The following is a 57,671-nucleotide window of genomic DNA, read 5'->3' as shown; positions in this document are numbered from 1 at the left end:
AAAAAGCACTGGGACAGTTGCTGATCAATATTCATGGCCAGCACGCTCATCAGCAGCTTATGCGGGCCGACTACCAGCAGCAGATGCTAGATCAGTACGCCGGCCACCATCAGTTGATGGAAAAAACCCGCGATAGCTACCAGCGCTGGCGCCTCGCCAGTAATGAGCTAAAACGTTTGACCCAGAGCCGCGAAGAAAACGAAGCTCAGAAACAACTGATTCAGTACCAGGTAAAAGAACTGGATGAGCTGGCACTGGGTGAAGAGGAATACGCGGAAATCGAAGAAGAGCACAAACGTTTGTCGAACTGTGGCGAGCTGGCTGTGTCCAGTCAGATGGCTCTTTCCATGCTGTACGACAACGATGATGGCAACGCATTGCAGTTGCTGCAAATGGCCAGCCAACAAGTGATTAATCTGGGGGATATCGACAGCAGCCTGAGTACCATTCCGCAAATGCTGGAAGACGCCATTATTCAGGTACAGGAAGCCAGCCAAGAGCTACGCGGTTATCTGGATAACCTGGATATGGATCCGCAGCGCCTGATTTATCTGGAAGAGCGCTTGGCAAAGATTATGTCACTGTCACGCAAACATTATGTGATACCAAACGAGCTGTATAACAAGCACCAGGATCTACTGAAAGAGCTTGAAATGTTGGATTGCAGTGACGAACGCTTGGAAGATATGGCCGAGCAAGTCGAACTACTGCGCCAGAAGTTTTTAGCCTGGGCGGAAAAACTGAGCAAGAGCCGCCGCCGCTACGCCAAAGAGCTCGATAAAAAGATCTCTGACAGCATGCATCAGCTGAGCATGGAGCACGGCATCTTTAAAATCGACATCCAGAGCGATGCCACCAGTCTGCTCAGCCCGCTGGGATTTGACACCATTACGTTTTTAGTTTCCACCAACCCGGGGCAACCATTACAGCCGCTGGGCAAAGTAGCCTCTGGGGGTGAACTGTCGCGTATTTCCCTGGCTATCCAGGTGATCACCGCGCAGAAAGTCGAGACTCCGAGCCTGATCTTCGATGAGGTAGACGTAGGTATCAGTGGCCCGACGGCCGCCATCGTCGGTAAAATGCTGCGCACTCTGGGCGAATCAACCCAAGTCATGTGTGTCACGCATTTACCGCAGGTCGCCGGTTGTGGACACCAGCAAATGTTCGTTGCCAAAAAATCAAGCAACGGGCAGACCGAAACCAACATGTATCCGCTTTCGACGGAAGAACGTGTCAGCGAGCTGGCACGCCTGTTAGGTGGCAGTGAAATTACCGAACGCACCCTGGCAAATGCAAAAGAGCTGCTGTTTGCTGCGTAATTAGAATAAACTTAACCGTTGATGCAACTAATTGGTTGTACAGGGGTCTCAATTAGCGTTTTTTTCTTAACCGCTTTTTTACTTCTGCCAACGGGTTGTTTATTATCGCTGCAGAATAAAGCTAATTTGCCGGGATGCTATGAGTTGGAAAAACCTTGCTGCCGTGACACTGGCAGTCAGCCTGCTGGGCGGCTGCTCCGTCGTCGAACGGCTGGTGTACCGCATCGATATTAACCAGGGCAACTACCTGGAACAAAAAGATATCGATACGCTTCGGTACGGAATGAATAAAGAGCAGGTACAGTACGTACTGGGATCACCAATGCTGGTTGAACCGGAATACCCGAATACCTGGTATTACGTGTACTATCACAAGCCAGGTCATGATCCGGTACAGCAGAAAAACCTGATTCTGAAGTTTAACGATCAAAATCAGCTGGTGAGTTTAGATGGGGACTACCAACGAGGCCCTAACTTCACCAGTCAGATTAACTAAGTAGTGATCCTCCGATCGCAAAAAGCTCGCCACTGGCGAGCTTTTTTATATCCATAGTTTCGTTCAGACAGTCGAAAAACAAAGCCTTAGTTCGCTTTTTTCTCTTCTTCCTTTTCCGCTTCTTTGGCCGCAAGAGCTTCCTGTTTCGCTTGCTCTGCCCGCTTACGGCGGATGTCTTTCGGATCGGCTAACAGTGGGCGGTATATTTCAATGCGATCACCGTCATGAACGGTTGCATCCAACTTCACGTTGCGGCTGAAAATTCCCACTTTATTTTTTTTCAGGTCGATTTCCGGATACAACTCCAGGACACCAGACTGTTCGATAATCTGCTGCACTTGCATATCCGGTGTTACCGCTACGCGAATCACCTTCTGCACATGAGGCAGTGCATAGACCACCTCCACATGGATCAGCTTTTCATCAGAAGCCATATACTTCTCTCGCTCGCTGAGTAAACGCACTTATCATGTTACCGGTCAGCTCTTTAAAAACCTTACCAAACGCCGCTTCAACCAGCGCATTGGTAAATTCAAAGTCGAGCTTCAGCTCTACCTTACAGGCATCGGCATCCAGTTCAATAAAATGCCAGCCGCCCACTAAGCGCCGGAACGGGCCATCCACCAGCTGCATGTCAATCTTGCTACCTGCTGTCAGCGCATTTCGGGTAACAAACGTCTTCTTAATCCCGGCTTTCGACACATCGACGGCTGCCATCATATGCAGCTCAGAGCTTTCAATGATCTTCGTGCCGGAACACCCCGGAAGAAACGCCGGATACGATTCAACATCATTCACAAGTTCAAACATCTGCTTCGCACTGAATGGCACCAGTGCAGAGCGGCTAATCTGAGGCATAGCTTCTCCTTTACCCAACGAACGCGCCGCTTCACATTTCAGTTATCAGGCACACTCGCCAAACCTATGAGAAGGGCTGGCACAATGATACCATCACTGGGCTAACAGCCAAAATCAGCGTAATGCTCACTCTTCAAGCTTTTGATTTTGTGACATTACACTTTCGACCAGCGGGCAAAATCACGCTGGGACTACAGAGATTTAAGAGAAACTATGGCAAAGAAAAAACCAAGCAAGCCGGGCAGCAATACCATTGCGAAAAACAAAACCGCCCGCTTTGAATTTGCGATTCAGGATGAATACGAAGCCGGTGTCGAGCTTCAGGGCTGGGAAGTGAAAGCTATTCGCTCCGGTAAAGTCAACATTTCAGAAAGTTACGTATTCCTGCGTAATGGCGAAGCCTTTATTTCAGGCACTCAAATCACACCGCTGAATGCTGCATCTACTCACGTGGTTGCTGACCCGAACCGTACCCGTAAACTGCTGCTAAGCCGCCGCGAGCTTGATAAACTGGCTGGTGCTGTGAACCGTGACGGTGAAACCATCGTAGCCCTGAGCATGTACTGGAAAGGTTCCTGGGTTAAACTAAAGATAGGTACCGCGAAAGGTAAGAAACTGCACGATAAGCGTGCGGATAAGAAAAATCGTGACTGGCAGCGCGACAAAGCGCGCATTATGAAGCACAGTAACCGTTAAACTTTCAGGACTTTACTGACACCTGCCAGCTAAGTGATGGATTTTTCTCCACAAACACAGAGCTGGCAGTGAATTGTGTTGACGGTGATAGTAAATCTGTTACCATCAATCATAACTCTGGGGCTGATTTAGGATTCGACAGGATCACGACGGCTTGTGGAGCATGCCGAGGTGCGGTTTGCCTCGTTAAAAAGCCGCAAAAAAATAGTCGCAAACGACGAAAACTACGCACTAGCAGCTTAATACCCTGCTTAGAGCCTACCCTCCCTAGCCTTAGCTCGTAGGACGGGGATCAAGGGTAGTCAAACCCAAACGAGATCGCGTGGATGATTTGACCTGGGATCTGAAGCGTTAAACCTGATTCAGGTGTGTCTTTGTGTGGCGTGTCTTTCCGCAGCACACTGACGAGATTAAAGACAGACTAAGCATGTAGCGCCATTAGTTAGACTGGTTTTGGACGCGGGTTCAACTCCCGCCAGCTCCACCAATTCAACATCTAAAGACGTCTCAGGACGTCTTTTTTTGTATCTACGGCAATGTAAAATCAATAACTTAGCATCCCATAGTATCTCAAGGTGTTTCACTACATCTTTGACTTTTAGTAACCATTGTAGGAACCTTAGTATTGTGTTCCTAACTTTTGGTTCCTAAACATGCCTAGACAAACCAAACCGCTCAGTGCGACAGAAGTAAAAAACGCCAAGCCTAAAGAGAAAGAATACAGTCTCGTTGACGGACAAGGCCTGAAATTAAGAGTTCTACCAAGTGGCTCTAAACAATGGCAACTCAATTACTACCGCCCAACAAACAGAAAGCGCGCCAATCTCAACTTAGGACGCTACCCTGATGTTTCTCTTGTACAAGCGCGAAAAAGTGCTCAAGAAGCAAGAGAGCTGATCGCACAAGACATAGATCCTCAAGAACACAAAAAGAAAAAACTACAGGAACACATAGAAGTTCATGAGCATACATTTTTGAATGTGTCTAAAGAGTGGTTTGAAATCAAGAAACACAATGTTACTTCTGACTATGCTGTTGATATCTGGCGCTCTCTTGAACTACATATTTTTCCTTATCTATCCGATACACCAGTTAAACAAATTACAGCTCCACAAGTTGTAGATCTCCTCAGACCCATAGAGGCCAAAGGCAGCCTTGAGACCGTTAAGCGACTAATTCAGCGCCTTAATGAGGTCATGGGGTATGCTGCTAACTGTGGCTTTATTCCAGCCAGCCCACTTAAAGATATTCATAAAGTATTCAAAAAACCAAAAAAAGAACATATGGCAGCACTGACACCCGCAGAACTACCAGAGCTTATGGGGGCGATTGCCAATGCCAATATAAAGCGCACTACTCGTTGTTTAATTGAGTGGCAGCTTCACACCATGACACGTCCTTCTGAAGCTTCAGGCGCGCGTTGGGACGAAATTGACTGGGAAGAGAAAGTTTGGACGATTCCCGCTGAGCGGATGAAAAAAAGAAGAGAGCACCGCATCCCGCTCACAGAGCAGATGCTGGCGCTACTAGAAGTAATCAAGCCGATAAGCGGCCATCGTGAATTTATCTTTCCTTCAGATCGCGATCCGAAGAAACCATGTAACAGCCAAACGGCAAATATGGCACTGAAACGTATGGGGTTTGCAGGTCGACTTGTTAGCCACGGCTTGCGATCGCTAGCAAGTACCACTCTCAATGAACAAGGCTTTGACCGTGACTTGATCGAAGCGTCACTGGCACACGTTGATGATAACCAAGTGCGTAGCGCCTATAACCGTACTGACTACCTTGAACGCCGCCGCCCAATGATGAGTTGGTGGAGTGAGCATATAGAGGAGGCCGCCAAAGGCAGCCTCTCTGTTACTGGTACTAAACAACTGAAAGTAATATAGCCCTAAAACAACTATCTTATTTCTTATTTGTATTTTTGCTCTCGATAAATTCGGAAAATTTCATATGCCCTTGCAAACGGGGCATATCGTCTTTACAGACTTTTCCTTGCGCGAGCATATGTCTAAAGGCCCTAATTTTATTACGATAGCCTTTGGTTAGAACAACTCTATCTTCCTTGACTAACAATCCATGGACTTTGAGCCTTTGCCCCTTCTCAGCATCGGCAAAGAATGTTTTATCGCGGTTTAACGAAAAAGAGCTTTGCTCAAATATTCTATCAAGGGCTTCCGGAAGCTCTTCAATAAAATTATCTCTACCAGAAAACACAATGTCATCAGCGTAGCGAGTAACTTTCAAACCATGTTTACCTGCCAAGTGTAGGAGTTCTCTATCAATATCTCTCATCACTAGGTTTGATAATACAGGGCTTGCCGGAGAACCTTGTGGTAAAACTTCATCTAGTGAGCACAAGTTCGCAATGAGTTCTGCTGACTCAGGTAAATAACCAATGCTTACCAAAGCTTCTGTGACTTGCTCTGATGATACTGAAGGGAAGAAGTCTGCAATGTCCACAGAATACACCCACTTAGCACCTTCGTGCATCTTGGCGGCATCGACAAAAGACCGTCCTTTGATAAAACCACAAACATGAGAGTCAAACGAGATTGCACTACTCAGGTGATAACCTAGCCACTTCTGCACCACTTTCAGCGCAACTCGAGGGGAATGAATAGTTCTTAACTTCTTTCCATGCTTAATCTGAAAGGTTCGATAGAACTTATACTGATTCTTAGATAAGGCATATACGAAATCAGTCGAATAGCCAAATAATACAGCTAGACAAGGGGCAGATACCGCTGGGGGAAGAGAGTTCTCATACAAGAGTTGAATATTCTGCTGGTATTTTTCAACCTGAGAATGCGGAAATGACTCAATGAACTTATCCATCGAGCTGAAAGAAACTAGGAGCGGCGCGGCATTCATGACACTGTACTTTTCAAGATGTTTACAACGATGGACGAACGTCCAGCCGGGCGAAGCACGGATGGACGTTCGTCCATCGGTGTTTCTGTGTCAAGCCTTCGCAAACGGGCATGATACACACCCTCGCGACAATTTATCGCCGCTCCGTTTTTTAATTGGACCATTTTCTTCTACCTAAATCAAGTGCTCTTACTATATCTGAATTATTTCTACTTGAGATACTAGGCAACACATTCAGTCCCTTAAAAGTAAGACAGTATGTCGCTGTTTCTTTCTCTCGAACGACTAACTTTTTTTTGATTAATTTGTCTAGCTGTCTATTCAACCAACCACCTCCAACGTGTTCATAATCACGAGATAGGAAGTTGACTATTTCTTCTATGGTTGCAGGCTGTGTTCGCTTAGTCGCAGATAGAACCTCGATAATAGACGGCAACTCAGCTTGGTTATCAATCCAGCGCAAAACAACATGGTCTATACCTGCGGGGGATAATATTGACTCTAGATAATCTTGAATGACTTTTTTATCAGCTCTTTCGATACTATGGAGGTTGATCTCAACGCTCACGCTTTGGGCGGTTAAAAATTCAAAGCTACAATCAGCAATATCATCAGGAAAAGTTACCTGCAATAGAGTAATAAAACTCACCTTTAATCTATCTAGCTTCTCAGAATCGATAAGCAAGACTTCACTCCTGATTTTATACTGCTCATTTAGCTTATCTTGCAGGTTATGTAATTGCTTCTTGGAAATGAACCCCTTGCTTTTAACCTCACTAACACGGTCTTTTGGTACATACAGTACATAACAACCGTCAGATGAACGAATAGTGACATCAGAAACAAAGTAACTCTTGAGTAAAACCTCCAATTCAGGGGAATCTAACTTATCAAGCAAGACCTAACTCCTTCCATACTTTTCTTAATCTTTTACAAAGAGCTTCTGCTCTATTCGGCCACATCTCAGCAGATGTGAGCTTGTGAATCTCCAAATAGATCACCTTATCTTTTATAGCAGTTTTAATTTCAGGCTCGTAATCAGCCAATATTCTAGCCGCATAAGCATGCCTTAATAATTCCGCCAACTCTTTAGCAACGGTATCAATTTCAGTAAGGATACGACTACAATCCCCTTGAGTCATTAACCCTTTTCTCTTGAAACCTTCAGCTACAGGTTTAGCCTTTTTCTTTAAGTTCGTTTCGAGCAGTGCTGGAATATTGCCATGAGGTGTACCCTTCCATCCGCTGTTTAAAAAGCCTAAGGTCTCTCGAGTAACCAAAAAAGCTGCGTAATAGTAACGGTTAAATGCACTCCTACCTAACAAATCCGCATTCGTTGTTTCAGGTTCATTTAATGCTAATCGCTGCAATTCATTACCAACATACTTCATCAATAATGCTCTTCAATGTAACCATACGCCTTAGCGAACAGCTCTTTGTCTTTTCCTAAACCAAACTGAGCAAGTGTCAGTAGCAGTGCCTTTTGAATCTCTCTTGGTCCACTGTTTGAGCTCTGCCAGCCTTTAAAGCGTTTGGCTTTTACAATCTTATCTATCTGCTCGACAACATCACCAATAAGCTTTGGAGTGCTTTCTGGACGAGTTTCTAAGAACAGTTTTGTTAGTGCTTGTTTGTTATCTTCTTGGGTTACTGGTGAGTCACCCGTTTCACGCTCGGCTTGCACTGTATCTTTGGCCGTATCAAGTAACCCTTTCAGCCAGTCGATAGCTTTGATTACACCAGCTTCATAATCTTGGCGTAATTTCTCTAAGCGCTCACCAAGAGCGATAAACTTAGGATTTCCGCTACCACGTAGGCGGCCCATTAGATCGATTTCTAACTGGCTTGCGCGCTTCTCTTGTTCTTTCTCAGTCAACGTGAAGATAGCGTGCTCATCCATAACCAACTCATCAATATCATCACGAATGCGATTAATATCAGTATGTTCGTGAATCATCTTAATAGTTTCTGGGCCTAGCGCAGCCCACACGAGAGAGCCTGTCTGACCTACAGGGCGAACTGATTCATAGATTTGAACCAACCACTTATAATCAGCTCTGTAAGGCGTAAGGAAAGCGTCTGGGTTAATCGCAGACCATAACTTAGCTAGTACACCGAAAGAGGCTGCAAATTCATCACGCTTTTCGTTAGTCGGTAAGCAAGCTTGCGCTGCCATAATACCTTCAAAGCCGTCAACAGTTCTGTCAACGTTAGGGAAGAAGCTTAAACACTTATCTAGTTGGGCTGGCAGTAGCTCTTTAAAAGCCTCGATGCCTTCTACCACGCCGTCGATTTCTTCAGGATCGTATGCGAGTGCGGTACGTAGATTTTCAAACACTCCAAGATAATCAATGATAAGGCCCATTTGCTTACTAACACTATCAGTTTCGTACAAACGGTTAGTACGACACATAGCCTGCAACAAGGTATGGTCACGCAATGGCTTATCGAGATACATGCAGTAACAGATAGGCGCATCAAAACCTGTAAGCAGCTTAGCGGTAACAATCAGCAATTGAAGAGGTTGTTTTGGATCTTTGTAATCCTCAATCAAACTCTTCTGCTTTTGGTCATTCCCATCAATCTCTTGCCAGCGTTCAAAGTCTTCTTCTTTAACAGGAAGCTCAAGCTCTTGCTTCCATTTACGCCAGTCTTTATTGACCTTACCTTTCTTACTCTCATCTTCATCTTTGATTGGTGCTTGGTCGACGTTCATGACCACTTCAACCGCATCAAAGCCAAGCTTCTTACCGAGTAAGTAATACATCTGAACGCAGGCATCTCGGTCATAGACCACAACCATGCCTTTCATCTGCTTTGGCTTTACATGGCTTACAAAGTGATTGGCAATATCTTCACTTACCGCCGCCATGCGTTTAGGCGCCTTCAACATAATCGCTAAGCGGCCAGCGCGTTTAGACAATGCCATTTTCTCATCATCATCCAGATCGTTGTCTTTGACCATTTGTTCAAAGGCTTCATCAATAGCGGCACGATCCACTCGAAGCTCTGCCAAACGAGGCTCGAACTTCACCGCATTGGTCGCTTTATCACGAATGGACTGCTTATAGCTGTAACGGTTCATATAGCGCCCCTCATCCTCTTCGGCACCAAAGAGTTTGAAGGTATTACGGTCGATACCAGAAATAGGCGTACCTGTTAAACCATAGAAGTGAGCGTGAGGCAGCGCCCAGCGCATTTTGTCGCCGAGCGAACCTTCTTGAGTGCGGTGCGCTTCATCCACCAGCACGATAATGTTGTCTCGACTGTTTAAGCCGTTTTCATTGCTCTCATCGATTTCGACATCTTTGAACTTGAAAACTGTGGTGATCAAAATGCCACGACTATCTTGCTCTATATGCTCGCCGAGCTTTTTACAGCTTTGTACTTTGATGAGGTTTTTAACATCCGCTCCACCAAAGGTTTCATTGATTTGGCTATCCAGGTCTCGACGGTCTACCACAATCAACACGGTTGGATTTTTCAATTTGTTATCAGCACGAAGCATACGAGCGGCATAGAGCATAAGCAAGGACTTGCCTGAGCCTTGGAAGTGCCAGATAAGTCCTTTTTTCGGGTAGCCTTTTTTTACACGCTCTACAATTTGTTTTGCAGCTTCGAATTGCGGATAACGCGGTAAAATTTTAATATGTTTAGGCGGCGTGTCTTTGCCTGTTTTCACAGTAGAGAACAGCGCGAAAGACTCCAGCATTTGTAGCAAGGTTTCTGGATTCAGCAATCCTTCACAGCTATCAAGTAAGGTAGCTAAGCTAGCTGGAATCTCATCTCGCTGATCGGTTTTATGCCATGGCCCCCAGTCTTTCACTCGCGCATTAATTGCGCCATAAGCAAAGGTGCGGCCTTCAGAAGCAAAACATAGAAGGTTAGGTACAAAGAAAGGCTCAACATTTTTCCAGTAGTTCTTTTGGCCGCCTATAAAATCAGCAGCGCCATCTTGCCAAGTCACACTAGGACGAGTGGCAGATTTCACTTCCCCCACCACCAATGGGATACCGTTCACGTAAAGAACGATATCGAAAAACACCTCTGTCGCGGCAATGAAGTGAACCTGTTGAGATACAACAAAGTGGTTGTTTTCAGGAGTATCAAAGTCAATTAGCTTGATAGTAATATGGTCGCCGTTCTCACCAAACGGTAGGCTTTTCTCTGCCATCAACCATTCATGAAAATTCTCGTTCGCTTTCACCAAGCCCGTGTGCTTGGCTTCCAACATCAAGCCACGAAGTTTGTATATCACTTCATCGGCATAATCGGGGTTTTTAGTGATATCAGGGTTTAACGAACAAAGCGCGTCTTTAAGCCAAGTATCGACGAAGATATCGTGTGTTTGCTTGGGTAAGCTCTCACCATGGCAGTAATTCCACTTTAATCCGTTTAAGCCTTTTAAACGGTCAATGATTCCATTTTCTGTGACGGTTTGTTCGTTAAAATTTGACATATTACTCGCTCAATAAGTGCGTTTTTATCTCTTCGAGATGATCTATTTTTCCGAATTGCAATCGTCTAAATGAATCGAGTTCATTTAGTGACTTTGCAATTGTCCTTTGCATGGCAATAGGTGGCAAGATAATAGGCATATTGAGCCAATGCTCTGTTTTAAATAACATTTTCTCAATATGTATCCCAACACTATTAATAAAAAAGTAGTTCCTTAACCTTGGGGTTTTAACTAACCAAGCAAAGAAACTCATATCTAAACCATCTTTCGCATTGAACACATCATATTCATTCGATACAACGCTGCCTGTGAGGGACTTTGGTACTACACCACAACCACCATGAACGATTTGTCGTTTGGATATGAGAAAGTCACCTTCTCTTATCTCAAACTGACTTTTTACTTTAATATTTTTGCCAAGAATAACTTCCCGCGCTTCCACACCACCAAAAGCTCTCCTCGCGACTACAGTTCCATATTCTGTATCATCCGATAGCTTTACAGGCCTGCTAACCTTGACAAGGATGTCCTTTAGTCTCACAACCACAGAGCCTTTCGAACAACGTTCATCAAGGTTATCCGTAGGACTGTACTTCCCAAGAGAGCCACATGTTTTCTGAAGCAGTGATGATATCAGTTGAGAAGTCGCTTCAATTTGCTGCTCCACAGAGATTCTATTCCTCTGAATATTCAGCAAGTCATTAGCAAGCATTTTTTGTCCTACAAGGTCTGGTAGCGAAAACTCAACCTGCCCTAAATCTTTGAATTTCGTTCTAGGAGATAAAGAACCTGATGAAGTTTTTATCGCATGAGACCAGACTGTATTAGAATGGATCAAAAATGGAAAAAGTTCTGGGTCAACCACTGACTCATTGGCCTCCAAGACAATAATGTCTCCAGAACATATTCCATCAAAACTCGCTATTGCCGCTTTTCTTAGATAAGGGCGCCTCTTGCCAAGCAGAATGTGGCCCTTTTTAAACACTCGAGTAAAGCTAGGTTTATCTTGAGCTACACTACCCCAACGAGAAAGCGTTAGAGAATTCGAATCTATGTGTTCTAAACCTATATACTTGTCATAACCATCTTTTAAAGGCTCCGAGCTAGTAAGTTTTGGCTCTCGACATATGTCCTTTAGTTTAATAACTTGCTTATTCATCGCGGCCCCAATTGATACCTAAATCCCCTAACAAACTCTTAATTTCTTTTACATGGCTATTAGACTTCGCTTGATCGGCCTTCCAGTCCTCTATTGAGGTTCCTATGTTTTGATTCGACACTCCAGAATCTTGGTAAAGGTACAATGGTAATGACAGATTAAAGTTGTACCTTTCTATTTCATCGATACTAACCAAAGCGCACTCTCTTGATTCGCCCGAAGTATAGTTAAAGTAATTGCATATGTTTTTGATGTTTTTCTCTGACAAGAAATAATTTGATTTTATGCTAGTTATTTCATTTTTAGCATCAATAAAAAGTACCTTATTCTTTCTAGTCAATGGCTTATTCTTGTTAAGAACAACGATGCAGGATTCCATCGAAGAGTTATAAAACAGGTTTGGTCCTAGACCTATCACCGCTTCAATGATGTCAGATTCAATCACCTGTTTACGGATCGCTTGCTCAGAATCACGAAACAGCACCCCATGTGGCCAAAGCATGGCGGCACGGCCAGTATCAGGTTTTAAGCTTTTGATGATATGGGTATAGAAGCCGTAATCCGCACAACCTTGTGGTGGCACGCCGTACATATTGCGGCCATAAGGGTCAGCGGCGAACTTTTCACGGTTCCACTTTTTGATCGAGTACGGTGGGTTAGCGAAAATTACATCAAACTGTTTAAGCTGATCATTCTCAATAAACTTAGGGTCACCTAAGGTATCGCCACGCATAACATCGAACTCTTCAATGTCATGCAAGAACATGTTCATACGCGCAATAGCAGAAGTTAACAGGTTTACTTCTTGACCATACAAGTGAACACCACGCCACTCTTCGCCTTGCGAGCGTAAATCCATCACAGCATTCAGCAGCATACCACCCGTGCCACAGGTTGGGTCGTACGCACTCTCACCCGGCTTAAGCTTCATAATACGGGTCATCAAATGCACAACGGTACGATTGGTATAGAACTCGGCAGCAGTGTGCCCTGAATCATCCGCAAACTTTTTGATCAAGTACTCATAAGCTTCACCCAAGTCATCTTGAGCAACAGACTTAATACCTAGTGGAATTTTACTGAAATGCTGAATAAGGTCTGATAGCAAGTGATCTGGCAAACGCTCTTTGTTAGTCCACTGCGCATCACCAAATACACCATGTAATCGTTCGTTCTTTGCTTCAATCAAACGCAGTGCATTTTGAATCGCTTCACCAATGTCTTTGCTCGTGTTGCGAACTCTCTCCCAGCTAGCTTCTTCTGGAATATCGAAACGGTGGTACATCGACATCGCGGCGTATTCCGCATCACCTTCGTGCAGCTCTAGCGCTTCGTTATACTCTTCTAGATATACATCCGATAGACGCTTAAAGAACAGCAGTGGGAATACGTACTGCTTGTAATCAGACGCATCAATTTGGCCACGTAGGAACTCCGCAGCGCCCCACAGTAGGTCTTCTAATTTGTTTTTGTTCATAGCTCGAAGCCCTCTTTGATTAACAAGGCTTCTAACTCTTGCTCAGCAGCTTCTAAGGCTGCTAATTTTTGTTGGAAATCTTTCAACGCTTCTTCTACGGTAATGGTTTCTTCTTCTAGCGGCTTTTGTACATAACGAGCGATGTTCAAGTTGAAATCGTTTTCTTCAATCTCGCTATGTGGCACCCAACGTGCGACACCTTCTATGTCGTCTGCATTAGGACCTTTGGTACGCATGTTCTGATAGATGTCGTAAATCTCATCAGCTTGAGGCTCTGACAAAGTGTTTTGCGCGCGACCTTTAGTAAAGAGCTCTTCCGCATTCACAATCAGCACATGGTCTTTATGCTCTTCTGGTCTTGCTTTACGCAACACGAGAATACAAGCAGGAATGCCCGTGCCGTAGAACAGGTTTGATGCCACACCTATTACCGCCACGATACGATTCTCTTTTAATAGCTTGGTCCTAATTTTGCCTTCTGCTCCACCACGGAAAAGTACACCATGTGGCAGCACTACCGCCATGCGCCCTTTATCGTTCAATGAAGCAAACATGTGCTGCACCCAGGCGAAATCACCATTTGTTTTAGGAGCCAGACCAAAACTTGCACGGCCATAAGGATCACTTGTCCAATAATCATGCCCCCACTCTTTTAAGCTGAATGGTGGGTTTGCGATTACGCAGTCAAAGCTTTCTAGTTGGTCATTTTTCAGGAACTTAGGATCACGAAGTGTATCACCACGAACGATTTCAAAGTCTTCTTGTCCGTGTAGGAACAAGTTCATTCGAGCAATGGCTTCGGTAGTCAGGTTCTTCTCTTGACCTTTGATTTTTAGAAGACGTGGGTCACCACCGTTCTCTTTAACATGGTGAATGGTTTCAAGCAGCATACCGCCTGTACCACAGGCCGGGTCATAAACGCTTTCGTTAGCTTGTGGGTCTAGAATATTGACCATAAGACGAACAATGGTACGTGGCGTATAGAACTCACCTGCTTTCTTGTTTGCTTTATCAGCAAAGCGCTTGATGAGGTATTCGTAAGCACGACCCATATCATCATTACGCACACTCGATACTCCAAGGTTAACCTTGTTGAAGTGATTGAGTAATGTCGATAGCAGTTCGTCTGATAGACGCTCTTTGTTGGTCCAACTTGCGTCACCAAAAATGCCATGTAGCTGTGGGTTTTCTAGCTCAATACCACGGAATGAATCTTTTAGGGCTTGGCCGATGTCTTTGGTTTCTGCAAACACATCTTTCCAATGACAGTTAGCTGGAATTTGGATGCGGTGAAACATGTCGCCTTTCGCAAGCTCTTCATCACCCACTTGCTCCAACGCTTCTTCGAATTCTTCATCGTAAACATCACAGATACGCTTAAAGAATAGGATTGGGAAGATGTAGGTTTTGTAGTCTGAAGCGTCGATTGGGCCCGTAATGATGTGGGCTGCATGCCAAAGGTGCGCTTCTAAGTCTTTGAGATTTATTAATGTCATTGCTTGCTCTTATTCTCTTCTATCCACGCTTCAAGGTCTTCACGTTTGAAGCGCCAAGAACCGCCGACTTTGAAACCAGGAAGCTTTCCTTCGCTTGCTAATCTATATGCTGTTTTTTCGGCCAACTTTAAGTAAGCAGCCACCTCTTTCAAGGTTAAAATTTGGTCTACCATTCAGAGTGTTATCTCATGTTGGTTTTATTCATCAGAATTAATGGTGAGAGAATATGGGAAAATTGGGGAATCGGCAACGTGGGATGACTCAATACAAGACTGAGTGCATAGAAAAAATACGAATCCCCACCAGTGAAAGCTGGTGGGGATTTGTTTCATAGTTATCAATGCAGTGATAGCTTCCACACTATATTGATAATTCAGCAACTCGTAAGTATAGAACTATTACTAACCTAAACAGGCTGTGGGTCATTGTGTTTAGTTGTACTATCGCTCTGCGAATAGTCATTCATACTAAAATGATTCAACTTACTGTATGTTTTATCAAAATAGCGCTTGTCAGACCAAACCTGAATATCGCCGATGACATACAAGTGTTTTTTGGCTCGGGTAACCGCTACGTTCAACAAATTTGGCTTTGAAGAAGCCCAAGACGCCCCACCACTGTTTCTTGTGTCACAACCAAGTACCAAAATAACGGTATCGTTCTCCTTGCCTTGGAAGGTATGAACAGTCCCCACGTTGTGTTTCAAAAAGTTATTAAAGTCCTTCCCTTTCCAATTCGAGTTACTCAACAGCTCAGACTTGCTACGCCTTAGATCTTCTTTCAACTCTTTTTTTACCGCTTTAAACGGTGTTATCAGGTAGATGCTGCTTAAGTCACCATTGTTCGCTGCTAATTCGAGTAAAAGAGCTTTAACATCTTCAGCCAACTCACGTTTGTACTGTTTGAGTACACAGTCTCCTTGTGAATCATTCCATCGATTGTGTCCTAAGGCCTTATGAGTTCTTGGCTCAACATCTTTATTGTTGTCAGAGCCATGTATCATTCGATTGTTATAAGCTATTTCATTCGAAATGCTAAACATTGGTTCTATACATCGGCGATGTACCCATAACGGTATACCTATCCATTGGTTTTCACCATCCATATCTATCATACAGCCATATGGATTAACGCGATCGGCTAACGTCTGAACTGACCACTTACAAGGGTCCCACTTCTCGGATTCCTCTTGCAATTTAGATTGCATTAGGTAGTCAATAAGCTCTGGTGGGGAAGTAAACACAGGTTCGATTTGCAGAGGATCTCCAACAACCACAGCCCGCTTAGCACGAAGCAACCCACCAACCGCTGCTTGGGGTATTGCTTGCCCGGCTTCATCAATCATGAGCCAACCTAGAGATTCTGGTGGCAACTTAGAAAACATATTTCCCAATGAAGCAAAAGTCGTCGAAACCACGGGGACAAACATAAATAGTATCTGCCAAATCGCCAGTGCATTTTCGCTACTCTTCCCTAATACAACATCATTGATTTTTCTTATCTTTGATAGAAAGGCGCTCTGCTTACTGGCCTCTATCAACCAAGACTCGTGAAGCTCTAACGCTGCCGCGTAAATGTCAGACCGTAATCCATTGATAGTTGCGTGCTGCCAGCAAGCATGCCTCTGCCTGTCATGCTCCTCGATATCATCAGTAATTTCAGGTAGATGATACCCTTTAAACTCCGTTCTATAGGCATCTAACTCATCTAGAAGCTTCTTCTTTTCAAGCTCTTTAGCTTGAATATCAACCTGCTGCTGTGAAATTTTCTTTGTATATACTTTTACCTCGATTTCTTTGGCTTCAACATCACCAACAATCGACCGGATAGTTTTTTTGACACTTTCGAATTCGCCAAGCTTTTGGGATAGTGAGGCCTTATATTGTTTATTTTTCTTAGTGTTAAAGAACCGACTAAACCAACTAGGTGAGTTAACTTTCAACAGCTCAAGGGAAATTGAAATTTCTTCTTCCCTTCTAACTTCAGCATTTCTTGTTGAACTAAGGGCATCTAGCTCTATAGAGAGCGTATGAGCATGGTTTTCTAGCTCATTTAGAACTAGGTTCATTTGATGCAAATCAGCATCAAATTGATGTTCATCGAAAGTCTTCTGCAGGCTATCAAAATAGGCTAGCTTGTTATTAAGCTCATGGAAACGAGATAATTTCTCATTAAAGTTTTTTTTAGCTGTATCAAAAGAAGGCCCTGTATAAGTTGAGCGATACTGCCAAAAGTTCAAGAAGTCTAAACAAGGTTCTCTAACCGCTGGTTCCTTACCTTTTTCGTAATAATACTTGAAGAAAAAACGATCAAGAAACTTATGCCTCTTTTTGTAAGCACCCATAGCAGCTGAAATATTCCCCCAGCTCTGCTTGTTATCGTCCAAGGGCTGTAAACGACCTTTCTTCTCATCAGCACTTACTTGATTGGCAACAGAGCGAAAAAAACCAGTATCAGCATATCTGCCAGCTACCGATTTTGCTTGAGGAAGCTCTTTAGAGATATTTTCAACGGCGGCATTATTCGATGACGCAACGACCATTTCAAAGTCAGTAAGATCTTCAGTAAGAAACCCTTCAGAACTTAACCCGTCACGAGCTTTCGAAAAGGACGCTAATACTTTCGCTCTCTCAACGATGTTCTGCGCAATTATATCTCGCAACAACGTCGTTTTACCTGTTCCAGGAGGACCATTAACTGAGATAAGACCACCAGTATCTAGCTCCTTGAATACGGTATTAATGGCAAACTGCTGCATTAAGGACATGTTGTGCGCAGGCTCCGTCAGCCACCTTCCTTCTGGTGTTTCTTTGGGGCTCAGGTGATTATGAATCAACGGAATCGAATCGTTTGTATACAGGTCGACATGCTTATGATCGGATTGCCCCAGATACGTTTGAAGGGGCTTGCTGCTCCTGCCAGTAGAAACCGCATTAATGGCACGTTCTATATCTCGAATGTAAAAGCTGTTCAGGATGGGTAACTGAGATTCGTCATCGCTAGGGTCATCTTCATTATCGTCTTCAGCTTTTTCTGACTTGTTTTTATTCTCCAAAAGGTTGTCTGACTTCGCCTCGTACTCATAAAAAGCCATCTGAAGCGGGTAAACCTTTGAATTATCTGAAAGCAATAACTCCTGATTGGAAATACCAGCCCATTGATAAAGCCCTTCAATCAAGTTCATTAGGCTTTTCACACAAAGAGTATGTCTTCCCTCTGAGCGAGGATGGCTAGGCAAGGTTGTTTCCCACCGCTCCACAAACTCGTTAAGGTCCTCGCAGCGACTATCAAATCGTTCCTGAGATATCGTCCCTGCCCTTCCCCCGAGTAACTCGGCTAAAGCCCAAGGTAGTGTGCTTACCGAAAAGGTATCGAGCCGGGGAGTACCAAACTCATCCAACATCAATTTGGCAAAGCAAGACACCCCTTCATTGTCTCTTCTTTGCTCTATCTCTTCAGAGAAGCAATCCTCCTGGCGGTTGGTAGAAAAATACTCTGCAACTTTTTTATCTATCGCCGATTTATCGAACAATCCTAGATATAGGGTATAAACACACTTTTTTCCTGGAGTAAGGCCTAGCTTGTCACGAGCCACGGGATTTAACCACGGAAGTAGGTAATTACCGTGCGATTGCAACTCGTGACCAGCCACGTTTACTGGAGCAATTTTACTGTCGTCTTTGTCTGGTACCGAGTAGGCTTGAAAAAACTCCACTAAATGCCAAGACTTCAATATATTAACTAAGCTTTCTTTTTTATTCTCCACTAACCAAAACCTACAATACCATCAAACATCATTAACTTACGATGATATACAGCCTGGTTGCATAAGGCGATAAAGAATGCCAGAAGAATGATAGAGTGTGACGGCTCCCTCTGAAAACAAAGCGGCACTGAATCACCTTAAAGCTAAACACCCCTCCATCCACTCATCCACTTCACTTTCAACCCAAGCTACTGCCCTATCCCCCAGGCTGATGGACAGAGGAAATTGATCTTCATTCATTTTCCGGTAAATCGCTGAACGGCTCAGCGCTGTCTTTTCCATTACTTCTTTTAGTTTTAGAAATCTCATGGGACGTCCTCCTATGTCATTGGTTCCCATGGGATTGACTTGCACATAAAAAAATACCGTTTTGTCCCTGTGGTTTGTTTGCAAAGCTATAAAATTCGATAACGGCAAATATGAATCACTTGCTGGCAGTACCAGCAAGTGATTCATTTTCATTACAACTGACGGTTCGCCGCTGCGAGAGCGTATCTATAAGCTGCATCTTTTCCTGCTGAACAGGCTGCGACTTTTCTCACCTCAACACGCTTCTCCGCGCTTCTCTCATCCACCAGCCGCCAGAGCTCTGCATTAGCTATCGATTCTTTATTTGCTTTACGCCAATCTCGTCGCTTCCAGCCATCTAACCACTCATTAAAGCCTTTGACGCAATAATCGCTGCTTGAATAGATAATATCGCCATCTCTCGCATGCTTTAACCCAAAAGCAAGCGCTGACAGCTCTAGGTAAGTTTGGTCTGCGACATAGCCAAAATACTCCCAATCTTCATGTTCAATGCACGCATCATCATCGATCACGATTAAGCCAACACCACCAACAAGACGACCTCTTTGCTTTCTCACCATGGCCGCTTCTACATAAATTTCTGTATTCATTGTCATACTCTCCAGAGACTAATAAGCCGATACGTTCTCTGATTCGGCTTGGTTGTTAATAACTTGCTTTACAGCGATTCCTACATAACAACGGCAAGTAAGTTATTTTTTACCTGTCTCTGGGCACGCTTGCTTTCTCCCCTCCAATTCCTGACAAGCCTGATTTAAAACCCTTTCAGATATATTTCATCAGTACGCATAACCAAACAGATACCCCAAGGAGCCCTTATGCGTACCCAAAAGACTGACCATGACTACCCCTTTGAGACTTCAGAACTCAATGAACTGCTAGAGCGTGCAGCCGAGGCTCTGGCTGTGAAATACAAACGTGAAGGCACCTTCACCAACCCCACTAATGTCAAAGAGTACCTAAAGCTCAAGTTAGGATCTCATGACCGAGAAGTGTTTGCCGTGATGTTTCTAGATAACCAACATCAGTTGATCAGTTTTGAAGAGTTGTTCTTTGGCACGATTGACGCCGCTTCGATTTATCCCCGTGAAGTATTGAAGACAGCACTAAACCACAACGCTGCCGCAGTAATTTTTGCCCACAACCACCCTTCCGGCATTGCTGAGCCTAGCCAAGCCGACAAACGCATTACTCAGCGACTTATCGACGCTCTAAAGCTCGTGGATATCCGCGTCTTAGACCACATCGTTGTTGGTGAAGGTTGTGTTTCATTTGCTGAGAAGGGATTGATATGAGTGAGTTTATTGTTTCCGGACTTAGTGATGAGCTCGTTACTCCAATGCATTGCTTTCTTGATGCCCTGTTATTGGACAGCACCATTCCTAATACAGTTGAACGATTGGCGTTAAACATTCGTTCTCAAGAGACTGACCAACGATTTCAGCCCATTGAAATTCAATTAGAACGCACATCCAGTGATTCGCCCTGGCAGCTTCGCTTTATCGCAACCTTTGATGTTGTCGTCACAGGTACGCCACAAAAAGAGTTATCGCTTTATTTCAACTTCGCGGGTTGTTGGTTCTATCACCCTGAAATTAAGCAGTGCAGTTTACAACGGCCAGAAGTACAAACCTTACTCGCCAGCTGGCTTAAAGCAGTCACTCGCTCGCTCATCGCACACTCTGCAATCTCAATCGACATTACCCCCATTCGCTAATCTCCATTTCCCTCAAAGAGGTCACTATGAATCAAGCTGCTAACCTGGCTATGTTCGCATGCAAGCGAGCCAAGCCTTCACACCAACTCAAAGACTTAATTAAACGCTCTATTCATGATGTTAATTACCGAGGACGGCTAACTATCCGATTTAAGGACACCAGTTACCACCCGAAAGATGGAGGGTTTCATCCTGTCTCTATCACCATCGATATTAAAGACAGCCATATTGCGATTAGTGAAATAACGGACCGCGTTTATGTGGATGACGAAACACCGGAACTAATTCCCGACCTGACTTTTGATTTTGCTAACAACGTCGCTTTCGCACGCTTTAGCGGCTGGCTTGGCATGCACCTACAAGAAACCACGGAGCTGTATGAAATGTGGGAGTGTAACTTTCTAGCTTATGTGGCAATGGACGCTTACAACCAAATTCAGATTAAGTGTGGCTAGCAACCAAAGCCAATCCACTTACTCACCCAAAGCCCTTCAGTTAGCAAGCATTCAACAAAACCACCAGCATAGAGCGACGCCGATGCCTGCTTCCCATATTGTTAAAACGGGAAGCTTCAATCCCTTATTGCACAAGGGTTTCTTGATATCGTCGGCTCTGTGCTTCTCAAAACATCCTTCTACAGACAATAAAGGAAGCAGATTATGGCTGAGGTCCAAGCAATCAAAAACGATGACACCATACGCCTGATTGGTCATTTGTTGAGTATTCGTTGTCATCCACAAATGGCCGATGTATGGCATATCGGATTAAACCTGGCACTGAGGATTTCTGATTTGTTATCGATTCGCTTTGAAGACATTCATGGTGACCGACTTATTATTCGTGAAAGTAAAACTGGCAAGCTGGCAAACATTCAGCTCAATACCAAAGCGCAGCAGCATATTGCTAGATTAAGGGGTCAGCATCCCGACCATATCTACTTATTTCAATCCCACCGATGCCAACAGTTGAAAAACAAACCACCCCAGCCAATCACGCGACGCGCTGTGTCTATGGCGTTTCAACAAGTAGGCCAAGAGCTAAATATTGCTTTAGGTACTCACTCGATGAGAAAGACGCGAGGCTACTTTCTTTACCAATCCACAAAAGATATAGGCCGTGTCATGAAAATGCTTCGTCACACATCTGAGGGCGTCACGCTTCGCTATATCGGTATCACTCAAGATGAAGTCGATAAAGACTTTGTTTCTCTTGAACTTTAAACCGGGTCATTTAGTGAGGGGGCGGGACCGTCAATCCCTTATAAACATTAGGCTTACAGCCTTTTTGAGTTTCGCAATTATTACATTTGAGAGCAAATAACATGAACCCATATCACGCAATAGGCAGCTTTGTTGTAGGCAGCTTATCGAAAAGTTTAATCCAAAACTTATTCTGGAAAACCAATCACCCAATCAGAGGTAGCATTGTGTATTGCGATCTCGCATTTGGATATGCTGAACATTCAGGTGTCTACGTGGGAGACGGACGTATCATCCATCGTAATGGCAAAGGTCTTATCGAGGCCGTATCAATTCATCAATTCCTAGCAGATACCACAGCCCTTTCCATTTACGTTAGTTGCAATGCTCACGGCAATTCTACTGGCAGTGAGTTTACCGCTCAAATAGCAGAAGCTATGCTTGGTGTACAAACAGACTATTCCCTATTAAATGAAAACTGCCATCAGTTCTGTAGCTCCTGTCTGAGTGGTGACACCTTCTCAAACACCTTCACATTAACTCAGCTTAAAGGTGACGCTTATGCGCACATTCAAGCGAATCAGTGGCGTGTATGGGATTTAAGGTATCGTCACAAAGGATAAGGGGATTCTCTCCCCTTTATTTGTTTAAACGCGAGGAAGTAAGCTCTCTTGCAATAACTCTCTAAAGAACTGATTATCGATTTCTTCTTGAGTACGCCGACTAGTACCAAATGTTCTACCTCTACCGACAGCCCTCGACCTTAACTTAGTCAAATATACGGCACGGTTAAATAACGGATTGAACATTGCCCTAAAACTCTGCCCCTCATAATCTTCATCGTCATAATCATCAAAAGGATGACGCTCTACCACATAGTAAGTTGGGTTATCTGGGACTCTTACGCCCCAATGCGCCGCCCTAAAGTCAATATTAAGCGCCCGCGACCATGCACATACCACCATTTGATAAAGCGTTTTACATTTACCAACATTTTCTAAGAGGCTCAAATCACTGTAGTCTCCTAGGTAACGAAAGTTATCTTTGTTTAAGATAATCACAATGTGGTAATGAGGATATGATGAAGAATCGATTTCTTTACACCAAATAAACCGTAAGCGCTCTCTACTAACAGAAGTTTTGCGTCTTTTTCGCCGCTTAAGCTCCTCTTTGATTTGACTGTTTAATGAACGAAAAAAACTGGTAATCGCATTGGAGACTTCATCACCTTCATATGATTTAGGGTACCGTAAATCGAGCCTAATCGCCGTTATTCGTGAAAAGTCCTCAACCGCATCCATCAGTACGTCGTGAACTTGAACTAGGTTTTTAGAAATCAAAGGAAGCTCCCTGGTTCTAAGATGTATTCCTCTGAATCTCTTAACATTAGTCGTTGATGGGCTACGTCTTGTCATGATACTACTCCTTAATTTATGAACATATGAGTAGTACTGATGTAAAAACTTACCGTATGGCTAGTCCTCTATCTTGAAATGGATAATAGGTAATATACTAAACAGGTCCGACACCGAAACATCACATGACAATAGATACGGATTAGGCTAGAGGACAGGGTTCAACTCGACATTTAGTTACATATAGACGACTAACTATCGAGAAAACGGGGTACAAACCCTTGGATATCTACTTTTAGATCATTCGACTCAAATTCTATGAGCTTTTCTTCAGAGTGACTCAAAACGAGACGCCCTCGAACTTTTAAAGGCAAGTTCAATAAAATGATCATAGATTGCTTTCGTTGAAAGCAGTAGATATCCAATTCTTGGCTTTCAGACGCTTCTGGGATAAGGGTTGGTATAATATTGCAGATCGGTATGGAGTACTCATTCACATGATCTCTCAAACTCTTTGCGATTTCGCGATTCAATTTAGGATCATCGGTAAGTACGTTAAACTTCCGCTCTCTTATTTGATAGTTTTGTTCTAATCCCCCCCTGACCTTTCGTGAAATCAGTTCATCAAACATATGATAGAGTCTGATATCACTGTTATGTCGTGAGACTTCACTTCGACGCTTCTGGCCTACCCCCCAAATCCATGCTTTGACCCCTTTCTGGATAGCGCGTAAAGGGTCGTAACTGAAGCAATCTTGAGTAAGGTAGTCTCTTACACAAACCTTACCCCCACCGAATCCCTCTGGGTCAATAATAAAGATAGAATAGGCCTTTTTATAAAGTGTTGGGGCATTACATCCGTTGATAAATTTTAGGATAAAGTCCGAGTCTATTAGCTCGTCCCTATACCGACGTAAGCGTTGCACCGTCATTCCTGTAACACTTGAAAGCTGAGAAAAACTAATCATATTGACCACTCCGATGTCGTCACTCAAAGCGACTAGAACCGATTTTAGTAACCGCTTAGAGATACTTTCGGCTCGTACACCGCACAAATCCTCACCTTCTCCCAAAAGCTGTTTTATATGGGATTTCTTCGCTTCACTTAGCTCTCGATTTTTATCGCCAATTTCAGGTTGAGCAATGACATATTGTCCTCCTTCTTTACTTCGAGTCACATACTCATTTAGACATAACCGAGTAACCGAAGCTCGGACCATCGAAGCTTTCATCATTAACTTTTCAGCCAATAATGCGATTGAGCACTGACTATGCCCTTGTCCATGAGCAAGTAAGAGCCACCGCATATATATGACCTTATCTTGAGGCTTCAAACCTTTCCAAGGCTGGAGCAGTATATTCATAACCATCGATTTTTTACTTTATAATACCTATTAAAATCATAATACCATAATTTTTGACATGCTAAATATTACATGTAAATATACATGTAACAAAAAAATTATTGAGTATAGTAATGACATCAGAAGAGCATGAGTTCAAAAAATGGATGACATTTGGTAACCATAGAATGTCGGTATGGGTCGTGCAGTATTTCCAAAAGAACGGAATAGCTGAAGAAGGCTTGGTCGTTGGCGGAAAAGGAGAAAGGTATCCCTCGAAAGAAAATATTATGCAGCAAGCATCACGCTACTTTTCGAGTCTGGATACAGAAGAAACAAGACAACGTAACTTGATTAAAATGAAAAGAGCTTGGGACCAGAAAGAGCGGCGAAGAAACCCTGAAAAAAAAGAAAAATCCGTAATGGTTAAGAAGGATATCTACAGCCACTTGGAACAAATAAAAGCAGATAATGGATTAGATAATCTGGGGCAGTCAGTCAAAGCATTAATTGACGGTTCTGCATTCAAAAGAGAAATATTAAAACTAGAAAATACCAACATATCTCTTCGTCATAAGGTTGAAAAACTAAGTAATGACAAAAGCAAACTCCGCCAGCAGACGTCTCAACTTGCGGAAATGCAAAAAAGAATCAACGTCCTTGAAAAGCAAAATGCTTCCCTGATTGACGCCTTTGAAAAGCTTGCTGATTATGTAGGCCAAAAAGATACGTAACCTCTCGAACTCTCTCAAGCTTATAATGTAGTGGCATAAGCCACACATCATCCAATGAATCTAAAAAATCTCAATCAAAATTTCTGTATAAACTACTTTAGGAACCATCTTAGTAACCAAAGAAAAAATCAAATCATCACTTATGATATAAAATCATAAAGTTAAACCACAAGTTCAACTTACGCCAGCCCAAACGTTTGGAAAGGCGATAACCTTCGGGTTATCGCCTTTTTGTTTTTTATACATTCAACGTTATGCGCCATGCCAAACTTTGCATTTATCAATGGCCTCATCATCTAAAGTTCCAACTCCAGCTTAACGCTGATAGGCCTTCAAGTGCCTCTCACTTCATTAATTAAATGCTTAAATAGAACGTTTTAGTCTGAAACAAGAGTGGCTCTAATTCCTCAAAAACCCCGAAAAATTTCCATCCGGTGGTGTGATAGGAAAGGCTTGTGCTCACGATGCAGGTTCACCGCCATGTCATCTCGAATCCCTAATACTTCTGGATCTTCCAACTGGCGGGCAATCATCACTTTGCCGCTATCTTGAAATGAGATGAAACCCAAATCGAAGGCTTTGTCGATATTCGCGAGCAACAACAAGCCATTATAGGGATTCAGACGCTCGCGGTTGTTAGCATCGCGCCAAGGCTTAATGTGAGAAGCCACTAACATCTGAGTTTCCGAATATCCGGTGACCGCACAATGGCCATGCCAATAGCGGATCAATTGCTCTCGAAAATGCCCCTGACCTAAGCGGGTACTCACCAAAATCGATTTCTCGGTTGCAGAAAGAGCGTTGTCTTCAAGGATATCTTCGACGTCTTGCTTTAAATCGACTTGAGCGATATCAGCTAAAAACCGCGAGTAAGCATTGAGCGCCGCGCTGTACATGCCATTTCCGTTGGTGTTGCGAATTTTAAACTCATCCAACTGTCTGGTTCGCTCAACGAGCGCATGAAATTGTTGATAAGAGCGAATTTTTGTCAAAGGCTGCAGCTCTATGAGCTGTTTCTCAGCCATCCACCGAGGAATTGAACTTTGCAATGCTTGCAAATAGTTTTTTGCCGTTTTTTCTGACTTCCCCAACCCGATTAGCCAATTTGAGAACAAATCAGATAGATTGCTCAGGTTGTTGGTCAACGCATCTTTTAAATCGGTAGCCGCGATTGGGCTACGCATGTAATCAAATAGCTCATCATCAAGCCGCACATGTGAAACCGTCTTGGCCGAGAAACGTTTGACCGAATATGAGTCAACACCTGGGTGGTAAACCAAATGCCAAAAACCCTCAGTTTTTAAGTGATAAAATGGGTTTTCTGGTGTATTTCGGTCATTGGCTTGGCGCATCTGGGCAAAACATTCGCTAAAACTCGCTTTCAACAAGTCATCAAATACAATCCGATTTTGCGTGATAATACCTTCATCAATCAGCTTCATCACTGCCAGCAGCATACAAACCTTATGCGGGCTATTACGGCCATTAATGCTATTGGTATTAAGATTTTGAAACTTATCGATATAGTATTGAAGAGACATAGGCTTAGCTGAAGGTTAAACGCGGTGACTCGCACGGCTGATAATAAACAAAATGAATAATAAACCCATCGCACAACAAGTTCGATAACCATTTATTTTAAAAGTATTTTATCACTCAAAAACTGTGACCATCCTACACTTATTCGCCTTACTACACGCCCTTTAAAGGGCTTATACCCAAATATGCGCACTCCATAACAAGCTATCGAAAATTAGTAACCCAACAGCAGTTTGTTTATCTAGATAATCGCATACGTTAAACCAGCCACTCATGCTGGCCCAGAAAATCCAAAAAGGTCCGTACTCTTCGGGGAACATGTTTTCGGCTGCTGTAGGCGGCGAACAGTTCAAGGTCGGCAGGGCTGGCGTCTAATGCAATGCACTTCAGGCTTCCGTTTTCCAATTCTGCCCGGCAGGCCACTTCAGCCAGAATTGCCAACCCCATTCCTTTAAGTGCGGCCGCTTTAGCCATTGCGCCACTGTTCACCTTAAAACGGGATGGCACGTGGCAGGTCACTTCTTTCCCTGCTTGCTTGAAAATCCAAGGTTTACCGCCAATAGCGCTCAGGCTGGTGATACAAGGGTAGTCTTTCAACTCACTGATAGTCGCCGGAGGGGGGTGCTTAGCCATCCATCCGGGTGAAGCCACCACAACGCTGGGCCAACTTGCTACTTTTCTCGCAACCCAACCGCTGTCTTTAAGCTGGCCGCGGTTAAAGCTGAGCACTAAATCAAAGCTGTCCAACGAAGAAAGATCTGGCTGTAAGCGGGTATCGCAGGAAATCACAATGTTCGGATGCAAACAGGCGAAGTGAGTGACCACCTCGGCCAAATCCGGAAGATCCGGCATGAGTAAGCGCAAGTTGCCACGCAAGGCGCGGGCATGGTTCCCCGACTCTTCCAGCGCGCTATCAAGGGCTGCAAAAAGCGGATAGGTTGACTCATACAACTGCTGCCCGTGTTCGGTAATGCTGACCCTACGGGTCGTGCGTTCAAACAAGCGAATCGACAAGCTCTCTTCCAGTTGCGCGATATGGCGGCTGATATTGGACGAGGGTAAGCCCAGGTAATCCGCCGCTTTGTTAAAGCTGCCAAACTTGCACACCTGGTAAAAACTGCGAAGCCACAGGTGATCAATCCGCTCAAGCACATCATTCTCCTTGAAAGTCAGTGGTGGAAAGTCAGTCGGCTTTTATCCCATCATGCGGGATAAACTAGCCCATTATTTCGTATTTATTGCCAAATATGGAATAGATAGCATAACGCCAACATTCACCAAACTGAATCACACTTAATGGACACACACCTGACACCCACTTCAAACACGCGTTATGGATTACCTCTTGTGGCTTTCTTCATTCACTTTTTAGTCGCACTGGATGGATTGATGGCCGTCCCGCTCAGCGCGATGATGACGGCGGCCAGCCACACTCCGGTATCACAGGCTGGATACCTGACCGCGAGCTACACCCTTGCTGCTGCGATCACTTGCTTGCTCATTCGTTCACGTACATCCAATCGGTTCATCGTCATGCTTTGCCTTTTCGGCCTGGCCGCAAGTACGGTGGCTGTCACGGCCACCTCTGACTTTGCCTTCATGCTGGCAGCGCGAGTGGCTGCCGGTGTATTTGGTGGGGCATTAACGGTGCTGAATGTGGAACATTTGCTCGCCTGTACCCATCCCAGCCAGAAGAAAAAGTTCACCGCATACATCATGAGTACCTACCCGCTCGCGCTGACCGTTGGCATACCGGTTTTATTGCTGTTTGCCGGGAAGACTGACTGGCAAAGCGCCTTTTGGATGGTTGGCGGACTACTGGTCATCGCTTTGCTTGGTTTTGGCTTACTCCCCCTTTCTTCTTTTACAAGCATTGCAAACACAGCAAACGCATGCCCCCCACCGGCAGCTGGCAGCCAATATCATACGGTGGACGAAGGTATGAACCGACCACTGATAGCGGGAATCGCTACGATTATTCTGGCGGTATTTAGCACCTTCCTGCTTTCCTTACAGTTTCCGGTGATGCTGTTTGAGCGACTGGCCATCAGCGAAGCGCAATTGAGTCTGAGCTACCTGCTTGGCGGGAGCGGCTGTTTTGTAGCGATGCAATGGTATGGCCGTCACCACCCGAAACAATCCCTTCGATTGATCACCGCGCTCTCCGGCGGGATGGTTATCACTGCACTGGCGGGCTTCAGCCTCCAATGGAGCTTGCTGGCCGTGTTCTGCTTTGCCGGTTTTATGGTTGTCAGTGCCACCCGAACTTTGGTTCTGGTGACGGAAATCATCAGTTCTGTCAGCGACAGCATACGGGTCAGGGTGCTTGGGATGCAAAATGCCCTGCAGCATTTTGCGGCGGGGAGTGCGGGTGCCATCAGTAGCATGCTGATTATTCCCGCCGAGTCCGGTTCGCCCGGTTACACGCCATTGCTGGTGTTTGCCACCCTGTGCATCGGGATCACACCCGTTATGTGGCGCATGACACTGCGGCTTTCTCGGGCGTGATAACGCACCAGCATATCCGTGGCGCGACCTTGAATTCAGCTGCTGGCTTGTCCAATATGGGGGAAGAGCAGCCAAATAAGGAGCAGATTGATGAGGACATCCACGCCACGATTGAACCTACGAGTCATTGAAAAAAGCGACTATCCTGAGCTGGCGGCGCTGATGGACTTAGTCTTCCATGATGTGGGGGGATCCTGGCCCAGAATGACGATAATGGATCTGATCCATCAGTTTCCCGACGGTCAGATCTGTATTGAGGATGATGGCAAAATCATTGGTGCCGCCCTTACTATCAAAGTCGATTACAACCGCTTTTCCCTCCCCCATGTTTACACCGATATCATCAACGAAAACAATGTTATCCAGCATCAACCCAGCGGTGATGCCCTGTACGGGCTGGATGTATTCGTGCATCCGGATTACCGCGGGCTGCGGCTAGGTCGCCGACTGTATGAAGCCCGCAAAGAGCTATGTCGCAATGACAACCTGAAAGCGATTCTGGCCGGTGGCCGGATTCCGGGCTATCACAAACATGCCGGTTCGATGAAAGTGACCGAGTACATTGAAAAGGTCAAACGCCGCGAGCTGCATGATCCAATCCTATCTTTCCAGCTTTCGAACGACTTTGATGTCAAACGGATCATGCGCCATTACCTGCCGGAAGATGACAGCTCATGCGGCTATGCCACCCTGCTGGAGTGGGATAACTTTTTCTACGAGGAAGACATTGATTCAGTCCACGATATCGATAAGACCCTGATTCGAATTGGCATTGTCCAGTGGCAGATGCGTGCCGTACGCAGCGTTGATGACCTGATTGATCAGGCTGAGTTTTTTGTCTCGTCCCTATCGAACTACAAGGCAGACTTTGCCCTGTTCCCGGAATTTTTTAATGCCCCGCTGATGGGACTGCGCCGCGAGCAGAACTCGGTCGAGGCCATCCGCTTCCTTGCGTCGTTTACCGAAGTCATCAAGCAACGTTTTGCCGAGCTGGCCATTACTTACAACATCAATATTATTGCCGGGAGTATGCCGGAGCTGCGTGATGGCATGCTCTATAACGTTTCTTACCTGCTGCATCGGGACGGAACAATCGACGAGCAGGATAAAATCCACATCACCCCACACGAAAAGCGCGATTGGGTGATCGACGGCGGCAATCAGGTGAAAGTGTTCGATACTGATGCCGGACGGGTTGGGATCCTGATCTGTTACGACAGCGAGTTTCCGGAGCTGGGACGAATGCTGGCCGAGCAGAATGTGCAGATTATCTTTGTTCCCTTCTGGACCGATACCAAAAACGGCTATCAGCGGGTACGGCTCTGCGCCCAGGCCCGGGCCATTGAAAACGAATGCTATGTTGCGATCGGCGGCAGCGTCGGTAACCTGCCGCGCGTGGATAACGTCGATATTCAGTACGCTCAGTCCGCGGTGTTCTCACCCTCGGATATTTATTTCCCCCATGACGCCACCATTGCCGAAGCCAGTCCGAATACGGAGATGATCATTTTTGCTGATGTGGATCTGGATAAACTCAAGCAGCTCAATACCGAAGGCTCGGTGACCAATTTACGCCACCGCCGCCTGGATTTGTATGGGGGATTTACCCAGCCCAAGTAACAGCAAGCACGCGAATCTGACCACGCACTGCCGTGGCGCTGAGCCTCAATATTGGCTCAGCGTTTATATTGGTGCTGTTCTCGGTCAAGTTTAAACAGGCTCAGCGGTTTGGCCGGTAACAGCCTGTGAGGCCAGCAGAGCATCGAATGCATGCAGAGCCGGGGTCCAGGCATCTTGCGCGGTGGCAACAAAGCAGGTTTCCACCACCGCCAGTGGATTGGGGAGCGGGTAACTGTGCAAGGCAAACCGCCCACGATGCGCGTCAACCACCGCCAGTGGCAACACGGCGTACCCCATTCCGGCCGCGACACAGCCCAAAATCGCATCCAGCGTGCCGAATTCCACGATTCTGGCTGCCGGTATCCCGTGCTGAGCCAGCAGCAATTCGGTTTTCTGCCGGTAACTGCAGCCCTGACGAAAGGCAATAAAGGTCGAGGTCATCAGTTTTTCCGGCGAGGGGAACGCCGTCAGCGCAGATGATGAGACCAGCACCAGTTGCTCCCGAAACACCGGTACCGCCACCAGCTGGGAATGTCCAACCGGACCGGCGACAAACGCACAATCCAGCTCACCGACCAGCAACTTTTGCAACAGGGTGGCGGTTGGGCCGCTTTCCAGGTGCAGGTGCACATCCGGCACCGCAGTATGGTAAGCCGCCAGCACCGACGGCAAACGAATGGCCAGGGTGGTTTCCATCGCACCCAGACGTAAACTGCCGCTGGGTTTCCCCAGTCCCCGCAAGGCGGCCACGGCTTCATCATGCGTAGTCAGCATCTTCCGGGCATAATCAAGTAACGCATACCCGGCGGGTGTCGGCGCTGAACGCCCCTGACGCTGGATCAACTGCACCCCCAGCTCCTGCTCCAGCTTTTTGATGTGGGAAGTAATATTTGATTGCACAGTGTGCAGGCGTTCCGCAGCCGCAACAAAGCTGCCTGTTTCCACCACCGTCGCGAACATTTTGAGAGATTTCAGCTGCATGTCGTCATCCCTGTTTCCTGCCATCCTTGTTTTTTTGTCAGAGTCGTAGCGATAGCGCTTGTTGATGGAAAGACTGTTTTTTTATAAAGACTGGCTTTTTGATAAAACTAAGTTGTCAGAAGCGAACCCAACTGCACCACAGCCCAAGTCACTATCTCATTTTCAGATACATAGCATCACAATGAATCATTTTTAGTCAATGGAAAATCCTGCCATGCTGATTCTGCAACAGCCTAAAACCGGTACGGAATGTCAGGCGCTGGATGTAGAGGCTCAGGATAAACACATAGCACTCAAGCAGGAAGCGAGTGCTCTCGATGCCCCAAAAGTGGCATCCCCGGACAAACAGGACAGGATCATGCATCGCAGGCACACAGACCATCAGGACAATCACAGGCAACAGAAAACGGCGGCTATATTGGTTGGTATGACCGCGACCCTCATTGGAGTCGGCCTTGCCCGCTTTGCCTATACCCCGTTGATCCCCGCAATGATTGAAGCCAGTTGGTTCACCGCCAGTCAGGCAACCCAACTGGCTGCTGCGAATTTGCTGGGCTACCTGCTCGGTGCCGTCGGGGCGCACCGCCTGACCCGCATCATTAAGGTGCCATGGGTCATTGGCGGTTCGCTGCTGGTGATCATTCTGAGCTTTTTGCTGTGCGCACAACCCGCGTCTTTCGGCTGGTTTTATCTCTGGCGGTTGCTCTCCGGGCTGGCGGGCGCGCTGTTGATGGTATGCGGCCCCTCTTTGGCGCTGTCTCTGTTGCCGGTTTCACAGCGTCATCTCGGCGCCACCTGCATCTTTATGGGCATCGGGCTGGGAATCGTGCTGTCCGCCGTCTTGCTCCCGCCCATGCTGGCACGCGGCCTGACGCTGACCTGGCAAGGACTGACCGGACTGGCGGTGCTGTGTGGCCTGCTTAACTTGTGGGGACTGTGCCACCTTCGCCCTTCTGCGACAACTCAGCAACCATCCTCCGCCACACACAATGCAACGCCTGCCGCGGCGGCGATCCGCCTGGTTATTCTGGCTTATGCCCTTGATGCGGCGGGTTTCATTCCTCACACCCTGTTCTGGGTCGATTATCTCAGCCGGGAAGTCATGCTGGGTACCACCCAGGCTGCATTTTACTGGGGAGCATTGGGCATAGGCGCAGTCGCGGGGCCGATAGTGGCCGGTATCCTGTCTCGCACACTGGGCTGGAACCGCGCCCTGTTAATGGCATTTGGCCTTAAAACGGCCGCGGTTTTGCTTCCGGCATTCAGCCAGACTGGTTGGGTATTGTGGCTCTCTGCGGCCGGTGTCGGCGCGATGATCCCCGGCATCGTCGCCCTGACGGCAGGGCGGCTGGCCGAACTGGCTCACGTTGACCAGCATCAGCGAAACTGGGGAATGGCTACCGCGGCCTTTGCTGGCATGCAGGCGCTGGCCGGATTCAGCTTCGCAGCCTGTTATGCCTGGCTGGGTACCTATCAGCCCTTTTTTACCGTCGCCGGACTGTTACTGGGAGGAGGAACCCTTTGTGTGCTGCTGGCTGGCCGCCGGATGCAGCCTGGTCAGAAAGAGGTAGATCAATTGCAGCCAACTGCACCATACCACAGCGCCCAAAAAGAAACGGTAAAACAGCAAGAAACCGCAGCCCCGGCTTTACATAAAGAGACCCGATAATGCATTGCGCCGTCGACACAACAAGGAGTGTGAAATGAAACTGTACCTGAACGCCACATCGCCTTACGCCAGAGTGGTCCGTATTGCCTTGCTGGAAAAGCAACTGGAAGACATCTGTACCTTGGTCTGGGTGGATCCGTGGGCCTCACCGGACGTACTTCTGGCGGTCAACCCTGGGGCAAAAGTGCCGGTATTAGAAATCTCGCCCCACCTAGCGGTTTCTGAAACCTTACTGATCCTCGATTATCTGGAAGCCCACTATCCGGCAATTGCACTTTATCCGGATCGAGCCCAAACCCTGCACTGGCTGGGACTGGGACAGGGACTGATTGACGCTGCCTTTGCGACCGTCATCAGCCGAAAACATGAGACCGAGTCCGCCTCATCACTGCTGTCTCAGCGGCGGTTACAGGCCATCGAGCGTCTGTTAGCCGCATTAGATCAGGACTTACCAACGTCGGCAGACCATTCCATCACAATCAGCCAGATCATGGTCGCCGTCGCCCTGGATTACCTAGCCTTTCGGCTACCGGACATTCAGTGGCAACCGCAATATCCGGCACTGGCTCAGTGGTATCACGAGATATTGGCACGGGAGAGTTTTTGCCAGACTACCTTTAGCTAAAAACAGCGACAAAGAAATAAGCCGGAGACGATAAATCGCCGCTCCGGCATTTCGCCGATGGTATTTCGTTTAGGTCGTGTTGCTCTTCTTGCATCATTATGGCTGTGATGTGGTTTTATCTGGACGCATACGTATTTCCCGTAATGTTTTCGACGTGCTTTACCATAAAAGCGTTTTCGAAATACTTTCTACGTTACTTGTATCGCCACCAACTCAGGTTGATTTTTACAACCAGCTCACTATTCCCAATTTCACCCAAGATAAAAACGGGATTTAAAATATTATTTCCTAACTAAAGGAATCATGGTTAATTCTCTCAACCATGTCGGTATTGCTACAGCGCATAATTTATCAACACAACACTCAATAAAGGTATCGATTACATGATAACAATAGTTTAACTTTATTGATGCCATAAAAAACACTAACCAATTAGTCAATTATCGTACCATATTCACCAATGCGCTTACCCATACAACAAAACACACCAAAAACCTTACAATTCATATAGTTATAGTGTTAGCAAGCAAAACGGTCACTAATGACTCATTACACTGTTTCGCTCATCTCACTGACAAAAGTGAGGGAAATCACACTCAGTGGTCGGATAAGCGCTTAATTCAATTCTAAAATTTTGTGCCATTTTTTTCCCATCCAGGAAATTTGTGATATTCCCATGACGAAACCTATCGCATTTTCTATACCCAATAGCTCCTTTTTTTTCTGTTATTAGTAAAATCAATATGACTTTTAAGAATGAATTTCTATTTTGTATTTTTAAGCAGGAAGCTAGTGAGCATGGAATATTTAGAGAGAATTAAGCGCCTTGCCAAAATTCAGGGGATAAGTCAGAAACAACTGGGTGAAGCCCTGGAACTTCAGCAAGGCACCATGAGCCGTAAGTTATCCGGTAAATACGGGATTGAAGTCCGTGAACTGGAAAAAATTGCCGAAGCACTGAATACCTCAATCAGTTATCTGCTAACCGGTCAGGTTGATACCGGCACACAAGCCACCACCACCATTAGTAATGGCAGCGATTACGGGACAACCAGCACTTATATTCCCATTATCCATCGCAAAGATTTTATGTCATTCCGCAACGGGGCCACGGTCGATGTCGTCAGCAAACGCGCGATTCCGCAGCATCTGGTGCGTGAAGACTGCCTCGGCCTGGTAGTGGATAATGAAAACATTGCGCAATGTGCGCCGGTCGGCAGCTACGCGCTGGCCACCAAGAAAGCACCTTACCGCCCGAAACAGCCGGTATTTGCCTCGGTTCGCGGCAGTGAGCCGGATTTTTACCACATGACTCAGCTGGCCGACGGGGTGGTATTTTCAACCTCTCAACCGGATTTCCCGAATCTGTTCGTCAATAACGGAGAATTCCAGATCCACGGCTACATCATTCAGTCCGATTGGTCTTACGACCGCTAAGGCTGCCACAGCACGCATTTGACCGGTGCTGTGTCTTCTCCTCCTACGCTCCTCCTGGCGCAGCCCATCCGGGCTGCCCGGTGGACGTGGTCCCCTTGAGGTGACAAACCGCCTCGGCCGCGTACAATAAAGCCATACATTCACCTTCCCTTAAGAATAAAGGTTAGCAAGAGCCGGTATGTCCAAGATTATTGTCGCATCGACCAACCCAGCCAAAATCGCCGCGGTGGAGCAAGCCTTTGAACAGGCCTTTCCAGCCAGACTGTTTGAGTTTGAAGGCATCAGTGTCGCCAGTGGCGTGCGCGACCAACCAATGACCGCCGATGAAACCCTGCAGGGCGCCCGCAACCGGGTCACCAATGCCCGTCAGGCTGTACCGGATGCCGATTACTACGTAGGCCTGGAAGCCGGACTGGACGGAAACCTGACCTTTGCCTGGATGGTGATTGAAAGCGGCCAGCGTCGCGGTGAAGCCCGCTCGGCGTCTCTGCCATTGCCTCCAGCGACACTGGAAAAACTGCATCAGGGTCAGGAGTTGGGTGATGTGATGGATGACATGTTCAACCAGACCAACATCAAACAGAAAGGCGGAGCAATTGCGATGCTGACCAATCACATGCTGAGCCGCAGCTCGGTCTATCATCAGGCGCTCCTGCTGGCGCTGATCCCGTTTCTGAACCCGGCATTATTTCCGGCAGAAGATTAACGGCGCATAAAAGGAATTCCCCCGAAATAACGACTTCATGTTCAGCGAATAAAAAATCCCCCTCAGCCCAGCGGCTGAGGGGGATTGAGTCAGACTTGGCTTGTCAGAATAGTGAAATTACTGATTCGGACGCTGCTGATCCAGCAAGGCTGCCAGCCAGGCTTTGGTGGCTTCATCGTGATGCTTGAGCTCATTGGAGCCTCGGGTGATGGTTGCCACCCCTACCCCCAGCAGTTCACTGATCTTACGCTGACTGCGCTCACCATTGAGCAGTTCATGCAGAATATTCACCCGGGATAACAGCACCGAACGCTCATCAGGGGTTAACAGGAGTTTGAGCATGACATCGTCTTTCTGCTCAGTTGCAGCCTGACGTAAAATCTCGACCACCTGTTGCCACTCAGTGAATTCCGGCGTTTCTTGGATATTCGACATGTCATCCTCGTTTGATGTACTCGTTACCGAGTACTGATTCTATCCCGTTCCGCGTTATCCACCTAGCCCAAAAATCACAATCCGGCAGCTTAGTACTTGGCCGCCAGCTCATTTTTGGTCAACAACGGTGTTTTCACCCCGGTCAGGTTACCGTAGTAAATTTCAAACATCAGGATGTTCTGCACGTACGTCCGGGTTTCATTGAACGGAATTGCTTCAATAAACGCGTAAGCATCCAACTGGCCGTTGGTGCCTGCCCGCCAGCGCTCAACCCGCCCCGGACCGGCGTTATAACCAGCAAAGGCAAAAATACGGTTATTATCGAATCGCTCCAGCATCATTTTCAGATACCCGCTGCCCAGACGGATATTCACCCCGGGATCAAACAGGCTATTCTGGCCTTCATAGTTGCGCCCCAGCTTTTTCGCAGTTTCCCGCGCCGTTGCCGGCATCAACTGCATCAGTCCCCGCGCCCCGACCGGTGATACCGCTTCGCTGTTGAGCGCACTTTCCTGACGGGCCAGCGCCATCATGGTCGTGGTCGACAGTTCACGTTTCTTGCTGAAGAAATCAAACCACCACTTATGGGCCACCGGGAAGCGCAGCTCAATGTACTCCCATAATTGGCCGGAAATCGTGGCCTGCACCGCGAGGTGATGCCATTTATTCACCGCCGCATACTGGGCCAGCGCAACAATGTCGTCGTTGTTCAGTCCCTGCAGCAGGTAATACCATTCACGGTTGGCAGCCAGCAGTTTATCGAGCGCAATCAGCTCTCGGATTCGAGTCAGGGTTTCCGCATATTTTTTGGTGACAGCCGGATTACTGCTGGCCGACTTCACCGGGTACTCAATCGGTTTGCCCAGCACAGTAGCCGCCGCGGCACTGTAGAAATCGCGCTGTCCCAGAATCTCGGTGTATTTTTCCTGCGCCAGTTTGCGGTTACCAGCCTGCTCAGCCAACCGCGCCTGCCAGAAAGTCCAGCGGGTGGTTTTCTTAGCGTCCTCAGGCAGACGTTTGACCCAAACCGACACTTCCTGCCAACGGTTTTCCCGCATAGCCTGACGAATACGGCGCTCCAGCAGGGGAATATTGGTGCTCTTGGCCAACATCTGATCGCGCCATACCTGCAGCTCGGCATCTTCCGTGCCGATCAGCCGACTGGCGGTATAATCAGCCAGCGCCTGTTTGGTCTCAGCCTTAAAATGCTGCCCTTCCACCGTACGAGGATACTGTTTGATTGCCTCACGAATATCATCCCGCACCAGTTTTTTGTACGTCAGCTCGGTCAGTGTCTGGTTGAACGGCGTCACTTTGCTGCGTTTGGCAAAATCCGCCACGCCCTGCGGTTTATCGTACAGTTCCAGCATCTGCTGGCCCTGGGCCTGCCCGTTTTTGCTCAGCAGCTTATTCAGGTATTTCAGACGGCTACGGCTGCCTTCGGCATACACCAGCAGCATCCGTTCAAGCACCTTCTCATCCGTACGCAACCCGGCCTGCTGCCAGTTGTCCAGCAGCGAATCACAGGCTTTGTGGGTCGAGCTGCCGGTCAGCCAGAGAGACTCCGCGCCCTGCCAGGCCTCTTTTTTGTTCCCTTTCTGGCTCTGGGCATAGTAATAGTGACAGCGCAGTGACAGGCTGCGCGGCGGTAACGGCTGCACCGACAGAAACTCCTGCCAGCGCTCAGCATCCGCCAAGTGACCCAGATAGCGAACCTGTACCGTATCGCTGAACGGCAGGCTCTTGTATTTCTGGATAAAGGCATCAACGTCAGCCGGAGACTTTCCGGCCAGCGACTGAGTAAAATCACGGTATTCCAGATACGGCGTCAACGGATAATCATCCAGTTTTTTACGCAGTGCCAGATAGGCCGCCTGGTCTTTTTCATCCAACGCAACCTGAGCCTGCTCATACCATTCCCGCTGCTGTTCCAGCGTGGCAGCCTGAACCGGTGACAGCAGCATTAGCCCAAGGCCGGCAACCCAGCCAGACCAGAATTTGTTATTTAACTTGCAATGCACAGCATCATCCCATTGTTAACTTTCATGCCGGTGGAAATTGATTGTCAGCACTCTACTTGAACATTGTGGCGCTAAAACCACAATGGCTGACGAGGAAGTCGGGACCCACTTCACACCCGAGCTTCCCAGAACTAGCACAGCTTGGTGATCGGCTCATGACAGGAGGCCTGTATTGAGCTTACTCGTTCCTGCGCATTTTTTCCGGCGACTTCTTGCCGCCCCCGAAACGGTCAATGCGCCACTCTAACTGCAAACGAAGTGATAACCAGCATTTTGATGTGATCTGCGGCAGTGAGTTCCGTTTAATAACGGGTATTAACCACTAATTATGAACATTGCTGTTAAACTTATGTCCAGAACAGGTAAAATACCCCTTTTCATTGAGTTTAGAGATCGCAAACGGATATGGCTGAATACGTCTATACCATGTCGCGCGTAGGCAAAATCGTCCCGCCTAAGCGCCAAATTCTGAAAGATATTTCCCTAAGCTTCTTCCCTGGCGCCAAGATCGGTGTCCTGGGCCTGAACGGTTCCGGTAAATCAACTCTGCTGCGCATCATGGCGGGTATCGATACCGATATCGAAGGTGAAGCGCGTCCGCAACCGGGCCTGAATGTCGGCTACCTGCCGCAGGAGCCAGTACTGGACGAAGAAAAAACCGTCCGCGAAGTGGTTGAAGAAGCCGTGGGCGATGTGAAGCACGCCCTGACCCGTCTAGACGCTGTGTACGCTGCGTACGCCGAGCCGGATGCGGACTTCGACGCCCTGGCCAAAGAGCAAGGCGAGCTGGAAGCACTGATCGCCGCGAAAGACGGTCACAACCTGGAGAACCAACTGGAGCGTGCGGCCGATGCCCTCCGCCTGCCGGAATGGGATGCCAAGGTCAAACACCTGTCGGGTGGTGAGCGCCGCCGTGTGGCAATCTGTCGCCTGCTGCTGGAAAAACCAGACATGCTGCTGCTCGACGAACCAACCAACCACCTGGACGCCGAATCCGTGGCTTGGCTGGAGCACTTCCTGGTCGATTACAGCGGTACTGTTGTGGCTATCACGCACGACCGTTACTTCCTGGATAACGCTGCCGGCTGGATTCTGGAACTTGACCGTGGTGAAGGTATTCCATGGGAAGGTAACTACACCTCATGGCTGGAGCAGAAAGATGCCCGTCTGAAGCAGGAAGCCTCTCAGGAGAAAGCCCGCCAGAAGACCATCGAGAAAGAGCTGGAATGGGTTCGCCAGAATCCAAAAGGCCGTCAGGCGAAATCAAAAGCGCGTATGGCTCGCTTCGAAGAGCTGAACAACACCGAACACCAGCGTCGTAACGAAACCAACGAACTGTTCATCCCGCCGGGTGAGCGTCTGGGTGAGAAGGTTATCGAGGTACAGAACCTGACCAAGTCATTCGGTGACCGCGTTCTGATCGACGATCTGTCTTTCAGCGTGCCTAAGGGTGCTATCGTGGGCATCATCGGTGCCAACGGTGCCGGTAAATCGACCCTGTTCAAGATGCTGAGCGGCACTGAGCAGCCGGATTCAGGCTCTATCGAGCTGGGCGAAACCGTGAAACTGGCATCGGTTGAACAGTTCCGTGACAGCATGAACGACAACAACACGGTTTACCAGGAGATCTCGGAAGGTTCGGATATTATCCGTATCAACAACTTCGAGCTGCAATCCCGAGCTTACGTGTCACGCTTTAACTTCAAAGGCAGCGACCAGCAGAAGCGCATCGGCGAACTGTCCGGGGGTGAGCGCAACCGTGTTCACCTGGCAAAACTGCTGAAAGCCGGCGGCAACGTACTGCTGCTCGATGAACCAACCAACGACCTGGACGTAGAAACACTGCGCGCCCTGGAAGAGGCCCTGCTGGAATTCCCTGGCTGTGCCATGGTGATCTCGCACGACCGTTGGTTCCTGGACCGTATCGCGACCCACATTCTGGACTACCGTGATGAAGGTCAGGTGAACTTCTTCGAAGGTAACTACACCGAATACACCGACTGGCTGAAGAAAACGCTGGGTGCGCAGGCTGCAGAGCCACACCGCATCAAGTACAAGCGTATTGCGAAGTAACCCTGAGCAATATGGCGCAGCCAAACTAAAAAAACCGGGCACTGAGCCCGGTTTTTTTATTGCTGTTATTGCCGCTTATGTGATGTATGCGCCACTTAGTGCTCGCCAGCAAGCTTTAGCCACACTCTTTAGCCACACACGCGATCAAACGCGGTCAGGGCTTCCTGCAAATCTTCGACCGGGATAATTTCAATCCCCGGCACCTGACGGCTGGCATTGGCTCTCGGCACAATCGCCCGGGTAAAACCCTGTTTGGCCGCTTCGCGGATACGCTCGACTCCATTGGCCGCCGGACGAATATCGGCATTCAGGCCAATCTCCCCGAAGACCAGCACATCTTGCGGGATCGGGGCATTTTTAAAGCTTGAGAAAATCGCCAGCAGCACCGCCAAATCCGCAGACGTCTCATCCACCTTGATCCCGCCGACACAGTTCACAAAAATATCCATGTCCGACAGCATCACCCCGCCATGGCGGGCCAGAACGGCAATCGACATCGCCAGGCGGTTCGAGTCATAGCCGACCGTCAGCCGACGCGGATTTTCTGTCACGGACTGGTTGCACAGCGCCTGAATTTCCACCAGCAACGGACGCGTCCCTTCCCACAATGTGGTACACGCCGAACCAGCATGGTTCTTGTTCGAGCGGCTAAGGAAAATCGCCGACGGGTTCTTGACCTGCTTCATCCCGGTTTCCGTCATGGCAAAGAAGCAGGACTCGGAATCGGCCCCGAAACGGTTCTTTGAGGTCCGCAGTACCCGGAATTTTTCATCGGCCGTAGAAGACAGCGCGAACAGCCCGTCGACAATGTGGATCAGCTGCATCGGGCCGGCCACATTCGAGTCTTTATTGATGTGACCCACGATCATAAAAGTGACCCCTTCGGTTTTGGCAAACCGGGTCAACGCCGCCGCCGATTCCTTCACCTGGCTCGGGCTGCCAGCTGCCGAATCGTTATGGGCAACAGTCATGGTCTGGATCGAGTCAATGATCACAAACTCCGCTTTTTGTGCGGTGATATGGTTGAGCACCTGCTCAACAGAGGTTTCAGCCACTACGCTGATCTTATCAAGGTGATCGATACCCAGACGTTTGGCGCGCTGGGAGATCTGGTGAATCGACTCTTCCCCGGACACGTACAACGCTGACTTGGTTGCCGCCACCGCGCCGATGCTTTGTAGCAACAGCGTTGACTTACCGGCTCCCGGGTCGCCGCACAGCAACAGCACGGAACCCGGCACGATACCACCGCCAAACACCCGATCCAGCTCAGACACGCCCGAGCTGTAGCGCGGCAGATCCTTGCTTTCGACTTCCGACAGCTTCTGGACTTTGGTCGAGCTGCCAGCATAGCTACTGGTGCCTGCTGCGGCAGCCCCGCCAACGGCAGCACGGGTTTTCGGTATGGTAAACTCCGTTATCGTATTCCATGCGGCACACGCGCTACACTGCCCCTGCCAGCGGGGGAAATCGGCTCCACAGTCGCTACAGACATAAGCACGCTTGGTTTTAGCCATGTATCACCTTGAAAATTGTATAAACTCACAGTATCCCCGAAGAGATCTGCTTTATGTAAAAAATCGGGCCGAGCGTTGATCACTGACTCAGTTTTTAGGGCAAAATACCGATAATAAACGAAGAGGTTAATAATAAAAAAGAACTATGTTGCTTGATGCTTACAAAGGACTGATCGAACAGCTGATTCCCGCTTATGACAGCGAAGACTTTGACAATGTCTTCCAAATGATGACTGATGGCGAGGACGGACCGACCAAGCTGCAGATAAAAATGGAGCTGCACCGGCTGATGACACCATGTCGTCAGGCCGTTGATCTGCGAGGCAGGGTGAAGGGGGAATGTCGCCCGTACGAACTGCACGGTATTCAGCACTGGCTGGATGACGTTGCCATTAACACCTACCATAAACGCATTAACGCTTACGGTGGTAAGTTCCGGGTTGGCCTGTATGAAGCGCTGATGAACACCCGCAACAATTTCCGGGTGATGCACCAACAAGGCAAACTGCAACCCAGCCCGGTTCCCGACGTGGAGGTATCGCAGCGCGATACCCAGTTTGATGCACCGCTGATCCGGTTTGGCCATTACCTGACCCGCAATGAAAACCGCCTGAAAATAGCGACTCCGGTAACTCTTGAGCTGCCGCTCGGTCAAATGATTCATGGCTTTACCGCCGACCTGTCCTATTCCGGTGCCCGCTTTAAAGTACCGGCGGCGTTCAACTATCACCTGGGGATGGACATTACCGCCCGTTTTCCCAAACTGGCTGACGTGCTCAATGACGTTAAGCTGAATCAGGGTGTGGCCTACCGGATCCTCGGGGTTGATGAAAACCCCGACAACGACAGCTACAAGTGGCTGCGCCTCAAAGTGGTTGGCGACAACCAGATTCTGCGAGCAGCCATAGACCACAGTCTGCACCGCTCCCAGAGCCGCCTGCGCCAGAATCATGACGACAAGGTGATTCAGGTACGCACCCGAGGCTATGAACATTGCTTTCTCAAGCACAGCGGAGCGATGCCGTTGTTTTTTGCCGGCTCGGAACTGAAATACAGCCTGCTGACTCAGCATAACCGCCACCTGTGGGAACGCTGGCACGATGAACGCAATCAGCCGATGCTGAACCATCTGCTGTCTGAGCCCCGCATCGCCAGTTTAGGCAAATCCGGCCTGAAACAGTCCAGCACCCTGATTTACGGCTTCAGCCATCAGCATGATAACAAAACCTATTTTTACTCGGCCGCCATTCCGGAGATGGACAGTGAGCAGCGACGGCTGTTCTGGCACATCGGAGCCCAGCGCGACAGCTGGCAGGTGATGCGCCTGACCCTGCAATCGATCGAAAAAGACGATCTTGACTGGCTGAAAGACATCGCACCGGACATGGCCGAGCAGCTCAGTACCCTGACGCACATCGGGCTGCTGCAGGATCTGACCAACCCGCTTTCCCGTCAGGATTACCGGTTGTCGGTCAAACCCAGCCTGCCGGGCAAAGCGCTGCAAGCATTTCGCCACCCGCGCAATCCCGTCGCCTCGGCCAGGGCTATCTATTTTGACCCTAAGCCGCAGCGCAGTGAAGACCGCTATTTGTTTGAAACGCCGGTTGAGTTCCAACTCGACGATCAGCCGATGCAACCGGCTGTCAGCATCGATTTTTCCACCCGCGGTCTGAACCTGCGCCTGCCTGCCCCGGTTGTTGCCAAGCGGGGCGATGATGTCGCGATCTCATTCCCGCAGCTGCAAAAACTTGATCGCAATGCGCCACTGTACAACATTCCGTACAAGATCGTCCGGATCAGCCCTGATCACTGCAATATCCAGCTGACCACCGGCAGCGGTGCCCAGGCAGCCAAAAGCGAGCACTTCCTGCGCAAGCTGATCCAGCACAACGAGAACCGGCTGGTGATCGAGGAAGAACAGCTCCCACAAGGGGAGCTGCTGATGGCGATGCACAAACTGCTACTGACCCGGCTGTGCAGTATTCCGTATTTCGCGGAGAAGGTGGATCACAAAGTCCGGCTGAAAGCGATCGGCTGCAATTTCCCGCCACCGCCGTTGATCCGGCTGTTTCACCAGACCACCGGCGGCAACGGTTATTCACTGGAGCCGCTCTTTCGCAACCGAATCAAACGTATGCTGGCAGAAACCATGCGTCCGGTTGAGATTCGCCAGCCGCACATCCATGAGTTGTATCTGCACATTGAGCGCGACGGCGACAAACTGCTACGCCTCAAGAGCAAGCTGCTGGACGAGTTCGACAGTGTCGATGATCGGATCCAGTTCATCAAACAGGCGCGCCATGACGGGGAATTTATGGCCGTCAGGGTAACTGCGGTACCGGTTCTGAGTCCGATGACCGCCCTGATCGGCAAAGAGCTCGGTGAGCTGGCCCGCTTAACACTGCACCGGGCAAGGGCACTGGAAGAAGAGCTGAGCGCCCTGATTGGCTGCGGGGAGTTACTGGATATCACCGATGAGGTGCTAATTCGGCTGGAAATTCAGTAAGCCAGCCGGGCTGGCTGCTCATACAACAGTTCAAAAAACAGGTCACAAAAAAGCGGGACGCATCCGACGGAGGCGCCCCGCTTTTTTCGTTAAGCCGTGATTACCAGTTAAGCTGCTGCGGCAACAATGACGCTGACAACAGGCAGATCACCGCCCCGAGATCGGCAAATCGCACAGCGACCGGCGCTTCAGCTTCCACCTTTGGCTTGGCATGGTAAGCCACGCCCAGCCCGGCTGCATTGATCATCGCCAGATCATTGGCACCATCACCGATAGCGACCGTGTTGTGCAACGGAATGTCATGCTGTGCGGCCAGAGTACGCAAAATTTCCGCTTTCTTCTGGGCATCCACCACGTCACCCAATACCTGCCCGGTCAGCTTGCCCTCAATGATTTCCAGAGTATTAGACTGTGCATGTTCCAGCTCCAGCGTGTCTTTCAGATAATCCGAGAAATAGGTAAATCCGCCGGAGGCAATCGCCACTTTCCAGCCAAAGTGGTGCAAGCTGGCTACCAGCTCCGGTAATTCCGGCATCAGGGGCAAGCGCTCGCGTACAGCCGCCAGAATGGAGGCATCAGCCCCAGTCAGGGTTGCCACCCGCTCACGTAGGCTCTGTTCAAAGTCCAGCTCGCCCTGCATAGCCCGCTCGGTTACCTCGGCGACTTGCTCACCAACACCGGCCAGCACCGCAATTTCATCGATACACTCAATCTGAATCGCGGTCGAGTCCATGTCCATCACCAGCAGCCCCGGTTCACGCAGCACCGGCAGATCCCGCAGGTCAGCAATGTCAACTTTCTGGGCGACCACCGCTTGCTCCAGCAGCAATGAATACGGGTTATCAAGCAGCAGGCAGTCGTACTCCCCAACCTTCCAGGCGGCGGTCACATTCAGCGGCTCTTCATAGGCGGCTTCAATGTTGTCGATCACCTCGCCGTACAGGCCCTGACCATAAATCAGGGTGGAAGAGCGCTGGCGATCCAGGTTGGTGGCCGTCGCCACTGACGGGAAACGCTTGAGTAAAGTGGTGTGTTTTCGAATATTAAGCACTGGCAATACATCCGTGTTAAAGTAAACGTCTGGGTACACGTTACCCCATAGCAAATTACCTGGGCAACCCCCATATGAAGATTGCATCACGGGAACCATCGTGTCAGAGGTGCTGTGACGCTAAAAGCACCGCTATAACCACTATGGTATCTAAGGTACTGTGAAACCATGAAATTGAAAAAATCACGCTTTCAACGCGCCTGGCAGCTCTTTGTGGTGTTCAGTTGTCTGGCCGCTCTGTTCACCATGCTGGAATACGGTTCGGATCTGACCAAGCGTAACTACCGCGCCCTGAGCGAGCAGACCCAGCAACTTTCCCGTCTGGCAATTCGTCAGGCCGCCGAAACGGCTTCGCTCAATCTGGTTGAGAAAAACCATGATCCGCTTCAGGCACTGGCCGAGCAGCTGTCGCGCGAGCCGCTGATCCTTGATGCCACCATCTACGATCTGGAAGGCGTCACACTGGCCCAGACCGAAGATGCCATGCCGCTGGAGCAGGTCACCGGATTGTCCACCCCGTTATCGGTCGCCAGTATCGGCCGTCAACAACTGGTTGAGCCGGTAATGAACCAGGATCAGGTGGTCGGTTATATCCGCATCACGCTGGAGCACGATCAGCTGTTGGCTGATACCCTGAAGAATATTGACTATGTCACCAATGTGATTCGCGGGTTGATCATTGCCGCGCTGGCGATTGGTTTTCTGCTCGCCTTCACCTTTGGCCGACGCAAAGACATCTGGCACTTTCCGTTTTTGCTGAGCGCCAACAAGCCGGAATAAGTCAGCTGTTGATTGCTTGTCGATGGCCGTTTCTGCTCGCTAACACAGTAACGGTTTCCTCCCTGACATAGCCGCCCAGGTTCAACCATACTGACCCCACAACCTGCCCCACAACAAAAAAGGGCTTGCCAATCGGCAAGCCCTTTTTGCTGTCATCCCGTGAGCGATTATGCGTCTTCCGCATCGCCCAGCAGTACCGACTCCAGCGCGATTTCAATCATCTCGTTGAAAGTCAGCTGACGCTCTTCCGACGTCGTCGCCTCACCACGCAGGATGTGGTCAGACACTGTACAGATAGTTACAGCTTTCGCGCCATATTCTGCCGCCAGGCCGTAAATACCGGCCGCTTCCATTTCCACACCCACAATGCCGTATTTCTTCATGGTTTCGAAGAAGTCAAAGTCCGGGTTGTAGAACAGGTCTGCCGAGAAGATGTTCCCCACCTTCACGTCGATACCTTTGGCTTTAGCTGCCTGAACCGCGTTTTGTACCATGCCGTAATCCGCCAGTGCGGCAAAATCGTGGCCACCAAAGCGAATACGGTTCACTTTTGAGTCCGTTGATGCGCCCATACCGATCACAACATCACGCAGGTTTACGTCATCACGCACTGCACCGCAGCTGCCCACGCGAATGATCTTCTTCACACCGAAGTCTTTAACCAGCTCAGTCGCGTAGATAGAACAAGACGGGATACCCATACCATGGCCCATCACTGAAATCTTGCGGCCTTTGTACGTACCGGTGAAACCGTACATATTACGTACGTTACACACTTCTTTGGCATCGTCCAGGAAGGTCTCTGCGATGTATTTCGCACGCAGTGGGTCACCCGGCATCAGTACTACGTCAGCAAAATCGCCCATTTCAGCATTAATGTGAGGAGTCGCCATTATTGATTCCTTAATATTTTCTGTGGGTTGGACAGGATAACTTCCGGTTTTCCAACCCCAATGTATACGAGTCTTTCAACGGCTGTTTCGATCTAGGACAAATATAGACCGAAACCGCCGGAGTGTGAGTCAATTCGTGATCTGCAAGGCTTACAGGAACGACTTACCGTATTCCATGTCAGAGATACCAAAATGTTCCGCCAGTGACTGACCGATGTCAGCGAACGTTTCGCGGCGGCCCAGAGATCCCGGTTTAACTTTAGGACCTGCAACCAGTACAGGGATATGCTCACGCGTGTGGTCTGTACCCGGCCAAGTTGGGTCACAGCCGTGGTCAGCCGTGATGATCAGCACGTCATCTTCCTGCAGCATCGCCAGAATTTCAGGCAGACGCTCATCGAAGTATTCCAGTGCCGCAGCATAACCCGCCACATCACGACGGTGGCCGTAGGCTGAGTCAAAATCAACAAAGTTGGTGAAGACGATGCTGTTGTCACCAGCGGTTTTGATTTCTTCAACAGTGGCTTCAAACAGCGCCGGAATACCGGTCGCTTTCACTTTCTTAGTAATCCCGCAGCCGGCATAGATATCGGAAATTTTACCGATAGAGATCACTTCGCCGCCCTTTTCATCCACCAGCTTCTGCAGCACAGTGGCCGATGGTGGTTCAACAGACAGGTCACGACGGTTACCGGTACGCTCAAACTGTCCTTTACCCGGACCAATGAACGGACGGGCAATAACACGGCCGATGTTGTAGTCTTCCAGCTCTTCACGCACGATCTGACACAGTGCCAGCAGGTTATCCAGGCCATATGTTTCTTCGTGGCAGGCAATCTGGAACACAGAGTCCGCCGAGGTATAAAAAATTGGCTTACCGGTCTTCATGTGTTCTTCGCCAAGATCGTCCAGCACCTGAGTACCCGATGCGTGGCAGTTACCCAGGTAACCTGGCAGGTTTGCACGCTCTACGATGCGGTCCAGCAGTTCCGGCGGGAAGCTGTTGCTGTGGTCGGTAAAGTAGCCCCAGTCAAACAGTACCGGCACACCGGCAATTTCCCAGTGACCAGACGGGGTGTCTTTACCGGACGACAGTTCTTTGGCGTGGCCATAGGCACCGGTAATTTCCGCGTTCGGATCCAGACCTTCCGGGAAATAACCTGAAGACTCCTCACAGGCTTTACCCAGTCCCAGCTTGTTCAGGTTAGGCAGTTTCAGCGCGCCGCTGCGAACGCCGTTGTCGGCTTCGCCACGGGCACAGGCCTGTGCAATGTGGCCCAGGGTATTGGCACCCACATCCCCAAATTGCACAGCATCTTCAGTGGCACCTACACCAAATGAATCAAGTACCAGGATAATAGAACGTTTCATTTTGAACTCCATTAAACATCTTCCGGGCGAACACGGCGGTAGACAACAGGCGTTGGCTCCGGCTTGTCGTCGCTAATCGTTATGCTGGCGCGAACGGCTTTCGCGGCTTCTTCCCACTGGGCTTCGTTTCGGGCGTGAATCACTGCCAGTGGAGTATCGGCATCAGCCACATCACCAAGGCGAATCATGTCACTCAGACCCACGGCATAGTCGATGGTATCTGCCGCAACCCGGCGACCGCCGCCCATGCCGACCACGGCCATACCCAAACCACGGGTATCCATAGCAAATACGTAACCGCTCTTCTCGGCAAAGACTGGCTTGGCAATCTCTGCCTTTTCCAGGTACGCGTCGTAGTTATCCATGAAGTCAGCCGGACCACCCAGTCCTGCCACCATTTTACCGAAACGCTTGGCGGCTTCGCCGTTGTCCAGCACGGCCTGCAGTTTCTCGGTCGCCTGATCAAGATCAGCCGCTAAGCCACTGTTTACCAACATTTCAGCACACAATGCCATGGTCACTTCAAATAAGCGAGGATTGCGGTATTCACCGTTCAGGAATTGCACGGCTTCGCGGACTTCGAGTGCATTACCGGCAGTCGATGCCAGCACTTGGTTCATGTCGGTCAGCAGCGCGGTGGTTTTCGTACCGGCGCCGTTGGCCACAGCCACAATAGACTTCGCCAGCTCTTCAGAGGCTTCATAGGTTGGCATGAAAGCACCGGAGCCGACTTTGACATCCATGACCAGCGAACCCAGGCCCGCGGCCAGTTTTTTCGACAGAATCGATGCCGTGATCAGGGAAATATTATCCACGGTCGCCGTCACGTCACGGGTCGCGTAAACCCGCTTATCCGCCGGAGCCAGATCACCGGTCTGGCCGATAATCGCGACACCTGCGTCTTTGGTAACCTGACCGAACACATCGTTGTTTGGTGAGATATCGTAGCCAGGGATCGATTCCAGCTTATCCAGCGTACCACCGGTGTGACCCAGGCCACGGCCGGAAATCATCGGGACGTAACCGCCACAGGCTGCCACCATAGGGCCCAGCATCAGGGAAGTAACATCGCCCACCCCGCCGGTCGAGTGCTTGTCGACAATCGGGCCGTCAAAGTTCATGTGGCTCCAGTCAATCACCATGCCGGAATCACGCATTGCACAGGTCAGGGCAACACGCTCAGCCATGGTCATGTCATTGAAGTACACCGCCATTGCAAAGGCTGCAATCTGACCTTCAGATACGGTGTCTTTGGCAATGCCCTGGACAAAAAAGTTAATTTCGTCAGCGGTCAGCTCGATGTTGTCACGTTTCTTGCGGATAATTTCTTGTGGTAAATACATGGTATTTCCCCAGTCAGAGTCTTATGTAGGGTCAGATCCTTTACCGCATCGCCAACCACACAAGCTATTCAGGCTGGCACACATTCAACTGTCAGGATCGATTTTCAGGCGAAGAGAAGCCGCCTCTTCCTGACACACAGGTTCAGCGAGGAACCAGGCAGTAAAGAGTCACAATTCAGATGGTTTGTTGACCAAAAAGTAAGGTGGCACTGCGCCACCTTACCTGGAAAGATTAGTAGCCGCCTTCAGCCGCTTTTTCGCCTTCACCCAAGGTGTGCAGCAGGTTAGCCAGCAGGCTTGATGCGCCAAAGCGGTAGTGCATGCTGTCTGCCCACTCAGCGCCAAGAATACGGTCAGCCATCGCCAGGAATTGCTGGGCATCTTCTGCGGTACGAACGCCACCTGCAGGCTTGAAGCCAACCGTTTTCTCAACGCCCATGTCTTTAATCACGGTCAGCATGATTTCTGCCGCTTCCGGCGTCGCGTTTACTGCCACTTTACCGGTGGAAGTTTTGATGAAATCCGCACCAGCGTTGATGGAGATTTCAGAGGCTTTCTTGATCAGCTCAGGCGTTTTCAGTTCACCGGTTTCGATGATCACTTTCAGCAGCACGTCACCACACGCCGCTTTACACTGTTTCACCAGTTCAAAACCGACTTCTTCGTTACCGGCGATCAGGGCACGGTACGGGAATACCACATCCACTTCATCGGCGCCGTAGGCCACAGCAGCTTTGGTTTCTGCAACGGCGATGTCAATGTCGTCGTTGCCGTGCGGGAAGTTAGTCACTGTCGCTACACGAACATCTGGCGTGCCTTGTTCACGGAGCTGCTTCTTCGCAACTGGGATAAAACGTGGGTAGATACAGACTGCCGCCGTGTTGCCAACAGGGGTCTTGGCGTTCTTACACAATTCGATCACTTTCGCATCAGTGTCGTCATCGTTCAGAGTGGTAAGATCCATTAGTTGTAGTGCACGCAGTGCAGCAGCTTTTAAATCGCTCATGACTATCTCCAGTCCAGTTATGTTCTATCAAGCTTCAGAAACTGTTCCATACGCCTGACGGTTAACGTATGCGCCACCGCCAAACGGCCCGCCTATGCGAACAGTGCTACCCGACTGTTGGTCTGCGACCGCGGGTAATACGGACTTGACTCCTTGAAGACTCAGACCAGCGACGCGAGATCGTCAGCCTGATTGCTATCCGTGTCACCGTTACACCGAATCTGGTGCCAGATTCGGCTCACGTTGATGTTGATCAGTCTTATTGATTCATATCTCAATATTTAAGAGACAAACTGAAACAACCGTAATGTGTTTGTGATGGTGCCCTGACATCATACCAAGAGCGCCTGACTGCCACCATGAAAGTTACGTTTCCCAGCGTGGACAATGTGTTTACCCCAAGAATAAACACGCACAACTTTCAGGGTTAAAATTCAGCCCTGGTAGTCAGGAAAAAAACCGCTCCACCAGCCACTGATAGGCAATGCCGCCGATATACACCCCGACGATTCCCATCACGCCGGACAAGACAGGAGGGGCGGGAATGGGCAGCTTAATGGCTGAAAACACAATCCCAACAATAAACCCCGCCAGTAACGCTAAAAGTACTTCACTCATCTTCTTGCTCTCTGTCTAAAACAGCACAAGAAGAAGTGTAGTCTGCCCGGCAACGAATGTAATGCTAGCAAAGGAAATGAGCAGAAACCGGAGCGCAATCGATTTTATGGCACGTCATGGAAACAGCCATTTCGATGTTTACCCTATCTGTTGAACTTCAATACCTTCACACAAGCCCCCACTTGGCCTTGAAACGGCAAGCCCTGACAGCACTCGCTGATAATTGCCGGCACCTCAGATTAGGGACGAGTAGAGACAGGTGCATTTCAGAAAATGGCACGCTTTAACGAATCAGGTTCAGAAACAGACGGAGACAATTACAGCCCGAAGGCGGATAACGCTCTGACTGGCGTAATGCCGAAAGCGCTAATGAAGCACAAGCCGTGGGAGAAAACAATGATGGTGAGGTATCACCGGGATGAGAAGGACGGAAAACAAAAACGCCGCAGACAGTGCTGCGGCGTTGTCGGTAATCTGACGGGGAATTACAGTGACATACCCACGAACAGACCAGCGATAGTTGCAGACATCAGGTTAGACAATGTACCTGCAGCAACCGCTTTCATACCGAAGCGTGCGATGTCGTGGCGACGGCTTGGAGCCAGACCACCCAGACCACCCAGCAGGATCGCTACTGAAGACAGGTTAGCGAAGCCACACAGTGCGAAGGAGATAATCGCTTCAGTCTTAGGAGACAGTACCACTTCCGCCCCTTCCGCCAGGTATGGCGCAAAGTTCAGGTAAGCAACGAATTCGTTCACAACCAGTTTCTGGCCGATGAAAGAACCGGCAATAGTGGCTTCTTCCCATGGCACACCAATCAGGAACGCCAGTGGTGAGAACACGTAACCCAGAATCAGTTCCAGCGTCAGCTCAGGCATACCGAACCAACCGCCGATACCACCTAGCATACCGTTGATCAGCGCGATCAAACCGATGAATGCCAGCAGCATCGCACCTACGTTCAGTGCCAGTTGCATACCAGAAGATGCACCCGCTGCCGCAGCATCGATAACGTTAGCAGGCTTATCATCACCCGTTGCCGTTGCGTCACTTGCCAGCTGCTCAATTGGCTCTTCAGTTTCAGGCTTGATGATTTTCGCGAACAGCAGACCACCCGGTGCTGCCATGAAAGATGCCGCGATCAGGTATTCCAGAGGAACACCCATTGATGCGTAACCCGCCAGTACACCACCCGCTACAGATGCCAAACCACCACACATAACAGCAAACAGCTCAGACTGAGTCATTTTTGGTACGAACGGACGGATAACCAGAGGCGCTTCCGTTTGACCAACAAAGATGTTAGCTGTTGCAGACATGGATTCCGCACGAGATGTGCCCAGTGCTTTTTGCAGTGCACCACCCAGAATGTTAATTACAACCTGCATGATACCCATGTAGTAAAGCACGCTGATCAGTGCAGAGAAGAACACGATGACAGGCAGAACACGCAGGGCGAAGACAAAGCCACCGCCACCAAATACTTCAAACATTTTGTCTGAAGTCAGGCCACCGAATAGGAAGTTGATACCGTCATTACCGTAGGAAATAACGTTAGCAACCGCGGTTGACATGCCATACAGCACATCACGGCCAACAGGTACATACAGAACAAATGCACCCAGAATAAATTGGATGGCAAATGCACCACCAACAGTACGTAGATTGATAGCTTTGCGGTTATCAGATAACAGCACTGCCAGACCCAGCAGTACCACCATCCCAACCAGGCTCATAAACACGCTCATAGTTTATGGCATCCCTTTAAGTTAAGTTTGGCGTCTCGACAATTCGGCTCAGTTAAGAGTCCGGCGCATTATACTCATGCGGCGCCGGATAAAATAATGCCCGCTTCACAGTTTGCAAGGAAAGAGATAGCAAGCTCAGCAGCAAACGTGAGTGCCATCACAAAACATTAGAGCTTTTACGCAACCGTTAGCGCAATCGTTTTTAAATCTGTGACGCCCGTTCAATGGGGAATATGAAAAAGTTCAGCTGTGGTTAAGGTGATGACTTTTTCGATCTCCTCCCGGGGCTCCGATCGCAGCGTAACCAGCGCATCCATCACCGCAACCAACCGGTCGGGACGATTCGGCTGGCCCTGAAAGCCGGCCACCGGCATATCGGGGGCATCGGTTTCCAGCAACAGTGCCGACAAAGGCAGCTGCGCTATGGCGGCACGCGTTTTCTTTGCTCGCTCATAAGTGATGGTTCCCCCGACTCCGATTTTCAGGCCCAGATCAATCATCTGTCTGGCCTGCTCCAGACTGCCGCTGAAAGCGTGATATACCCCACCGGCGACCGGCGGGATCTGCTTGAGCAGCCGCAACAATTCCGGGTAGGCTTTACGGCAATGCAAAATTACCGGTAAGCCGTAATGGTTCGCCAGCCTGAGCTGGGATGACAGTAACGTAAGCTGTTGATCACGATCGACCTCTGCAATGGCAAAGTCTAGTCCACATTCACCCACCGCTACGCAGTGTGACCGATTTTTTGCTCTCAAAAGTGATTCAGCTTCCAACTCTGCCGCCAGTTGCCGCTCGGCGGCAACGGTATGATCTGCACTGAAAAACGGGTGCAGACCGAGGGCAAAGTACACCCCGTCTTGCTCCGTGGCGAGCTGACGTACCGCCTGCCAGTTGCGCACCCCCACCGACGGTATCACCAGTTTGTTCACCCCGGCCTGACGCGCCAGCGCCAGATAATGAGCCGGGTCTTCACTAAATGGCGCAAAATCAAAATGGCAATGGCTGTCTATCATCCTGGTATGCTCCCGCCTGCGGCTGCGAATCTCGGCATCGCAGGCCAAAGTACCGGCCAGAGCGCCTCTGGCCAGCGGCTGTTATCCGTTGGCATCTGATTTTGCGCTGTTGATATGTGTCACAGGCTGGTCACAGACCTTGGAACCGATACCTGCATTAACATTAGCATTGGCATCAGCACCAATATCGGTATCGCCAGCATGGGATGGCATGGTGCCTCCCCGACACGCCGTGCGGCGTTGGTCAGGATGACGCGGATCATCTTCATCGTAACGCACTGGCGCACAGCAGCGGCGGTTCTCCGGAACCAGCCCCATTCTCTCGCACCAGCGATCGTACGCGGCCACCCAACGTTTTATTACCCTAATCATACTTCTCATCCTGCTGTACTGACTTGGCTATCATGACGATCATACTACGTCCCGAGGCCAGAATGGTACGGTGCGGATAACGGGGAGCCTGATTGATCGGGTAAATGTCATCCGGGCTCTGTTTCGCCGTGTTAATCACCACATGCCATTCGCTGCTGTCGCGATCCGGCAGAGTAAAAGCCAGCGGATCCCAATAAGCATTGCAGACCACATACAGCTCATCCTGGGTGATGGGGTGATACACCGTCAGCGCCAGAGAATGCGAATGTTCCGACCAGTCCGGTTTATTCGGCTCCACCCCGTGCCAGCGGATGTTGACGTTTTCCACCACAGAGCTGAGAGAGCGGTGCATGTTCCAGTCGAGGGTCGGCTCTGCCCGCCGAATTTGCCCCAGCAGCGTCACAAAGCGCAGTAAATCCTGATTTTTGTCGACCAGGCTCCAGTCAAACCAGCTGATTTCATTATCCTGGCAGTAAGCATTGTTATTGCCCTGCTGGGTGCGGCGCACTTCATCCCCCATATTGAGCATCGGCATCCCGAGCGACAGGTAGAGCGTGGCCAGCATGTTCTTGCACTGGCGATGGCGCATCGCCTCCACTTCCGGCAGTTCGGTCGGACCTTCGACTCCGTAATTGCTCGACAGGTTATGGTTGTCGCCATCCTGGTTATTCTCGCCGTTGGCCCAGTTGTGCTTTTCGCTGTAGCTAACCAGATCATTGAGGGTAAAACCGTCGTGGGCACAGATAAAATTTACCGAGCGGTGCGGAGAATGCTGCCGTCCGCAGTAAATATCCGGGGAGCCCAGCACTCTTGAGGCAAAACGGCTGACATAACCGTTGTCTCCCCGCCAGAAGGCACGCACGTCATCGCGGAATTTTCCGTTCCATTCATTCCAGCGATCGCCGATGAACGAGCCCACCTGATACAACCCGGCCGCATCCCAGGCTTCGGCGATGATTTTGGTGCCGCACAAAATCGGGTCAGAATCGATAGACCAGAGCAGCGGCGGCTCTTTCATTGGCTGGCCGCGACTGTCACGCGCCAGCACTGACGCCAGATCAAACCGGAAGCCGTCCACCCGCATTTCCGTCACCCAGAAATGCAGGGCATCAATGATCATTCGCCGAAACACGCTGTGATTGGCATTGCAGGTGTTGCCACAGCCACTGTAGTTGCGGTACTGGCCGTTCTTTTTATCAACCAGGTAATAGGCACCATTCTGCAGCCCTTTGAAGCAGAACGTCGGCCCGTGTTCATCGCCTTCCGCGGTGTGGTTAAACACCACATCAAGAATCACTTCAATATCGGCTTTGTGCAGCTCCCTTACCATAGTTTTGAATTCATTGATGGCACTGAGCGGATCATTGTCCACGCTGTAGCCAGCATGCACCGAGAAGAAATTGATGGGGCTGTACCCCCAGTAATTCGGGTGGCCGTCCGGAGCATCGCTGACATCAAACTGCTGCACCGGCAGTAACTCTACCGCGGTGACGCCCAGCGCTTTGAGATAAGGGATCTTTTCAATCACGCCGGCAAAGGTGCCGCGTTTGTCTGCCGCAACGCCGGAGTTCGGGTGTTTGGTGAATCCACCAACGTGCATTTCGTAGATAATGGTCTCGGTCAGCGAATGGCTGGGCACGGGCACGCCCTGCCAGTCAAAACCGAGCTGATCGACCACCATGCTCTTCATGCAGGCGTCCATATTGCCGCCCGGACCAATTGCCCGCTCGCGGCGGTAGTTGTTACCAAAGCAAATGGCCTGACTGTAGGGATCAATCAATATCTTGTCTTTATCAAAACGCAGCCCTTTTTCCGGCAACCAGGGGCCATCTACCTGGAACCCGTAAATCTGGCCGTGACCAATGTTACAGACAAAAATAAACCAGTAATGGCCGCGTTTATGCCGCAAGGGATTGAGTTCAAACGTATGGCTAGGGCACGTCGCATCGGCATCCTCAAACAGATGCAGCAAAACCCGGGTAGCGTCTTTGGAATAAAGGCTGAAATTAACCCCGCTTTCCTGCACGCTGGCCCCCAGCGGGTGCGCTTCCCCTTGCCTGGTATACACCTCACTCGCCGGTGCGAGTGCCCTTAACTGCGTGTCTGCTGCAATGGCCATGTGCCGTCTCCGTGGTTGTACCGTTCGAATGGTGTCAGCCATCCATCAAATCATATGCACACAAAAGAATACTAGACACAAATTGATGAAAAAGGGGGACTTTTCACAAAACGGTGGCGTACCCGTGATTGTGGTACGGAACGGGGATACTGACGCCACTAACAATGCAGACAATGCAAATAAAATTGAGAAGAAAAGGGGTAAAATAAGCGGGCATAAAAAAGGCCGCCACAGATGTGACGGCCTGAAAGCCAGCGTCATCGCCCAAGGGCGCATGACGGCCCCGATCAGTGCTCGCGGGTCGCGCGGAAGTCGACGTCCGGGAAGCGCTCTTTGGCCAAATTCAGGTTCACCATCGTCGGCGCGATGTAGGTCAGGTTATCGCCGCCGTCCAGTGCCAGGTTAGACTGGTTCTTACGCTTGAATTCTTCAAACGTCTTGCTGTCGCCACACTCAA

51 protein-coding genes and 1 other RNA gene (2 of these 52 running past the window's edge) are annotated in these 57,671 nt (G+C 49.0%); 20 read left to right on the top strand and 32 right to left on the bottom strand.

Going from position 1 to position 57,671, the window contains the following annotated elements; translation table 11 throughout:
• Positions 1-1,319 carry the 3' portion of a DNA repair protein RecN gene (gene recN / locus PGW97_RS03155; RefSeq protein WP_273858661.1) on the top strand. The gene continues 349 nt to the left of window position 1, outside the view, so only the last 1,319 of its 1,668 coding nucleotides appear in the window; its start codon lies off the left edge, out of view; the stop codon is at positions 1,317-1,319.
• A gap of 139 nt (positions 1,320-1,458) precedes the next feature.
• Positions 1,459-1,815 carry an outer membrane protein assembly factor BamE gene (gene bamE, locus PGW97_RS03150; protein WP_047886540.1) on the top strand — a complete coding sequence of 119 codons (357 nt, stop codon included), beginning with the start codon at positions 1,459-1,461 and terminating at the stop codon, positions 1,813-1,815.
• Between the two features lie 86 nt (positions 1,816-1,901).
• Here bamE and PGW97_RS03145 read toward each other — a convergent pair whose 3' ends face one another.
• Complete coding sequence (locus PGW97_RS03145; RefSeq protein ID WP_273858659.1) at positions 1,902-2,249, bottom strand: RnfH family protein; 348 nt, start codon at positions 2,247-2,249, stop codon at positions 1,902-1,904.
• Entirely contained in the window at positions 2,239-2,673 is a 435-nt protein-coding gene (locus PGW97_RS03140) for an SRPBCC family protein (RefSeq protein WP_047886538.1), read from the bottom strand. Before PGW97_RS03140 ends, PGW97_RS03145 begins: the two co-directional genes overlap by 11 nt.
• Before the next feature lie 213 nt (positions 2,674-2,886).
• Between PGW97_RS03140 and smpB the strand changes: the two genes are divergently transcribed.
• The 3 genes from smpB (at position 2,887) to PGW97_RS03125 (ending at position 5,261) form a co-directional block, all read left to right on the top strand.
• Complete coding sequence (gene smpB / locus PGW97_RS03135; protein ID WP_273858657.1) at positions 2,887-3,369, top strand: SsrA-binding protein SmpB; 483 nt, start codon at positions 2,887-2,889, stop codon at positions 3,367-3,369.
• A gap of 119 nt (positions 3,370-3,488) precedes the next feature.
• Positions 3,489-3,856: a transfer-messenger RNA gene (gene ssrA, locus PGW97_RS03130) on the top strand.
• Between the two features lie 166 nt (positions 3,857-4,022).
• Positions 4,023-5,261 carry an integrase domain-containing protein gene (locus PGW97_RS03125; RefSeq protein WP_213903834.1) on the top strand — a complete coding sequence of 413 codons (1,239 nt, stop codon included), beginning with the start codon at positions 4,023-4,025 and terminating at the stop codon, positions 5,259-5,261.
• A 16-nt stretch (positions 5,262-5,277) separates the two neighbouring features.
• Here PGW97_RS03125 and PGW97_RS03120 read toward each other — a convergent pair whose 3' ends face one another.
• From PGW97_RS03120 to PGW97_RS03070, 11 genes are all read right to left on the bottom strand, one after another.
• The gene (locus PGW97_RS03120) at positions 5,278-6,246 is read right to left on the bottom strand and encodes a reverse transcriptase family protein (protein WP_273858655.1); all 969 of its coding nucleotides are present in this window, start codon (positions 6,244-6,246) and stop codon (positions 5,278-5,280) included.
• Positions 6,247-6,397: 151 nt separating this feature from the next.
• Positions 6,398-7,144 (bottom strand): hypothetical protein, encoded by a 747-nt coding sequence (locus PGW97_RS03115; protein WP_213903832.1) that lies wholly within the window; start codon positions 7,142-7,144, stop codon positions 6,398-6,400.
• On the bottom strand, positions 7,137-7,637 hold the full coding sequence (locus PGW97_RS03110; RefSeq protein ID WP_089183707.1) for a hypothetical protein: 501 nt from the start codon (positions 7,635-7,637) through the stop codon (positions 7,137-7,139). Before PGW97_RS03110 ends, PGW97_RS03115 begins: the two co-directional genes overlap by 8 nt.
• Positions 7,637-10,705 (bottom strand): type I restriction endonuclease subunit R, encoded by a 3,069-nt coding sequence (locus PGW97_RS03105; protein WP_273858650.1) that lies wholly within the window; start codon positions 10,703-10,705, stop codon positions 7,637-7,639. The genes PGW97_RS03110 and PGW97_RS03105 overlap by 1 nt, the downstream gene beginning before the upstream one ends.
• Before the next feature lies 1 nt (position 10,706).
• On the bottom strand, positions 10,707-11,864 hold the full coding sequence (locus PGW97_RS03100; protein ID WP_273858648.1) for a restriction endonuclease subunit S: 1,158 nt from the start codon (positions 11,862-11,864) through the stop codon (positions 10,707-10,709).
• Positions 11,857-13,341 carry a type I restriction-modification system subunit M gene (locus tag PGW97_RS03095; RefSeq protein ID WP_273858646.1) on the bottom strand — a complete coding sequence of 495 codons (1,485 nt, stop codon included), beginning with the start codon at positions 13,339-13,341 and terminating at the stop codon, positions 11,857-11,859. The genes PGW97_RS03100 and PGW97_RS03095 overlap by 8 nt, the downstream gene beginning before the upstream one ends.
• A complete protein-coding gene (locus tag PGW97_RS03090; protein ID WP_273858643.1) occupies positions 13,338-14,837 on the bottom strand; it encodes a type I restriction-modification system subunit M in 1,500 nt (499 codons plus the stop codon). The genes PGW97_RS03095 and PGW97_RS03090 overlap by 4 nt, the downstream gene beginning before the upstream one ends.
• Positions 14,834-15,010, bottom strand: coding sequence for a methylation-associated defense system helix-turn-helix domain-containing protein MAD1 (gene mads1, locus PGW97_RS03085; RefSeq protein WP_009842282.1), 177 nt, complete (start codon positions 15,008-15,010; stop codon positions 14,834-14,836). The genes PGW97_RS03090 and mads1 overlap by 4 nt, the downstream gene beginning before the upstream one ends.
• 233 nt (positions 15,011-15,243) lie before the next feature.
• Positions 15,244-18,603: a DEAD/DEAH box helicase gene (locus tag PGW97_RS03080; RefSeq protein ID WP_273858630.1), complete on the bottom strand. Its 3,360-nt coding sequence runs from the start codon at positions 18,601-18,603 to the stop codon at positions 15,244-15,246.
• Between the two features lie 132 nt (positions 18,604-18,735).
• Positions 18,736-18,942 (bottom strand): AlpA family transcriptional regulator, encoded by a 207-nt coding sequence (locus PGW97_RS03075; RefSeq protein ID WP_273859616.1) that lies wholly within the window; start codon positions 18,940-18,942, stop codon positions 18,736-18,738.
• Positions 18,943-19,064: 122 nt separating this feature from the next.
• Complete coding sequence (locus PGW97_RS03070; RefSeq protein WP_273858628.1) at positions 19,065-19,502, bottom strand: RNase H family protein; 438 nt, start codon at positions 19,500-19,502, stop codon at positions 19,065-19,067.
• Between the two features lie 228 nt (positions 19,503-19,730).
• Here PGW97_RS03070 and radC point away from each other — a divergent pair, with 228 nt between their 5' ends.
• From radC to PGW97_RS03045, 5 genes are all read left to right on the top strand, one after another.
• Complete coding sequence (radC, locus tag PGW97_RS03065; RefSeq protein WP_012841200.1) at positions 19,731-20,207, top strand: RadC family protein; 477 nt, start codon at positions 19,731-19,733, stop codon at positions 20,205-20,207.
• Positions 20,204-20,629 (top strand): DUF2787 family protein, encoded by a 426-nt coding sequence (locus PGW97_RS03060; protein WP_012841201.1) that lies wholly within the window; start codon positions 20,204-20,206, stop codon positions 20,627-20,629. The genes radC and PGW97_RS03060 overlap by 4 nt, the downstream gene beginning before the upstream one ends.
• A gap of 26 nt (positions 20,630-20,655) precedes the next feature.
• Complete coding sequence (locus PGW97_RS03055) at positions 20,656-21,084, top strand: DUF2787 family protein (protein ID WP_273858623.1); 429 nt, start codon at positions 20,656-20,658, stop codon at positions 21,082-21,084.
• Positions 21,085-21,288: 204 nt separating this feature from the next.
• The gene (locus tag PGW97_RS03050; RefSeq protein WP_140101964.1) at positions 21,289-21,849 is read left to right on the top strand and encodes a tyrosine-type recombinase/integrase; all 561 of its coding nucleotides are present in this window, start codon (positions 21,289-21,291) and stop codon (positions 21,847-21,849) included.
• 101 nt (positions 21,850-21,950) lie between these two features.
• Positions 21,951-22,451 (top strand): lecithin retinol acyltransferase family protein, encoded by a 501-nt coding sequence (locus PGW97_RS03045; protein ID WP_193269486.1) that lies wholly within the window; start codon positions 21,951-21,953, stop codon positions 22,449-22,451.
• 24 nt (positions 22,452-22,475) lie between these two features.
• Here the strand turns inward: PGW97_RS03045 and PGW97_RS03040 are convergent, their stop codons facing one another.
• Entirely contained in the window at positions 22,476-23,243 is a 768-nt protein-coding gene (locus tag PGW97_RS03040) for an inovirus Gp2 family protein (RefSeq protein WP_031855495.1), read from the bottom strand.
• Positions 23,244-23,434: 191 nt separating this feature from the next.
• Positions 23,435-24,553, bottom strand: a complete 1,119-nt coding sequence (locus PGW97_RS03035) for a hypothetical protein (RefSeq protein ID WP_273858618.1) — start codon at positions 24,551-24,553, stop codon at positions 23,435-23,437.
• Between the two features lie 107 nt (positions 24,554-24,660).
• Between PGW97_RS03035 and PGW97_RS03030 the strand changes: the two genes are divergently transcribed.
• Entirely contained in the window at positions 24,661-25,260 is a 600-nt protein-coding gene (locus PGW97_RS03030) for a hypothetical protein (protein WP_089183695.1), read from the top strand.
• A 407-nt stretch (positions 25,261-25,667) separates the two neighbouring features.
• Here the strand turns inward: PGW97_RS03030 and PGW97_RS03025 are convergent, their stop codons facing one another.
• Positions 25,668-26,801, bottom strand: coding sequence for an HNH endonuclease (locus tag PGW97_RS03025; RefSeq protein WP_273858613.1), 1,134 nt, complete (start codon positions 26,799-26,801; stop codon positions 25,668-25,670).
• A gap of 256 nt (positions 26,802-27,057) precedes the next feature.
• Positions 27,058-27,951 carry a LysR family transcriptional regulator gene (locus tag PGW97_RS03020; RefSeq protein ID WP_273858611.1) on the bottom strand — a complete coding sequence of 298 codons (894 nt, stop codon included), beginning with the start codon at positions 27,949-27,951 and terminating at the stop codon, positions 27,058-27,060.
• A gap of 195 nt (positions 27,952-28,146) precedes the next feature.
• Here PGW97_RS03020 and PGW97_RS03015 point away from each other — a divergent pair, with 195 nt between their 5' ends.
• Both PGW97_RS03015 and PGW97_RS03010 read left to right on the top strand, forming a co-directional pair.
• Positions 28,147-29,307 (top strand): MFS transporter, encoded by a 1,161-nt coding sequence (locus PGW97_RS03015; protein WP_273858610.1) that lies wholly within the window; start codon positions 28,147-28,149, stop codon positions 29,305-29,307.
• A 90-nt stretch (positions 29,308-29,397) separates the two neighbouring features.
• Positions 29,398-30,927, top strand: a complete 1,530-nt coding sequence (locus PGW97_RS03010; protein ID WP_217392161.1) for a bifunctional GNAT family N-acetyltransferase/carbon-nitrogen hydrolase family protein — start codon at positions 29,398-29,400, stop codon at positions 30,925-30,927.
• 90 nt (positions 30,928-31,017) lie between these two features.
• On the opposite strand, the gene PGW97_RS03005 is transcribed toward PGW97_RS03010, so the two are convergent.
• Positions 31,018-31,908: a LysR family transcriptional regulator gene (locus tag PGW97_RS03005; protein ID WP_273858607.1), complete on the bottom strand. Its 891-nt coding sequence runs from the start codon at positions 31,906-31,908 to the stop codon at positions 31,018-31,020.
• Between the two features lie 214 nt (positions 31,909-32,122).
• Here PGW97_RS03005 and PGW97_RS03000 point away from each other — a divergent pair, with 214 nt between their 5' ends.
• The 4 genes from PGW97_RS03000 to yjjX all read left to right on the top strand — a co-directional run bounded on the left by PGW97_RS03000 (position 32,123) and on the right by yjjX (position 36,345).
• Positions 32,123-33,577: a YbfB/YjiJ family MFS transporter gene (locus PGW97_RS03000; protein ID WP_273858605.1), complete on the top strand. Its 1,455-nt coding sequence runs from the start codon at positions 32,123-32,125 to the stop codon at positions 33,575-33,577.
• A 34-nt stretch (positions 33,578-33,611) separates the two neighbouring features.
• Complete coding sequence (locus PGW97_RS02995) at positions 33,612-34,202, top strand: glutathione S-transferase family protein (protein WP_273858603.1); 591 nt, start codon at positions 33,612-33,614, stop codon at positions 34,200-34,202.
• 798 nt (positions 34,203-35,000) lie between these two features.
• Entirely contained in the window at positions 35,001-35,639 is a 639-nt protein-coding gene (locus PGW97_RS02990; RefSeq protein ID WP_047886530.1) for a helix-turn-helix domain-containing protein, read from the top strand.
• A gap of 178 nt (positions 35,640-35,817) precedes the next feature.
• Entirely contained in the window at positions 35,818-36,345 is a 528-nt protein-coding gene (gene yjjX / locus PGW97_RS02985; protein WP_273858601.1) for an inosine/xanthosine triphosphatase, read from the top strand.
• A 117-nt stretch (positions 36,346-36,462) separates the two neighbouring features.
• Here the strand turns inward: yjjX and trpR are convergent, their stop codons facing one another.
• Both trpR and sltY read right to left on the bottom strand, forming a co-directional pair.
• Positions 36,463-36,780 (bottom strand): trp operon repressor, encoded by a 318-nt coding sequence (gene trpR / locus PGW97_RS02980; protein WP_047886528.1) that lies wholly within the window; start codon positions 36,778-36,780, stop codon positions 36,463-36,465.
• A gap of 89 nt (positions 36,781-36,869) precedes the next feature.
• Positions 36,870-38,801, bottom strand: coding sequence for a murein transglycosylase (sltY, locus tag PGW97_RS02975; protein ID WP_273858599.1), 1,932 nt, complete (start codon positions 38,799-38,801; stop codon positions 36,870-36,872).
• Between the two features lie 405 nt (positions 38,802-39,206).
• On the opposite strand from sltY, the gene ettA reads away from it, so the two are divergent.
• Positions 39,207-40,874 (top strand): energy-dependent translational throttle protein EttA, encoded by a 1,668-nt coding sequence (gene ettA / locus PGW97_RS02970; protein ID WP_217391173.1) that lies wholly within the window; start codon positions 39,207-39,209, stop codon positions 40,872-40,874.
• Positions 40,875-41,002: 128 nt separating this feature from the next.
• On the opposite strand, the gene radA is transcribed toward ettA, so the two are convergent.
• Positions 41,003-42,391, bottom strand: a complete 1,389-nt coding sequence (radA, locus tag PGW97_RS02965; RefSeq protein ID WP_047886525.1) for a DNA repair protein RadA — start codon at positions 42,389-42,391, stop codon at positions 41,003-41,005.
• 145 nt (positions 42,392-42,536) lie between these two features.
• Between radA and PGW97_RS02960 the strand changes: the two genes are divergently transcribed.
• Positions 42,537-44,897 carry a PilZ domain-containing protein gene (locus PGW97_RS02960; RefSeq protein WP_273858595.1) on the top strand — a complete coding sequence of 787 codons (2,361 nt, stop codon included), beginning with the start codon at positions 42,537-42,539 and terminating at the stop codon, positions 44,895-44,897.
• Between the two features lie 100 nt (positions 44,898-44,997).
• Here PGW97_RS02960 and serB read toward each other — a convergent pair whose 3' ends face one another.
• Entirely contained in the window at positions 44,998-45,948 is a 951-nt protein-coding gene (gene serB, locus PGW97_RS02955) for a phosphoserine phosphatase (protein ID WP_242551832.1), read from the bottom strand.
• A gap of 168 nt (positions 45,949-46,116) precedes the next feature.
• On the opposite strand from serB, the gene PGW97_RS02950 reads away from it, so the two are divergent.
• Positions 46,117-46,728 (top strand): YtjB family periplasmic protein, encoded by a 612-nt coding sequence (locus PGW97_RS02950; protein WP_217391170.1) that lies wholly within the window; start codon positions 46,117-46,119, stop codon positions 46,726-46,728.
• Positions 46,729-46,895: 167 nt separating this feature from the next.
• Here PGW97_RS02950 and deoD read toward each other — a convergent pair whose 3' ends face one another.
• The 10 genes from deoD to prfC all read right to left on the bottom strand — a co-directional run.
• Positions 46,896-47,621, bottom strand: coding sequence for a purine-nucleoside phosphorylase (gene deoD / locus PGW97_RS02945; protein ID WP_047886521.1), 726 nt, complete (start codon positions 47,619-47,621; stop codon positions 46,896-46,898).
• 150 nt (positions 47,622-47,771) lie between these two features.
• Positions 47,772-48,992, bottom strand: a complete 1,221-nt coding sequence (locus PGW97_RS02940) for a phosphopentomutase (protein WP_047886623.1) — start codon at positions 48,990-48,992, stop codon at positions 47,772-47,774.
• 11 nt (positions 48,993-49,003) lie between these two features.
• On the bottom strand, positions 49,004-50,335 hold the full coding sequence (gene deoA / locus PGW97_RS02935; protein WP_273858591.1) for a thymidine phosphorylase: 1,332 nt from the start codon (positions 50,333-50,335) through the stop codon (positions 49,004-49,006).
• A gap of 232 nt (positions 50,336-50,567) precedes the next feature.
• Positions 50,568-51,341, bottom strand: coding sequence for a deoxyribose-phosphate aldolase (gene deoC / locus PGW97_RS02930; RefSeq protein ID WP_273858589.1), 774 nt, complete (start codon positions 51,339-51,341; stop codon positions 50,568-50,570).
• A gap of 447 nt (positions 51,342-51,788) precedes the next feature.
• Positions 51,789-51,959: a XapX domain-containing protein gene (locus tag PGW97_RS02925; RefSeq protein WP_047886518.1), complete on the bottom strand. Its 171-nt coding sequence runs from the start codon at positions 51,957-51,959 to the stop codon at positions 51,789-51,791.
• A gap of 485 nt (positions 51,960-52,444) precedes the next feature.
• On the bottom strand, positions 52,445-53,710 hold the full coding sequence (locus tag PGW97_RS02920) for a NupC/NupG family nucleoside CNT transporter (RefSeq protein ID WP_047886517.1): 1,266 nt from the start codon (positions 53,708-53,710) through the stop codon (positions 52,445-52,447).
• A 221-nt stretch (positions 53,711-53,931) separates the two neighbouring features.
• Positions 53,932-54,723, bottom strand: coding sequence for a TatD family hydrolase (locus tag PGW97_RS02915; protein WP_047886516.1), 792 nt, complete (start codon positions 54,721-54,723; stop codon positions 53,932-53,934).
• An 81-nt stretch (positions 54,724-54,804) separates the two neighbouring features.
• The gene (locus PGW97_RS02910; RefSeq protein WP_084712648.1) at positions 54,805-55,095 is read right to left on the bottom strand and encodes a hypothetical protein; all 291 of its coding nucleotides are present in this window, start codon (positions 55,093-55,095) and stop codon (positions 54,805-54,807) included.
• Positions 55,088-57,214 (bottom strand): glycogen debranching protein GlgX, encoded by a 2,127-nt coding sequence (glgX, locus tag PGW97_RS02905; RefSeq protein WP_047886514.1) that lies wholly within the window; start codon positions 57,212-57,214, stop codon positions 55,088-55,090. Before glgX ends, PGW97_RS02910 begins: the two co-directional genes overlap by 8 nt.
• Before the next feature lie 287 nt (positions 57,215-57,501).
• Positions 57,502-57,671 carry the 3' portion of a peptide chain release factor 3 gene (gene prfC / locus PGW97_RS02900; RefSeq protein WP_207103331.1) on the bottom strand. It continues 1,411 nt past the right edge of the window, so the window shows 170 of its 1,581 coding nt (coding positions 1,412-1,581); its start codon lies beyond the right edge, outside the window; it ends in the stop codon at positions 57,502-57,504.

Origin of the sequence: Photobacterium sp. GSS17, assembly GCF_028621875.1 — a bacterium.
GTDB lineage: Bacteria > Pseudomonadota > Gammaproteobacteria > Enterobacterales > Vibrionaceae > Photobacterium > Photobacterium ganghwense.
This window is presented reverse-complemented; position numbering and strand designations above follow the sequence as displayed.

Bases quoted from the DNA above. Each gene is read 5' to 3' on its own strand.
- bamE (WP_047886540.1), top strand. From the start codon at position 1,459: ATGAGTTGGAAAAACCTTGCTGCCGTGACACTGGCAGTCAGCCTGCTG.
- PGW97_RS03145 (WP_273858659.1), bottom strand. From the start codon at position 2,249: ATGGCTTCTGATGAAAAGCTGATCCATGTGGAGGTGGTCTATGCACTG.
- PGW97_RS03140 (WP_047886538.1), bottom strand. From the start codon at position 2,673: ATGCCTCAGATTAGCCGCTCTGCACTGGTGCCATTCAGTGCGAAGCAG.
- smpB (WP_273858657.1), top strand. From the start codon at position 2,887: ATGGCAAAGAAAAAACCAAGCAAGCCGGGCAGCAATACCATTGCGAAA.
- PGW97_RS03125 (WP_213903834.1), top strand. From the start codon at position 4,023: ATGCCTAGACAAACCAAACCGCTCAGTGCGACAGAAGTAAAAAACGCC.
- PGW97_RS03120 (WP_273858655.1), bottom strand. From the start codon at position 6,246: ATGAATGCCGCGCCGCTCCTAGTTTCTTTCAGCTCGATGGATAAGTTC.
- PGW97_RS03110 (WP_089183707.1), bottom strand. From the start codon at position 7,637: ATGAAGTATGTTGGTAATGAATTGCAGCGATTAGCATTAAATGAACCT.
- PGW97_RS03105 (WP_273858650.1), bottom strand. From the start codon at position 10,705: ATGTCAAATTTTAACGAACAAACCGTCACAGAAAATGGAATCATTGAC.
- PGW97_RS03100 (WP_273858648.1), bottom strand. From the start codon at position 11,864: ATGAATAAGCAAGTTATTAAACTAAAGGACATATGTCGAGAGCCAAAA.
- PGW97_RS03095 (WP_273858646.1), bottom strand. From the start codon at position 13,341: ATGAACAAAAACAAATTAGAAGACCTACTGTGGGGCGCTGCGGAGTTC.
- PGW97_RS03090 (WP_273858643.1), bottom strand. From the start codon at position 14,837: ATGACATTAATAAATCTCAAAGACTTAGAAGCGCACCTTTGGCATGCA.
- mads1 (WP_009842282.1), bottom strand. From the start codon at position 15,010: ATGGTAGACCAAATTTTAACCTTGAAAGAGGTGGCTGCTTACTTAAAG.
- PGW97_RS03075 (WP_273859616.1), bottom strand. From the start codon at position 18,942: ATGGGAACCAATGACATAGGAGGACGTCCCATGAGATTTCTAAAACTA.
- PGW97_RS03070 (WP_273858628.1), bottom strand. From the start codon at position 19,502: ATGAATACAGAAATTTATGTAGAAGCGGCCATGGTGAGAAAGCAAAGA.
- radC (WP_012841200.1), top strand. From the start codon at position 19,731: ATGCGTACCCAAAAGACTGACCATGACTACCCCTTTGAGACTTCAGAA.
- PGW97_RS03060 (WP_012841201.1), top strand. From the start codon at position 20,204: ATGAGTGAGTTTATTGTTTCCGGACTTAGTGATGAGCTCGTTACTCCA.
- PGW97_RS03055 (WP_273858623.1), top strand. From the start codon at position 20,656: ATGAATCAAGCTGCTAACCTGGCTATGTTCGCATGCAAGCGAGCCAAG.
- PGW97_RS03050 (WP_140101964.1), top strand. From the start codon at position 21,289: ATGGCTGAGGTCCAAGCAATCAAAAACGATGACACCATACGCCTGATT.
- PGW97_RS03045 (WP_193269486.1), top strand. From the start codon at position 21,951: ATGAACCCATATCACGCAATAGGCAGCTTTGTTGTAGGCAGCTTATCG.
- PGW97_RS03040 (WP_031855495.1), bottom strand. From the start codon at position 23,243: ATGACAAGACGTAGCCCATCAACGACTAATGTTAAGAGATTCAGAGGA.
- PGW97_RS03035 (WP_273858618.1), bottom strand. From the start codon at position 24,553: ATGGTTATGAATATACTGCTCCAGCCTTGGAAAGGTTTGAAGCCTCAA.
- PGW97_RS03030 (WP_089183695.1), top strand. From the start codon at position 24,661: ATGACATCAGAAGAGCATGAGTTCAAAAAATGGATGACATTTGGTAAC.
- PGW97_RS03025 (WP_273858613.1), bottom strand. From the start codon at position 26,801: ATGTCTCTTCAATACTATATCGATAAGTTTCAAAATCTTAATACCAAT.
- PGW97_RS03010 (WP_217392161.1), top strand. From the start codon at position 29,398: ATGAGGACATCCACGCCACGATTGAACCTACGAGTCATTGAAAAAAGC.
- PGW97_RS03005 (WP_273858607.1), bottom strand. From the start codon at position 31,908: ATGCAGCTGAAATCTCTCAAAATGTTCGCGACGGTGGTGGAAACAGGC.
- PGW97_RS03000 (WP_273858605.1), top strand. From the start codon at position 32,123: ATGCTGATTCTGCAACAGCCTAAAACCGGTACGGAATGTCAGGCGCTG.
- PGW97_RS02995 (WP_273858603.1), top strand. From the start codon at position 33,612: ATGAAACTGTACCTGAACGCCACATCGCCTTACGCCAGAGTGGTCCGT.
- PGW97_RS02990 (WP_047886530.1), top strand. From the start codon at position 35,001: ATGGAATATTTAGAGAGAATTAAGCGCCTTGCCAAAATTCAGGGGATA.
- yjjX (WP_273858601.1), top strand. From the start codon at position 35,818: ATGTCCAAGATTATTGTCGCATCGACCAACCCAGCCAAAATCGCCGCG.
- trpR (WP_047886528.1), bottom strand. From the start codon at position 36,780: ATGTCGAATATCCAAGAAACGCCGGAATTCACTGAGTGGCAACAGGTG.
- ettA (WP_217391173.1), top strand. From the start codon at position 39,207: ATGGCTGAATACGTCTATACCATGTCGCGCGTAGGCAAAATCGTCCCG.
- radA (WP_047886525.1), bottom strand. From the start codon at position 42,391: ATGGCTAAAACCAAGCGTGCTTATGTCTGTAGCGACTGTGGAGCCGAT.
- PGW97_RS02960 (WP_273858595.1), top strand. From the start codon at position 42,537: ATGTTGCTTGATGCTTACAAAGGACTGATCGAACAGCTGATTCCCGCT.
- PGW97_RS02950 (WP_217391170.1), top strand. From the start codon at position 46,117: ATGAAATTGAAAAAATCACGCTTTCAACGCGCCTGGCAGCTCTTTGTG.
- deoD (WP_047886521.1), bottom strand. From the start codon at position 47,621: ATGGCGACTCCTCACATTAATGCTGAAATGGGCGATTTTGCTGACGTA.
- PGW97_RS02940 (WP_047886623.1), bottom strand. From the start codon at position 48,992: ATGAAACGTTCTATTATCCTGGTACTTGATTCATTTGGTGTAGGTGCC.
- deoA (WP_273858591.1), bottom strand. From the start codon at position 50,335: ATGTATTTACCACAAGAAATTATCCGCAAGAAACGTGACAACATCGAG.
- deoC (WP_273858589.1), bottom strand. From the start codon at position 51,341: ATGAGCGATTTAAAAGCTGCTGCACTGCGTGCACTACAACTAATGGAT.
- PGW97_RS02925 (WP_047886518.1), bottom strand. From the start codon at position 51,959: ATGAGTGAAGTACTTTTAGCGTTACTGGCGGGGTTTATTGTTGGGATT.
- PGW97_RS02920 (WP_047886517.1), bottom strand. From the start codon at position 53,710: ATGAGCGTGTTTATGAGCCTGGTTGGGATGGTGGTACTGCTGGGTCTG.
- PGW97_RS02915 (WP_047886516.1), bottom strand. From the start codon at position 54,723: ATGATAGACAGCCATTGCCATTTTGATTTTGCGCCATTTAGTGAAGAC.
- PGW97_RS02910 (WP_084712648.1), bottom strand. From the start codon at position 55,095: ATGATTAGGGTAATAAAACGTTGGGTGGCCGCGTACGATCGCTGGTGC.
- glgX (WP_047886514.1), bottom strand. From the start codon at position 57,214: ATGGCCATTGCAGCAGACACGCAGTTAAGGGCACTCGCACCGGCGAGT.